Source organism: Streptomyces sp. NPDC096339, assembly GCF_044762985.1.
Lineage (GTDB): Bacteria > Actinomycetota > Actinomycetes > Streptomycetales > Streptomycetaceae > Streptomyces.
The window spans coordinates 93,635-149,426 of the sequence record NZ_JBIWFI010000010.1; the positions used below are offsets into that span (position 1 = coordinate 93,635).

Genomic DNA, 55,792 nt, shown 5'->3' on the forward strand with positions numbered 1-55,792 from the left:
CGCGCAGGGGCGAGGGAGCTTTTCGGTTCGGGTGCAGTCCCCGCCGGGTCGGAGAGCGGAGCTCCGCGAGGTCAAGGCGGGGTTCCGGGGACGGGCGATGGGGGGTTGGAGGGCTGATTCCTCCGACTCAGGTAGGGGCCTCCGCCGGGTCCCGGGCGATGTCCGGACGGGGGGCCGGGGGGCGGAGCCCCCGGTTTCGGGAAGGGGCGGGGTGGGGGAGAAGCCCCGCAGGGCCGCCGCAACGCCCGGCCGCCGCAACGCCCGGCCGGGGCACGCACGTCCGCGGCGGGCCGCACAACGTTCCGCCCGCCGCCGTGAGGCCGGCAGGGCCGCCGTAGAGCCGTCGCAGCAGGGCCGTCGGCGGAAGGCTCACAAGGCCCCGGGCAGGCCCGTGGCGGGCGGCTGGTGGGCAGGTTGTTAGGGTCCGGCAGGCCCGTGGGTGGGCGGCCGGTGGGCAGGTCGTGGGGGTCCGGCAGGCCCGAGGTGGGCGGCCGGTGGGCAGGTCGTGAGGGTCCGGCAGGCCCGCGGCAGGCGTCCGGCACGGGGTCCAGGCTGCCGTCGCACCCCCACTGGCGGTAACCTCCGCCTCATGTCCCGCCATGTCGCCATCGTCACCGATTCCACGGCCTACCTGCCCCAACCGGCCATGGCGCGGCACGGAATCACCTCCGTCCCGCTCACCGTCGTGCTGGGCGGCGAGGCGCTGGTGGAAGGCACCGAGATCTCGGCGCGCAGCCTGGCCCTGGCCCTGCAGAAGCGCCGCTCGGTCACCACCTCGCGCCCCAGCCCGGAGGAGTTCGTCAGGGCCTACCAGGCGGCCGCCGACGCCGGGGCGGCCGGGATCGTCAGCCTGCACCTGTCCGCCGAGTTCTCCGGTACCTACGACGCGGCCGTGGTCGCCTCGCGATCCGCGCCCGTGCCGGTGCGCGTCGTCGACACCGGGATGGTCGCGATGGCGCTCGGCTTCTGCGCGCTCGCCGCCGCCGAGGCGGCCGAGGCGGGCGGTTCCGTGGACGAGGCCGTGGCCGCCGCGGAGAAGCGGGCGGCGGACATGGCCGCGTACTTCTACGTCGACACCCTCGACTACCTCCGGCGCGGCGGCCGGATCGGGGCCGCGCAGGCCCTCCTCGGCTCGGCGCTCGCAGTGAAGCCGCTGCTGACGCTGGACGGCGGGCGGATCGAGATGCTGGAGAAGGTGCGCACGGCCTCCAAGGCCATCGCCCGGCTGGAGGAGCTGGCCGTCGAGCGCGCCGGCTCGGGCAGCGTCGACGTGGCGGTGCACCACCTGGCGGCTCCGGAGCGGGCCGACAAGCTCGCCCAGCGGCTGCGCGAGCGGATTCCGGGCTTGGTCGAACTGCACGTCAGCGAGGTCGGTGCGGTGATCGGCGCGCACACCGGGCCGGGGCTGCTGGCGGCGGTCGTCTCACCCCGCTGATCACCGGTACGGGTGACTCGGATATCCACAACGGGTCGACCGTCCACCGGAATTGAGGGTTCCGAACGGGATTCCGGACAGGCCCCTACGGTCGTGGCATGACTTTCCGAACGCGTATCCCGCACAGGCCGGGCGCCACCAGCGGCCCGGGCCGTACCCGACTCTCCGACAGCCGTCTCTCCGACAGCCGTGTCCGCCACCGCCGGGGGCGGTACCGCCGATCCCGAGTTCCGCAGGTGGATCCGGAGGTGGTGCGCCGCCGGGCGCGGGCCCTGCTGGGCGGCAGCAGTCCGCCGCCGGCCGAGGCGCCGCCACCGGAGCCGGCCGGCGAGCTGCCCGACAAGCTGCCCGACGAGCTGCCCGACGAGCCCGCGCCCCGTCGGCCGGCCATGCCCGGCCTGGCCGTGCGGGAGCGGCTGCCGGTGTGGCTTCAGGCCCGCTGCGGGGTGGCGCCGCGCAAGGTGGGCGCCGTCGCGGTGGTGCTGGCGGCGGCCGTCGGCTTCGCCGCGCAGCAGTACTGGTCCGCCCGGCCTCGTGCCGTGACCGCTCCGGCGGTGGTGGCTCCGGCGGCGGCGCCCGCGGCGGCAACGGCTCCGGCGGGTGGAGCCGCGCGGATCGTCGTGGACGTCAGCGGGAAGGTGCGGGATCCGGGGGTGCGGCGGCTGCCCGCCGGTTCGCGGGTGGAGGACGCACTGGCCGCCGCCGGGGGTGTGCGGCCGGGTACGGACACCACCGGACTGAACCGGGCCCGGGTGCTGGTGGACGGCGAGCAGGTGCTGGTGGGCGCTCCGGCGCCACCCCAGGGCACGGCCTCGGGGTCGGGCTCCGGTTCGGGCACGGGCTCGGCGTCTGGTCCGCTCAGCCTCGGCTCGGCCACCGTCGACCAGCTGGACGGGCTGCCCGGGGTGGGGCCGGTGCTGGCGCAGCACATCGTGGACTTCCGTACCGCCCGCGGCGGCTTCCGTTCCGTGGAGGACCTCCGCCAGGTCAACGGCATCGGCGAGCGCCGCTTCGCCGACCTGCGCGCCCTGGTGCGGCCGTGAACCGCCCAGGGGGGCGGGGCGCCGCGGATCCCGGCGCCGAGGGTCCGGGCCTCATGGACCGGCGGCCGCGGGATGTGCCTCCGGTGGACCTCGACCCCGAGGGGAAGCGCCCGGCGGATCTGCGGCTCGTGGTGCCGGCCCTGGCCGCCTGGGGAGCGGCTGCCCTGGCGTTGGACTCGTCGGCATCGCGGACCGCCGCCGCGGTGGTGGTGCTGGGGGTGCTCGGCGCGGGGCTGCTGGTCCGCGCCGGGTGCCGGCGCGCGCGGCGGGGCCTGGGGGTGGCCCCGGCCGTGGCCGCCGCCCTGCTGTGCGCGGCCGCGGGGGCCGGCGTGGCCGGGCTCCAGAGGGCCGAGGCGCGGGCCGGGCCGGTCGAAGGGCTGGCACGGGAGCACGCCCGCGTCTTCGCGGAGTTGACGGTCGGTTCCGATCCGCGGGTCTCCCGGAACGGCAGCGGGCCTGCGCTGGTGGTGCTGGATGCGGTGGTGACCCGGGTGACGGGGCCGGACGGGGCGCGTACCCGGGTCGAGACCCCCGTGCGGGTCCTGGCCGGACATCCGGGATGGGCCCGGCTGCTGCCCTCCACCAGGGTGGAGGTCGTCGCCCGGCTGGCCCCGGCGAAGGGCGGCGAGCGTGCCGTGGCGGTGCTGCGTCCGGCCGGTGACACCCCGCCCGGGGTGACCGGCGGCCCGGATGCCGCGCAGCGGATGGCGGGGCGGCTGCGGGCGGGGCTGCGGGAGGCGAGCGACGGGCTCGCCCCGGATGCGCGGGCCCTGCTGCCGGGGCTGGTCGTCGGGGACACCTCCCGGGTGCCGGACGACCTCCGGGAAGCCTTCCGGGCCACCGACCTCCTGCACCTGCTCGCCGTCTCGGGGTCCAACCTGACGGTGGTGCTGTTCCTGCTCATCGGGCCCCCGGCCCGCGCGCAGCGGGCCGAGCGGCGGGGGCTGGCGCCCCGGCTCGGGCTCTCGCTGCGGGGGACCGCGGTGTGCGGTGCCGTGCTGACGCTGGGCTTCGTGGTGGTGTGCAGGCCGGAACCGAGCGTGCTGCGGGCCGCGGCCTGCGGGGCCGTGACCCTGCTGGCCCTCGCCACGGGGCGGCGCAGGTCGCTCCTGCCGGCGCTGGCCGCCGCCGTCCTGCTGCTGGTGCTGTACGACCCGTGGCTGGCCCGGGGTTACGGGTTCCTGCTCTCCGTCCTGGCCACCGGGGCGCTGCTGACCGTCGCACCCCGGTGGAGCGAGGCGCTGCGGCGGCGCGGGATGCCGCCGCGGCTCGCCGAGGCCCTCGCCGCCGCCGCTGCCGCCCAGGCGGTGTGCGCGCCGGTGGTCGCCGTGCTCTCCGCCCGGGTCGGCCTGGTGGCCGTGCCGTGCAACTTGCTGGCAGAGCTGGCGGCCGGTCCGGCGACGGTGCTCGGCTTCGCCACTCTCGCGGTGGCCCCGCTGTGGATGCCCGCCGCGGAGCTGCTGGCGCGGTGCGCGGGGGTGCCCGCCGGGTGGATCGCCGGCGTGGCCCGGGCCGGGGAGCGGATGCCCGGGGCGGAGCTGGCCTGGCCGGGCGGGCTCGGCGGGGGTGTGCTGCTGGCCGCCGTGACGTTCGCGGGCGTGGCGCTGGCCGCGCGGTACGGCCACCGGCGCCGGGTCGCCTGCGTCCTGGTGGTGGTGCTGCTCCTGGCCGTGCTGAGGCCGCCGCAATTGACCCGTACCGTCGCGGGCTGGCCACCGCCCGAGTGGAGTTACGTCCAGTGCGCCGTGGGCCAGGGGGACGCCGCCGTGCTCGCAGTGGGCCCGGGGGAGGCCCTGGTGGTGGACGCCGGCCCGGAGCCCGGCCCGGTGGACGCGTGCCTGCGCGCGCTGGGGGTCCGGCGGGTGCCGATGCTGTTGCTGACGCACTTTCACGCCGACCACGTGGCAGGCCTGGCCGGGGTGCTGCGGGGCAGGTCCGTGGGGATGATCCAGACCACCGGGCTCGAAGAGCCGCCCGGACAGGCCGAGTTCGTGCGCAGGACGGCGGCCGCCGCGGGGGTGCCCGTCGTGCGGGCGGTGGCGGGCGAGCGGCGCAGGACGGGGCCGCTGGAGTGGCAGGTGCTGTGGCCCCCTTCGGCCGGAACGCCGCCCGAGGGGCCCAACGACGCGAGCGTGGCCCTGCTGGTGCGCGGTGCGGGACTGACGCTGCTCCTGCTCGGCGATCTGGAACCTCCTTCCCAGCGGGCACTCCTGACGGACCATCCGGAGTTGGGGCCGGTGGACGTCCTCAAGGTGGCCCACCACGGGTCCGCTCACCAGGACCCGGGGCTACAGGTCCGGATCCGGCCACGGCTCGCGATCGTTCCGGTCGGCGCCGGCAACCGCTACGGACACCCCGCGCCCCGCACGCTGGCCAGGCTGAGGGAGTTGGGGGCGACCGTGTTGCGCACCGACATCGACGGCTCCGTCGCGGTCGTCGGATCAGGCGCGGGGCTGCGAGCATTTCCGGCCATTCGGAGGCGGATCCGCCGGGTCCATACCGGGCGCGACCATTCTGTTTGCCCACAACCCGACAGCATGATCGAATGCGTCTTCGCCAACACGGTCACAGTCCACACAGCACGGGGGTGCATCAGCCATGTTCGGTCGCCGAAGGGGGATGGAGACGGCAGGGGGTTCCAGCCCGCACACATCCGCGACACTGACGCTGCCGCCGACGGCGCGGCTGCTGAGCTGTCGTGTGCTCGACAGCGTTCACCAGCCGATCAGGCAGGCGAAGTTCGAGGTCACCGACCCGATCGGGCGGCGGATCGTGAGCGGCGAGACCGACCCGTACGGCGGGTTCACGGCGACCGTTCCGGAAGGGGAGTACCGGCTCTCCGTCAGCGCCGAGGGGTACGCGCCGTTCCACGGGGTGACGCTGGTGGGCGGTCCCGCGCAGCCCGGCACGAGGGAGATCGTCCTGGACGCAGTGGAACCGCCGCTGCTGCCGCAGCCCGGCCACTGGGAGCTCGACCCGGCGCATTCGACGATCGGCTTCACGGCCCGTCACATCGGCATGGCGCGGATCCGAGGCCGGTTCAACACGTTCGCCGGCGCGGTGCGGATCGCAGAGCGCATGGAGGACTCCTCCATGCACGTGAGGATCGACGCGGCGAGCATCGACACCGGGTTGCGGATGCGGGACGACCACCTGCGCTCGGCGGACTTCCTGGACGCGGCCCGCTACCCGACGGTCGAGTTCTACAGCGAGCGGTTCATCCACCGCAGCGGCAGCCGCTGGGCCGTCGCGGGCGCCCTCACCCTCCACGGGGTGAGCCGTTCCGTCACCCTGGACACCGAGTACCTGGGTCTCGGTACGGGCCTGGAGGGCGAGCCGCGGGCCGCCTGCCGGGCCAGTACGGAACTGCAGCGCGAGGACTTCACCCTGAACTGGCAGTCCGTGCTGGCGCACGGGATCGCGGCGATCGGGTCGAGCGTCGAAGTGACGCTGGACGTGCAGGCCGTCCACAAGGCCTGAGCGGCCGACGGGACCCGCGGGACCTAAGGGGCCTCCAGCCAGCCCTCGTACTCGTCGGCGAGGGCGTCCAGCTCGGTGGGGTCGAGACGTTCGCGCGGGTCCTCGACGACGACCAGCCACTGGGCGTCCTCGGCGTCGTCCTCGCCGGCCAGGGCGTCGCGGACCAGCTGCGGCTCCTCCGTCAGGCCGAAGCGGTCGACGACTTCCCGCGCCACCTCTTCGGCGGCGTCGCGGTCGGGCAGGACGAGTACATGTCGCACGTTCACGCGACCATTCTCGAACATCCGGTGAGAGGGCCCGTGCGGCGGTGGGCTGTCAGTGCGGCGTGGGATGCTGGAGGCGATGGCCACCAGGAAGAACTCAACCGACGATCCGCTCGCCCCGATCACCCTCGCGGTGGGGCAGGAGGACCTGCTCCTCGACCGCGCCGTGCGGGAGGTGGTGGCGGCCGCCCGCGCCGCCGATGCCGACACGGACGTGCGGGACCTCTCCTCCGAGCAGCTCCAGCCCGGCACGCTCGCCGAGCTGACGAGCCCCTCGCTCTTCTCCGAGCGCAAGGTGCTGGTCGTGCGGAACGCCCAGGACCTGTCCGCGGACACCGTCAAGGAGGTCAAGGCCTACCTCGACGCGCCCTACGAGGAGATCACCCTCGTCCTCGTCCACGCCGGCGGGGTCAAGGGCAAGGGCCTGCTCGACGCGGCACGCAAGGCAGGTGCCCGGGAGGTGGCCTGCCCGAAGATGACCAAGGCGGCCGACCGCCTGGCCTTCGTGCGGGGAGAGTTCCGCACGCTGGGGCGCTCGGCGACCCCGGACGCCTGCCAGAACCTGGTCGATGCGATCGGCAGCGACCTGCGGGAGCTGGCGAGCGCGGCGGCGCAGCTGTGCGCGGACGTCGAGGGCACGATCGACGAAGCCGTGGTGGGCCGTTACTACACCGGCCGGGCCGAGGCCTCCAGCTTCACGGTCGCCGACCGGGCGGTCGAGGGGCGGGCGGCGGAGGCCCTCGAAGCCCTGCGGTGGTCCCTGGCCACCGGGGTGGCGCCGGTCCTGATCACCAGCGCCCTGGCCCAGGCCGTGCGCGCGATCGGCAAGCTGGCCTCCGCCCCGCGCGGAGCCCGCCCGGGCGATCTCGCCCGGGACCTGGGGATGCCGCCCTGGAAGATCGACCGGGTCCGCCAGCAGATGCGCGGCTGGTCGGCAGACGGCGTCGCGGACGCCCTGCGTGCCGTCGCCGACGCCGACGCGGGCGTCAAGGGTGGCGGTGACGACCCCGAGTACGCCCTGGAGAAGGCTGTGGTGGCGGTCGCCCACGCGGCCCGCCCCCAGCGCCGCCCGTAGGCACGCCCGTTCCCGCCCCCGGCCCGAGCCCTCTCCTCAGTGGGCCATGGCGCGGGCTGCCGTGGGCGAGGGGCGGCCCTTCGGGAGCAGGGCCGCGGCGGCGAGGGCGAGGGCCAGCGCCGGGAGGGCGAGGGTACTGAAGCCGCTCGGGGCGAGCGCCGCGAGGCCGACGGCGGCGCCGAGTTCGTGGGAGGTGCCGACCAGGCCGGAGGCCAGCCCCGAGTGCTCCGGGGCGACTTCGGACAGGGCGGCCGTCGTCGCGCAGACGAAGGCCCCGCCCAGTCCGAGGGCCAGCAGGGCGAAACCGGGGACCAGACCCGTCCAGAGTCCGCCCGCCGGGGCCAGGGCGGCTCCGGCCGCCGCGAGGACGAAGGCCGCGGCGCCGACCGGGCGCCAGCCGAAGCGCACGACCGCCCGGCCGCCCAGATGCGCCCCCGCCGTGACCGCCACCGCCACGGGGAGGAAGGCCAGCCCGGTGACCAGGGCGGTGCGCCCGAGATCCTGCTGGATGTGGAGGGAGCTCAGGTAGAACCCCGATACGAGCATCCCGGCCGCGACCAGCATCACCGCGCTCCCGCCCAGCAGCGCGCGGCGGCCCGGCAGGGCGGACGGGAGCAGCGGGTACGGGCTGCGGCGCCCGGCCGCGACCAGCGCGAGGCCCGCGGCGGCGGCCCCGGCCAGCCAGGGCCAGGAGCGCTCGGCCAGGCCTTGGACCAGGCACGCGCAGGCCGCCGTCAGCAGGAGTGCGCCCGTCACGTCCACGGGCGCCCGGCGCGCCGCCCCGCTGCGGGGGTCGCGGAGGAAGTCCCCCAGCAGCAGGGGGACGGCGATCAGTGCCAGTGCCCCCGCGGGCAGGTTCACGTAGAAGATCCAGCGCCAGCCCGGACCGTCCGCCAGGATTCCGCCGAGCAGCACTCCGATCGCCGCGCCGGCGCCGCCGATCCCCGCCCAGACGCCGAGGGCGCGGTGCCGCGCCGGACCCTGGAACAGGGCCAGGACCAGCGCCATCGCCGCCGGTGAGAGGAGGGCCGCGCCGACGCCCTGCACGGAGCGCGCCACGATCAGCGTGTTGCCCGTATCCGCGAGGCCGGAGGCCGCAGAGGCCGCCGTGAACAGTGCCAGCCCGGCCAGGAACATCCGCCGCGCCCCGAACCGGTCGGCCAGCCGTCCGCCGACCAGGAGCAGGGAGCCGAAGAAGAGGGTGTAGCCGGTGACGAGCCGGGTGAGTCCGCTGCCGGACAGGGCGAAGTCGGCGCCGATGACGGGCAGGGCCACGTTCACCACCGTGACGTCCGCGATCAGCATGAACTGGGCCAGGCAGAGGAGGCCCAGCAGGAGCCGGCGGTGTGGATGGGTGGGGGCATGCGTGTGGGCGTCGGCGTGGCCGTGGGCGGGCGAGTGCGAGGGCATGGCGAAGCCGCTCCTAAAGTTAACGGTCCTGTTAAGGATCGAGTATGCGGCCCTGCCCGTGAAATGTGAACAGCGGTGTTAAGTTTGGCTCCATGGCATCGAACGCCCCCACCCCCCGGCCCCGCCGCGCCGACGCGGAGCGCAACGCCGCCGCGATCGTCGACGCGGGCCTGGACTGCTTCCTCGCCGACCCTCAGGCGAGCATGGCCGCCATCGCCCGCGCCGCCGGAGTCAGTCGGGTCACCCTCTACTCCCACTTCGCCACCCGCGAGGCGCTCCTCGACGCCGCCTTCGACCGGGCCGCGGCCGAAGCCGCCGCCGCCCTCGCGGACGGCGGCGACCTCGCCTGGCTCGTCCGCACCTCGTGGCGGCTCCTCGACCGGCACTCGGCCGTCTTCGCCGCCGTCTCCGCCGCGTTCCCGCCCGAGCAGCTGCGTGAACGCCACGACCGGATCCTGGCGCCGGTGCGCCGTCTGATCGTCCGCGGCCAGGAGGTCGGCGAGGTCCGCTCCGACCTGTCCGCGGACTGGCTGGTCACCGTCGTCTACAGCCTCGTCCACGCGGCCGCCGCCGAAGTCCAGGCGGGCCGGCTGGACGCCGCCGAAGCCCCGGACGTGCTGACCTCGACCGTCCTCGCCGCCGTACGGGGCTGACCGGGCCTCCGCGGCCGGTGCGCGGGCGGGCAACGCGAAGGCCCCGGCCGCCACCCTGGGGAAGGGTGGAGGCCGGGGCCTTCGGTCACTGCGTGAAGATGCTTGCGCCGCACCCGCGTGGCGAACGCAGGCCGCGTGCGGCGCGGTGTGCCGGTGAGGGAGCGGATGAGAGGGCCCGCTGGGTCCCTACCGGCGATTCACATCGAGAGCTCAGCCCTGGAGGGTGGCAACCTTGGCAGCCAGCGCCGACTTCTTGTTGGCGGCGGCGTTCTTGTGGATGACACCCTTCGAGACAGCCTTGTCGAGCGCACGCGCGGCGGCGCGGGAAGCCACGGTGGCCTTCTCGACGTCACCGGCGAGGACGGCCTCGCGGGCCTTGCGGATCGCGGTCTTGAGCGAGGACTTGACGGCCTTGTTGCGCAGGCGCGCCTTCTCGTTCGTCTTGTTCCGCTTGATCTGGGACTTGATGTTCGCCACGAAAGAGCCTTTTCAGGTTCAGAGTTTGATCTTCGGATTGTGTCCCGACAGCTGAGAGGGCATACGAGACACAGCTGCCCAGGCTACCAGGCACGCTCCTGGCGGCCCAAACCGAGCGCACTGCCCCGTCCATGGGACCATGGGAGGACTTCAGACTTCGTTCCGCGTTCCGACTGCGACCGAGAATCAGGACACTGCGTGCCCGCGATCCCCAGCCACGTGCCCGAGCCGAGCCGTACCGACCCGGCGCTGATCCGCAATTTCTGCATCATCGCGCACATCGACCACGGCAAGTCGACCCTTGCCGACCGGATGCTCCAGCTCACCGGTGTGGTCGACCAGCGGCAGATGCGCGCCCAGTACCTCGACCGCATGGACATCGAGCGTGAGCGCGGTATCACCATCAAGTCCCAGGCGGTCCGGCTGCCCTGGGCTCCCACCGTGGGCGAGGGGCAGGGCAAGACCCACATCCTCAACATGATCGACACCCCCGGGCACGTCGACTTCACCTACGAGGTCTCGCGCTCGCTCGCCGCGTGCGAGGGCACCATCCTCCTGGTGGACGCCGCCCAGGGCATCGAGGCCCAGACCCTCGCCAACCTGTACCTGGCGATGGAGAACGACCTCGCGATCGTCCCGGTCCTGAACAAGATCGACCTGCCGGCCGCCCAGCCGGAGAAGTTCGCCGAGGAGCTCGCGAACCTGGTCGGCTGCGACCCCGACGACGTGCTGCGCGTCTCGGCGAAGACCGGCATGGGCGTCGACGCGCTGCTGGACAAGGTCGTCGCCACGGTCCCGGCCCCGGTCGGCGTCAAGGACGCCCCGGCCCGCGCCATGATCTTCGACTCGGTCTACGACTCGTACCGCGGCGTGGTCACCTACGTCCGTGTGGTCGACGGCCAGCTCAACAAGCGCGAGCGCATCCGGATGATGTCGACCGGCGCCACCCACGAGCTGCTGGAGATCGGCGTCTCCTCGCCCGAGATGACCCCGGCCGACGGCATCGGCGTCGGCGAGGTGGGCTACATCATCACCGGCGTGAAGGACGTCCGTCAGTCCAAGGTCGGTGACACCATCACCAGCCTGCACAACGGCGCGACCGAGGCCCTCGGCGGCTACAAGGACCCGCGCCCGATGGTCTTCTCGGGTCTGTACCCGCTCGACGGCTCGGACTACCCGGACCTGCGCGAGGCCCTGGACAAGCTCCAGCTCAACGACGCCGCGCTCGTCTACGAGCCGGAGACCTCGGCGGCGCTCGGCTTCGGCTTCCGCGTCGGCTTCCTCGGTCTGCTCCACCTGGACGTGGTCCGCGAGCGCTTGGAGCGCGAGTTCGGCCTCGACCTGATCGCCACCGCGCCCAACGTGGTCTACCGGGTCGTCCTGGAGGACGGCAAGGAAGTCACCGTCACCAACCCGAGCGAGTTCCCCGAGGGCAAGATCTCGGACGTGTTCGAGCCGGTCGTGCGCGCCACGATCCTCGCGCCCAGCGAGTTCATCGGCGCGATCATGGAGCTCTGCCAGACCCGCCGCGGCACCCTCCTCGGCATGGACTACCTCTCCGAGGACCGCGTCGAGATCCGCTACACCCTCCCGCTCGCGGAGATCGTCTTCGACTTCTTCGACCAGCTGAAGTCCAAGACGCGCGGTTACGCCTCCCTCGACTACGAGCCCACGGGCGAGCAGTCCGGCAGCCTCGTCAAGGTCGACATCCTGCTGCACGGCGACAAGGTCGACGCCTTCTCCGCCGTCTGCCACAAGGACGCCGCCTACGCCTACGGTGTGCGCCTGGTCGCCAAGCTGCGCGAACTCATCCCGCGGCAGGCCTTCGAGGTCCCGGTGCAGGCCGCCATCGGCTCCCGCGTCATCGCCCGCGAGACCATCCGCGCCATCCGCAAGGACGTCCTCGCCAAGTGCTACGGCGGTGACATCTCCCGTAAGCGGAAGCTGCTGGAGAAGCAGAAGGAAGGCAAGAAGCGCATGAAGATGGTCGGCTCCGTGGAGGTCCCGCAGGAGGCCTTCATCGCGGTGCTGTCCAGCGACGACTCCGGCGGCAAGAAGAAGTAGTCCGGCAGCGGCGTTGAGTACGAAACAGGCCCCCGAGGCGATGCCCGGGGGCCTGTTTCGTTATGAATCGGCCGCTCGGAGGCTCTTACGCACCGGCCGGAGGGCCCCTACTCTGATCACTGCTCGATGGTTACTCGCCAGTTACAAGCCCTGAGTCACCGCCCCTGAATGACAGGCCCTGCCGCGTGGTCCGGAGGACGTCCGTGAGCGACACACAGACCTTGATCGAGAACCGCCCGCCCACCGTGGCGGCCCTCTTCCTTGAGCGCGTCGCGAAGACGCCCGATGCGGAGGCGTACCGGTTCCCGGTGCCCGCGGCCGGCGGCCAGGGCCCCGACGACTGGAAGTCGCTCAGCTGGGGCCAGGCGGCCGAGCGTGTCTTCGCCATCGCGGCGGGCCTGATCGGCCTCGGCCTCCAGCCGGAGCAGCGGGTCGCCCTCGCCTCCAACACCCGGGTCGAGTGGATCCTGTCCGACCTCGGCGTGATGTGCGCGGGCGGCGCCGTCACCACCATCTACCCGAGCACCAACGCGGACGAGTCCGCGTTCATCCTCTCGGACTCCGAGAGTCGGGTGCTCATCGCCGAGGACGGCAAGCAGCTGGCGAAGGCCCGCGAGCGCCGCGCCGACCTGCCGGAGCTCGCCCACGTGGTGGTCCTGGAAGAGGCCGACGCCATCGCCGTCGACGGCGACCCCGAGGGCTGGGTGCTCTCCCTCGCCGACCTGGAGAAGCGAGGCGCGGCCTACCTCGCCAAGCACCCCGGGGCGATCAAGGAGCGGGTCGCGGCCATCACCGCCGACCAGCTCGCCACCCTCATCTACACCTCCGGCACCACCGGCCGCCCCAAGGGCGTACGGCTGCCGCACGACAACTGGTCGTACATGGCCAAGGCCATGGTTGCCACCGGCCTGATCGGCAAGGACGACGTCCAGTACCTGTGGCTGCCTCTGGCCCATGTCTTCGGCAAGGTGCTGACCTCCGGCCAGATCGAGGTCGGGCACGTGACCGCCGTCGACGGCCGGATCGACAAGATCATCGAGAACCTGCCGATCGTCCAGCCGACGTACATGGCGGCCGTCCCGCGCATCTTCGAGAAGGTCTACAACGGCGTGGCCGCCAAGGCCCGGGCCGGCGGCGGAGCCAAGTACAAGATCTTCCAGTGGTCGGTCGGCGTGGCCCGCGAGTACGCCAAGGTCACCCAGGACAACTTCAAGCGCACCGGCCGCAAGACCGCCCCCTTCGGCCTCGCCACCAAGCACAAGATCGCCGACGCGCTCGTCTACTCCAAGCTCCGCGAGGCCTTCGGCGGCAAGCTGCGCGCCGCCGTCTCCGGCGCGTCCGCCCTGGCCCCCGAGATCGGCTACTTCTTCTCCGGCGCGGGCATCCACATCCTGGAGGGCTACGGCCTGACCGAGTCCAGCGCCGCCTCCTTCGTCAACCCGGGCGAGGCCTACCGCACCGGCACGGTCGGCAAGCCGCTCCCCGGCACCGAGGTCCGCATCGCCGACGACGGCGAGGTCCTGCTGCGCGGCCCCGGCATCATGCAGGGCTACCACGGGCAGCCGGAGAAGACCGCCGAGGTCCTGGAGTCCGACGGCTGGCTGCACACGGGCGACATCGGCGAGCTGTCGCCCGACGGCTACCTGCGCATCACCGACCGCAAGAAGGACCTGATCAAGACCTCGGGCGGCAAGTACGTCGCCCCGGCCGAGATCGAGGGCCAGTTCAAGGCGATCTGCCCGTACGTGTCGACCATCGTCGTGCACGGCGCCGACCGGAACTTCTGCTCGGCGCTCGTCGCGCTGGACGAGCCGTCGATCCTGGGCTGGGCCGCCGAGAACGGGCTGGAGGGCAAGACGTACGGCCAGGTGCTGGCCGCGCCGGAGACCACGCGGCTGATCGAGACGTACGTGCAGACCCTGAACGAGGGGCTGCAGCGCTGGCAGACGATCAAGAAGTTCCGGATCCTGCCGAGGGACCTGGACGTGGAACACGGGGACCTCACGCCGAGCCTGAAGCTGAAGCGGCCGGTGGTGGAGCGTGAGTTCAAGAATCTGATCGAGGAGATGTACGAGGGGGCGCGCGAGGCGTAGCTCCTGCCGCGGGCTCGGGGCGCCCTCCCTGGGCGGCCGGGGTCCCCCCCCCGTTTGTGCCGCAGGGGTGTGGGCGGCGGGCAGACCCCTCGGCTCGTACCACCGCGCCGTCGGGGTCGGGTGTGCGGCGGGGCGCCCCCGCAGGGCGTCGAACACAACCACGCCGGGCTTGTCCGCTGCCTCCGCACGTTCGACGCCCGAGGAGGTGCCCCGGCGCGCGCCCGGCCCCGACGGCCCCTCGCGTGCGGGCCGCCCCGGGGTGCCGCTGCGCGGAGCCGTCCCCTACCCGCCCTTCCACCGTTCCCCGGGGCTCCGCCCGGACCCGCGCCTCAAACGCCGGCGAGGCTGGAGGGGGACCCGGGTGGGAGTCCGAGGCTCCGTCCCGGACCCCGGCCGGCGGACCTCGGACTTCCGCGGGCCGGAAGGGACCCGCGGTGCGGGATGATGGGGGTATGCCTTCCGCACTGCCCGACGGTGAACCCATGCCCGAGGACGGCTCGCTGCCGTCGCACGCCCTTGCCGGGGCGGGGGACCGGCCGCTCGGTTTCTACCTGCACGTCCCGTACTGCGCCACGCGCTGCGGGTACTGCGACTTCAACACCTACACGGCCACCGAGCTGCGGGGTACCGGCGGCGTGCTCGCGTCGCGGGAGAACTACGCCGACACCCTGATCGACGAGGTCCGCCTCGCGCGGAAGGTGCTCGGGGACGACCCGAGGGCCGTGCGCACCGTGTTCGTGGGCGGGGGAACGCCGACCCTGCTGCCGGCCGGCGACCTCGTACGGATGCTCGCGGCGATCCGGGACGAGTTCGGCCTGGCCGAGGACGCCGAGGTCACCACCGAGGCCAATCCGGAGTCGGTGAACCCGGAGTACCTGGCCGAGCTGCGGGCCGGCGGCTTCAACCGGATCTCCTTCGGCATGCAGAGCGCGAAGCAGCACGTCCTGAAGGTGCTCGACCGCACGCACACCCCGGGCCGCCCCGAGGCGTGCGTCGCGGAGGCGCGGGCGGCCGGGTTCGAGCACGTCAACCTGGACCTGATCTACGGGACCCCGGGGGAGTCCGACGACGACTGGCGGGCCTCGCTGGACGCGGCGCTCGGCGCGGGCCCGGACCACATCAGTGCGTACGCGCTGATCGTCGAGGAGGGTACGCAGCTGGCCCGGCGGATCCGCCGGGGCGAGGTCCCGATGACGGACGACGACGTGCACGCCGACCGGTACCTGATCGCGGACGAGGTCATGGCCGGGGCCGGGTACTCCTGGTACGAGGTGTCCAACTGGGCCACCTCGGAGGCCGGGCGCTGCCTGCACAACGAGCTGTACTGGCGCGGCGCCGACTGGTGGGGCGCGGGGCCGGGCGCGCACTCGCACGTGGGCGGGGTGCGCTGGTGGAACGTGAAGCATCCGGGAGCGTACGCCGCCGCGCTGGCGGCGGGGCGTTCCCCGGGCGCGGGCCGCGAGCTGCTGTCCGAGGAGGACCGGCGGGTGGAGCGGATCCTGCTGGAGCTGCGCCTGGTGGACGGCGTGCCGCTGTCCCTGCTGGCACCGGCCGGGCTGGCGGCCTCCCGGCGGGCCCTGGAGGACGGGCTGCTGGAGGCCGCGCCCTACGAGGCGGGCCGCGCCGTGCTGACCCTGCGCGGGCGGCTGCTGGCCGACGCGGTGGTCCGGGACCTGGTCGACTGACGACCGGCCCCGGGGCCCGCGGCGCGCCGGAGCCGTGCCGGACCCGCATACGGCCCCGGCCGGCCTTCGGGCGTACCCCCGGACCGGTCCTTGTGCGGTGGCCCCCTCAGACGGGTCCCGCAGACGGGTCCCGGGACGAGCGGCCCCCGGCCGGTCTGCGGACGGACCCTCCAGGCCGGTCCCGGTGTGACGGCCCCCTCAGACGGGTCCCGCAGACGGGTCCCGGGACGAGCGGTCCCCGGCCGGTCCGCGGACGGATCCTCCAGGCCGGTCCCGGTGGGACGGACCCCTCAGACGGGTCCCGCAGACGGGTCCCGGGACGAGCGGCCCCCGGCCGGTCCGCGGACGGATCCTCCAGGCCGGTCTCGGTGGGACGGGCCCCGGGACGAGCGGCCCCCGGCCGGTCCGCGGACGGATCCTCCAGGCCGGTCCCGGTGGGACGGGTCCCGGGACGAGCGGGCCCCGGCCGGTCCGCGGACGGACCGTCCAGGCCGGTGCCGGTGGGACGGCCCCCGGGTCGGGCGGACCCGCCGGGCCGGTCCCCGGACGGGCCCCTGACGGATCCCCCCGGAGGGGATCGGCACCCCGGCCCGGATCAGGCGGCGCCGCCGACCGTGACGAAGTCGATCAGTTCCTCGACGCGGCCCAGCAGGGTCGGTTCCAGGTCCTTGTAGGACGTGACCCGGGACAGGATGTGCTGCCACGCCGCGCCGGTGTTCTCCGGCCAGCCCAGTGCCCGGCAGACGCCCGTCTTCCAGTCCTGGCCGCGCGGGACCGCCGGCCACGCCGGGATGCCCAGGGCGGACGGTTTCACCGCCTGCCAGACGTCGATGTACGGGTGGCCCACGATCAGGACGTCCGGTGAGGTGACCTGGGCCGCGATACGGGATTCCTTCGAGCCCGGGACCAGGTGGTCGACCAGGACGCCCAGGCGGGCGTCCGGGCCCGGGGCGAAGTCGGCGACGACGGCCCGGAGGTCGTCGATGCCCTCCAGGTACTCCACCACCACGCCCTCGATGCGCAGGTCGTCGCCCCAGACCTTCTCGACCAGCTCCGCGTCGTGGCGGCCCTCCACGTAGATGCGACCCGCCCGCGCCACCCGGGCCCGCGCCCCCGGGACGGCGATCGAGCCCGAGGCCGTACGGGAGGGCGCGGCGGGGGCGCGCGACGGGCGGGTCAGGGTCACCACCGCGCCGTCCAGCAGGAAGCCCCGGGGCTCCAGCGGGAAGACGCGCCGCTTGCCGAAGCGGTCCTCCAGGGTCACCGTGCCCGCCTCGCAGGACACCACCGCGCCGCAGAAGTCCGTACCGGCCACCTCGACCACCAGGTCCGGTTCCGCCGCGACTTCCGGCACGGGCTTCGGACGCTTCCACTGGGGGGTCAGGTCGGGGGAGTACTCGCGCATCCGGCCGAGGGTAGGAGAGGCACGGCCGTCATGGCTACGACACGCCGAAACGGGCCGCCAGTGTGGCGCGTTGCGCACGGACGAAGTCCGCGTCGACCACGGCCCCGTGGCCCGGCACGTACAGCGCGTCCTCCCCGCCCAGTGCCAGCAGCCGGTCCAGGGCGGCGGGCCACTGCCGCGGCATCGCGTCCGGGCCCGCCAACGGCTCGCCCGACTCCTCCACCAGGTCCCCGCAGAACACCGTCTCGCGCTCGCCCGGCACGAAGACCGCCAGATCGTGCAGGGTGTGCCCGGGGCCCACGTTGGCCAGCAGCACCTGCACCCCGCCCAGTTCCAGCGTCCACTCGCCCGACACGAGGTGCTTCGGCACCACCAGCAGCTCCGCCGCCTCCGCCGCCTCGTCCTGCGCCAGGCCCTGGCGCACCGCGTCGTCGCGCAGCTCCTCGCGGCCCGTGGCGAGCTCCGCGTCCAGTCCGACCGCCCCGTACACCTCGGCGCCGGAGAAGGCCGCCCCGCCCAGGACGTGATCGAAATGGCCGTGCGTGTATGCGATATGGGTCACTTGCCGGCCCGTGATCCGCTCCGCCTCCTCGCGCAACAGCGTGCCCTCCCGCAGGCATGAACCGGGGTCGATCAGGAGCACGGAATCGTCGCCCACCACCAGTCCCACCGTGCAGTCCCACACCGGGAGCCGTCTGCGGCCGACCCGTCCGGTCAGCCGTTCCCAGCCCGCCTCTTCCCAAAGCATGTCCATGCCGTGACGCTACCGTGGCGGGCCTCCCTTGCCAGGGTCTTAGTACCCGGCCGTACACTGAGCGGGGGATCTCTGGCACTCGAACATCCAGAGTGCCAACGACAGGGCAACGGACCACAGCCGGAGGTGTGCGCGATGCTCAGCGAACGCAGACTCGAAGTGCTGCGCGCCATCGTCCAGGACTACGTCGGGACGGAGGAGCCGGTCGGCTCCAAGGCGCTCACCGAGCGGCACCGACTCGGGGTCTCGCCTGCCACCGTGCGCAACGACATGGCCGTGCTGGAGGAAGAGGGCTACATCGCCCAGCCCCACACCAGCGCCGGCCGGATCCCCACCGACAAGGGCTACCGCCTCTTCGTCGACAGGCTGGCGGGGGTCAAACCGCTGTCGACCCCCGAGCGGCGGGCCATCCAGAACTTCCTCGACGGCGCCGTCGACCTCGACGACGTGGTCGGCCGCACGGTGCGGCTGCTCGCGCAGCTCACCCGGCAGGTCGCCGTCGTCCAGTACCCGAGCCTGACCCGGTCGACCGTCCGGCACGTGGAGCTGCTCTCGCTCGCTCCCGCGCGCCTGATGCTCGTACTGATCACGGACACCGGGCGCGTCGAACAGCGGCTGATCGACTGCCAGACCCCTTTCGGCGAGACCTCCCTCTCCGATCTGCGGGCCCGGCTCAACAGCCGTGTCGTGGGCCGTCGGTTCACCGACGTGCCCCCGCTCGTCCAGGACCTCCCCGAGTCCTTCGAGGCCGACGACCGCGCCACGGTGTCCACCGTGCTCGCGACGCTCCTCGAAACCCTGGTCGAGGAAGCCGAGGAACGGCTGATGATCGGCGGCACCGCCAATCTCACCCGCTTCGGACACGATTTTCCCCTGACGATCAGGCCGGTGCTCGAAGCGCTGGAGGAGCAGGTCGTGCTCCTCAAGCTGCTCGGCGAGGCCAACGAGTCGGGAATGGCCGTAAGGATCGGGCATGAGAATGCCTACGAGGGACTGAACTCCACGTCCGTCGTCTCGGTCGGTTACGGTTCGGGCGGCGAAACGGTCGCCAAGCTCGGCGTGGTCGGACCGACCCGCATGGATTACCCCGGAACGATGGGAGCGGTACGCGCAGTGGCACGTTACGTCGGACAGATCCTGGCGGAGTCGTAAGTGGCCACGGACTACTACGCCGTGCTCGGCGTGCGCCGCGACGCATCCCAGGATGAGATCAAGAAGGCATTCCGGCGGCTCGCGCGCGAGCTGCACCCGGATGTGAACCCCGATCCCAAGACGCAAGAGCGTTTCAAGGAGATCAACGCAGCCTACGAGGTGCTGTCGGACCCGCAGAAGAAGCAGGTCTACGACCTCGGCGGCGACCCGCTGTCCTCCTCGGGCGGCGGCGGCGCGGGCGGTTTCGGGGCGGGCGGCTTCGGCAACTTCTCCGACATCATGGACGCCTTCTTCGGCCAGTCCTCGCAGCGCGGCCCGCGCTCGCGGACCCGCCGCGGCCAGGACGCCATGATCCGCCTGGACCTGGAGCTGGACGAGGCGGCCTTCGGGACGACCAAGGACATCCAGGTCGACACGGCCGTCGTCTGCACCACCTGCTCCGGCGAGGGCGCCGCTCCCGGCACCTCGGCGCAGACGTGTGACATGTGCCGCGGCCGCGGTGAGGTCTCGCAGGTCACGCGGTCCTTCCTGGGCCAGGTCATGACCTCGCGCCCCTGCCCGCAGTGCCAGGGCTTCGGCACCGTCGTCCCGACCCCGTGCCACGAGTGCGCGGGCGACGGCCGGGTCCGCTCCCGCCGCAGCCTCACGGTCAAGATCCCGGCCGGCGTCGAGAACGGCACCCGGATCCAGCTCGCGGGCGAGGGCGAGGTCGGCCCCGGCGGCGGCCCCGCCGGCGACCTGTACGTGGAGATCCACGAGCTGTCGCACCCGACGTTCCAGCGGCGCGGGGACGACCTGCACTGCACGGTGACCATCCCGATGACGGCGGCGGCCCTGGGCACCAAGTGCCCGCTGGAGACCCTCGACGGCATGGAGGAGATCGACATCCGGCCCGGGACCCAGTCCGGCCAGGCGATCCCGCTGCACGGGCGCGGCGTCACGCACCTGCGCGGCGGCGGCCGCGGCGACCTGATCGTCCACGTCGAGGTCACCACCCCGGGCAAGCTGGACGCCCAGCAGGAGGAGCTGCTGCGCCAGCTGGCGAAGCTGCGCGGCGAGGAGCGGCCGACGGGTCAGTTCGCGCCGGGCCAGCAGGGTCTGTTCAGCCGCCTGAAGGACGCCTTCAACGGCCGCTGACCGGCCCGCCGTCACGTGCGGGAGCCCGGCCCGGGGAACATCCCCGGGCCGGGCTCCGTGCGTTGCGGGCGGAGGCCGGAAGGGTCGTCGCGGGCCGGGTCCCGCACCGGATCCGGCCACCCCGGGAAGCGGACTATGCCAGGCGAATGCGGTGATTCGGCTGACCGTGCGGGACATGGCACGATGCAGTCCATGTCCTCGGCACCGAGCGGTCTCTCCCCTCACCCGATCGTGCAGGCGCCAATGGCCGGAGGCGGCTCCTGCCCCGCGCTCGTCGGGGCCGTGTGCGAAGCGGGCGGACTGGGCTACCTGGCCGGCGGCTACAAGACCGCCGACGGCATGTACCAGGAGATCAAACAGGTGCGGGCCCTCACCCGGCGCCCCTTCGGCGTCAACCTCTTCATGCCGCAGACGGGTTACGTGGACCCGGCCGCCGTCGAGGCCTACCGCGGGCAGCTCGCCGGGGAGGCCAGCTGGTACGCGATCTCCCTCGCCGAGGAGGACATCATCGGCACCTGCGACGACGGCTACGACGCCAAGCTCGCCATCCTCCTGGAGGACCCGGTCCCGGTCGTCTCCTTCACCTTCGGCTGCCCCACGCCCGGGGCCCTCGCCGCCCTGCGCAAGGCGGGTACGTACACCGTCGTCACCGTGACCTCCGCCGAGGAGGCCCGCAGCGTGCAGGACGCGGGCGCCGACGCGGTCTGCGTACAGGGCGTCGAGGCCGGCGGCCACCAGAGCACGCACCGGGACGACCCCCAGGCCGACGGCACGGCGGCCCTGGGGCTGCTCGCGCTGGTCGCCCAGGTACGGGAGGCGGTCGCGCTGCCCATCACCGCGGCCGGCGGCCTGATGCGGGGCTCCCAGATCGCGGCCCTGCTGGCGGCGGGCGCGGTCGCGGCCCAGCTCGGCACGGCCTTCCTGGTGTGCCCCGAGTCGGGGGCGGACCCGCTGCACAAGCGGGCGCTGACCGACCCCCTCTTCGTACGGACCGAGCTGACCCGGGCCTTCTCCGGGCGGCCGGGGCGCGGCCTGGTGAACCGCTTCATGCGGGAGCACGGGCCCTACGCCCCCGCCGCGTACCCGCAGGTGCACCACCTGACCGCGGGGCTGCGCAAGGCGGCCGCCGCGGCCGGGGACCCGCAGGGCATGGCCCTGTGGGCGGGCCAGGGGCACCGGCTGGCGCGGGCGCTGCCGGCGGGGCAGCTGGTGGAGGTGCTGGCGGCCGAACTGGCCGAGGCGCAGAGAGTGTTGAAGGACATGCAGATGAGGAGTGCGTCATGACCGCCCCCGTGTTCGTGGTCGAAGAGGTCCCCGCGGGGCCGGAGTTCGTCCTGGACGGCCCGGAGGGCCGGCACGCGGTCTCCGTGAAGCGGCTGAACCCGGGCGAGGCGGTGGTCCTCGCGGACGGCCGCGGGCGCTGGGCCGAGGCCGTGGTGAAGGCGGCGGAGGGCAAGGACCGGCTCGTCGTCTCGGTGTCCGGGGTCTTCGAGGAGGCCGAACCGGCCGTCCGGATCACCGTCGTCCAGGCCCTGCCCAAGGGCGACCGGGGCGAGGTGGCGGTGGAGACCATGACCGAGACGGGCGTGGACGCGATCGTGCCGTGGCAGGCCTCGCGGTGCATCACGCAGTGGCGCGGCGACCGGGGGGCGAAGTCCCTCGCGAAGTGGCGGGCCACGGCCCGCGAGGCGGGCAAGCAGTCCCGCCGGGTCCGCTTCCCGGAGGTGGCCGAGGCCATGTCCACCAAGCAGGTGGCGGAGCTGCTGGCTGGTGTCGACCTGGCGATGGTCCTGCACGAGGACCGCGACACCCCCTCCGGGGCGCTGGCCACGGTCGAGCTGCCGGAGGCCGGTTCCGTCGTGCTGGTGGTCGGCCCCGAGGGCGGGGTCTCCCCGGAGGAGCTCGCCGTCTTCGCCGGGGCGGGCGCGCGGCCGTACCGGCTGGGCCGCTCGGTCCTGAGGACCTCCACGGCGGGCACGGCGGCGACGGCGGTACTGCTGGCGCGCACGGGCCGCTGGGGCTGACGCCGGCGGGGTCGTCGTGTCGGCGGGGTGGTCGGACCGCGTGGTGGCGCCCGGCCGCGGAGATGCCTTCAGGGGGCCGTTCCGGCCCGGGGGTCGGGGTCGCGGCGGATACGATGCGCGGACTGATCAACACCACGGAGGCTCAGCAATGGCCGGGGAACCGCAGGCCGACTGCCTGTTCTGCAAGATCGTCACGGGGTCGATCCCCGCGACGGTGGTCCGGGAGACCGAGACGACCGTCGCCTTCCGGGACATCAACCCGCAGGCGCCCACGCACGTGCTCGTCATCCCCAAGACGCACTACCCCGACGCGGCCTCCCTCGCGGCGGCCGAGCCGACCGTCGTCGCCGACATACTGCAGGAGGCCGGGCGGATCGCCGCCGACGAGGGGATCGACGACCACGGCTACCGGGTCGTGTTCAACACCGGCGCCGGCGCCGGCCAGACCGTCTTCCACGCCCACCTGCACGTCCTCGGGGGCCGCGGCCTCCAGTGGCCGCCCGGCTGACCGGCCCGGGATCGAACGTGTCCGTAAGAGAGTTCGTGGTGCTGGGCACCGCAAGTCAGGTGCCCACCCGCCACCGCAACCACAACGGCTACCTGCTGCGCTGGGACGGCGAGGGAATCCTCTTCGACCCGGGCGAGGGCACGCAGCGGCAGATGCTGCGTGCCGGGGTCGCCGCGCACGACATCAACCGGATCTGCGTCACCCACTTCCACGGTGACCACAGCCTCGGACTCGCCGGGGTGATCCAGCGGATCAACCTCGACCGGGTGCCGCACCCGGTCACCGCGCACTACCCGGCCTCCGGGCAGAGGTTCTTCGACCGGCTGCGGTACGCGACGGCGTACCGGGAGACCGTGATGCTGGAGGAGTCCCCGGTCGTGGGGGACGGGATGCAGCCGGTGGCGAAGGGGCCGTCCTACGTCCTGGAGGCACACAGGCTCTCGCACCCGGTGGAGTCCTTCGGCTACCGGCTCACCGAGCCCGACGGCCGGCGCATGGTCCCCGAGCTGCTCGCGCGGCACGGGATCAAGGGGCCGGACGTGGGCCGGATCCAGCGCGAGGGGCGGCTCGGGGAGGTGTCGCTGGACGACGTCAGCGAGCACCGGGCCGGGCAGCGGTTCGCCTTCGTGATGGACACCCGGCTGTGCGAGGGGGTGGAGGCGCTCGCGGAGGGCTGCGACATGCTGGTGATCGAGTCGACCTTCCTCGAAGCGGAATCCGCGCTGGCCACCGAGCACGGCCACCTCACGGCCGGTCAGGCGGCGGAAGTGGCGCGGGCGGCGGGCGTACGCCACCTCGTGCTGACCCACTTCTCGCAGCGGTACACGGACCCGGACGCCTTCGCGCACGAGGCGCGGGCGGCGGGGTTCGACGGTGACCTGACGGTGGCCGCGGACCTGGTGCGGGTGCCGCTCCCCAAGCGGGGCTGAGTCCCCGGCGGGGAGCCCCCGGCGGGGGCTGATTCCCCGCCGGGGCGCGGCCGGGGAGGGCGCGGGCCGGGCCCGCCGACGACCGGGGCGGGAGACGGACGGGGGCGGCCGGCGCGGAGAGCGGCGGACGCCGTCCAGGGGCTTCGGGTGGTGATCTGCGCCACACTGTGTTTTGGTGCCGGTCGAGGCGGGCAGGACTGGCAGCTTTCCGCTGTAGAGACGACCCTTCCAGACCAACGGGGAGCACACCGTGACCAGTCGGGACAACTTCGACAGCGCCGCAGCCGCCGTGGACCCGCTCGGTCCGGTGCGCGACCCGGACGAGCCGGGCTGCGACGTCTTCCTCACCGGCACGGTCTTCCTCGACATCATCTTCACCGGCCTCGACTCCGCGCCCGTGCGCGGTACGGAGTCCTGGGCGCGCGGCATGGGATCCAGCCCCGGCGGCGTCGCCAACATGGCCACCGCCCTGGCCCGGCTCGGCCTGCGCACCTCCCTGGCCGCGGCCTTCGGGGACGACCACTACGGCGAGTACTGCTGGGACGCGCTCGAACAGGGCGAGGGCATCGACCTCTCCATGTCGCGCACGGTGCCCGGCTGGCACAGCCCCGTCACGGTCTCCATGGCGTACGAGGGCGAGCGCACGATGGTCTCCCACGGCCACGAGGCACCGCCCCCGGCGGGCCCCGGGCCGTTCCCGCAGTGCCCGCCCAGAGCCCGGGCGGCCGTGGCCTCGCTGGGCCCCGGCCGGGGCGAGGGGTGGATCGGGGAGGCGGCCCGGCGCGGCTCGCGGGTCTTCGCGGACACCGGGTGGGACGAGAGCGGGCGCTGGGACCTCGGGGCCCTGGCCGACCTGGAGCACTGCGAGGCGTTCCTGCCGAACGCGGGCGAGGCCATGCGGTACACCCGGACCGACTGCCCGCGCGCGGCGGCCCGGGCGCTGGCCGAGAAGGTGCCGATCGCGGTGGTGACCATGGGCGCCGAGGGCTCGTACGCGGTGGACGGGCGCACCGGGGAGACGGCCGAGGTCCGGGGCATCGCGGTGGAGGAGCTGGACCCGACGGGCGCGGGCGACGTGTACGTGGCGGGCTTCCTCACCGGCACCCTGGCGGGCTGGCCGCTGGCGGACCGGCTCGCCTTCGCCGGGCTGACTGCCGCGCTGTCGGTGCAGGAGTTCGGCGGCTCCCTGTCGGCCCCCGGTTGGCCGGAGGTGGCCCACTGGTGGCGGACCGCCCCCGAGGAGCTGCGCGGCCGGTACGCCTTCCTCGACGAGCTCGTCCCCCGGCCCGCGGCCCCGGCCGCGCGCCGCAGGGCGGTGCCGACCATCGGCTTCCGCCACTCCGCGTAGCCGTGCGGTCGTGCCCGCCCGCAGCCGGCCGGGGCGAAAACCTCTCGGGGAAGACCGCGAGGCGTCGTACGCTTGGTATTCCGGAGGTCGTCGAACGGCGCGGCCCCTCAGCGGGAGGTATGTGCAGGCCACAGTGCCGGCCCATGACTCAGACATCGACAGCCCACATCCCGGCGCCGGGGCAGGCGCGAGCCCACTTCACCGTTCCGGCCAGCCACCCGATGGTGACCGTGCTCGGCTCGGGTGACGCCCTGTTGCGCGTGATCGAGAAGGCCTTCCCGAAGGCCGACATCCATGTTCGGGGCAATCAGGTCAGCGCGATCGGTGCGGCGGCGGAAGTCGCGCTGATCCAGCGCCTGTTCGACGAGATGATGCTGGTGCTCCGCACCGGGCAGCCGATGACGGAGGACGCAGTGGAACGCTCGATCGCCATGCTCAAGTCGAGCGAGAACGGCAACGGCCCGGACGAGACGCCCGCCGAGGTGCTCACCCAGAACATCCTCTCCAGCCGCGGCCGCACCATCCGCCCCAAGACGCTCAACCAGAAGCGGTACGTCGACGCGATCGACAAGAACACGATCGTCTTCGGCATCGGCCCCGCCGGTACCGGCAAGACCTACCTCGCCATGGCCAAGGCGGTCCAGGCCCTGCAGTCCAAGCAGGTCAGCCGCATCATCCTGACCCGGCCGGCCGTCGAGGCGGGGGAGCGGCTCGGCTTCCTGCCGGGCACCCTCTTCGACAAGATCGACCCGTACCTGCGGCCGCTCTACGACGCGCTGCACGACATGATGGACCCCGACTCGATCCCGCGGCTGATGGCGGCGGGCACGATCGAGGTCGCGCCGCTGGCCTACATGCGCGGTCGTACGCTCAACGACGCGTTCGTCGTCCTCGACGAGGCGCAGAACACGACCACCGAGCAGATGAAGATGTTCCTGACCCGTCTCGGCTTCGACTCGAAGATCGTGATCACGGGTGACATCACCCAGATCGACCTCCCGGGCGGTGCCAGGAGCGGTCTGCGCCAGGTCCAGGAGATCCTCGACGGGGTGCCGGACATCCACTTCTCCCGGCTGACGTCCGAGGATGTCGTCCGGCACAAGCTGGTCGGCCGTATCGTCGACGCGTACGAGAAGTACGACGACGGCCAGCAGGCCGCCAACGGCCACCAGCGGAAGTAGAACCCAGCGCACCATGTCGATCGACGTCAACAACGAGTCCGGAACCGAGGTCGACGAGCAGGCGATCCTCGACATCGCCCGCTACGCGCTCACCCGGATGCGGATCCACCCGCTGTCCGAGCTCTCCGTCATCGTCATCGACGAGGACGCGATGGAGGAGCTCCACATCCAGTGGATGGACCTGCCCGGACCCACCGACGTCATGTCCTTCCCGATGGACGAGCTGCGTCCGCCGGCGAAGGACGACGAGGAGCCCCCGCAGGGGCTCCTCGGTGACATCGTGCTCTGCCCCGAGGTCGCCAAGAAGCAGGGCCAGGAAGCCCCGACGCAGCACTCCATGGACGAGGAGCTCCAGCTCCTGACCGTCCACGGGGTGCTGCACCTGCTCGGCTACGACCACGAGGAGCCGGATGAGAAGGCCGAGATGTTCGGCCTCCAGGCGGCGATCGTCGACGGCTGGCGCTCCGAGCGCGGCATCACCGGTCCGTCCCCGGCCCCGACCGTCTCGTGAACGCCCCCCAGCTGATCACCGGAGCGGTGCTGCTGGTCGTGGTCGCCTGGTTCGCGGCGTGCGCGGAATCCGGGATCGCCCGGATCTCAAGCTTCCGCGCGGAGCAGGCCGTACGGGAGGGGCGGCGCGGCAGCGCGAAGCTCGCCCAGGTCGCCGCGGACCCCACCCGCTACCTGAACGTGGCGCTGCTGGTTCGCGTCACCTGCGAGATGGCGGCCGGGGTGCTCGTCACCTACGTCTGCCTCGACGGCTTCGGCGAGACGTGGACGGCGCTGCTCGTGGCCATCGCCGTGATGGTGCTGGTCTCCTTCGTCGCCGTGGGCGTCTCCCCGCGTACGATCGGCCGCCAGCACCCCCTGAACACCGCGACGGCCGCCGCGTACGTCCTCGTACCGCTCGCCCGGGTCATGGGACCGATCCCGCAGCTGCTGATCCTCATCGGCAACGCGCTCACGCCCGGGAAGGGCTTCCGCAAGGGGCCGTTCGCCTCCGAGGCCGAGCTGCGCGCGATGGTGGACCTGGCGGAGAGGGAATCGCTGATCGAGGACGACGAACGGCGCATGGTGCACCAGGTCTTCGAGCTCGGCGACACACTCGTGCGCGAGGTGATGGTGCCGCGCACCGACCTGATCTGCATCGAGCGCTACAAGACGGTCCGTCAGGCCACCACGCTCGCCCTGCGGTCCGGTTTCTCGCGCATCCCGGTGACCGGGGAGAACGAGGACGACATCGTCGGGATCGTCTACCTGAAGGACCTGGTCCGCAAGACCCACATCAGCCGGGACGCCGAGGCCGACCTGGTCTCGACGGCGATGCGGCCCGCCGTCTTCGTGCCCGACACCAAGAACGCGGGCGACCTGCTGCGGGAGATGCAGCAGGTGCGCAACCACGTGGCGGTGGTCATCGACGAATACGGCGGCACGGCCGGCATCGTCACCATCGAGGACATCCTGGAAGAGATCGTCGGCGAGATCACCGACGAGTACGACCGGGAGCTGCCGCCCGTCGAAGAGCTCGGCGAGAACCGCTACCGGGTCACGGCCCGACTCGACATCACCGACCTGGGCGAGCTGTTCAAGGTCGAGGCCTTCGACGACGAGGACGTGGAGACGGTCGGCGGGCTGCTGGCCAAGGCGCTCGGCCGGGTGCCGATCGCGGGGGCCACGGCCACGGTGGAACTGCCCGACGGGCGTCCGCTGCGACTGACGGCGGAATCCCCGGCGGGACGCCGGAACAAGATCGTGACGGTGCTCGTCGAGCCGGTGGTCCCGGCGGCGGGCGAGGGCGAGGAGGGCGAATGACCCCGGAGCAGCTGCGCGCGTTCTGTCTGAGCTTCAACGCGGCGGTGGAGGAGTTCCCCTTCACGCCGGAGACCTCCGTGTTCAAGGTGCTGGGGAAGATGTTCGCGCTGTCGGCGCTGGACGCCGAGCCGCTGAAGGTCAACCTCAAGTGCGAGCCGGAGCTGGCGGTGCGGCTGCGGGAGGAGCACGAGGCGATCGCGCCGGGCTACCACATGAACAAGCGGCACTGGAACACGGTCACGGTGGGCGGGCTGCCGGACGAGACGGTCCGGGAGCTGGTGGAGGACAGTTACGACCTGGTGGTCGCGGGTCTTCCGAAGGCGGAGCGGCTGCGGCTCGACCGGCCGTGACGTGCCTTCGCGGGTGGAGCCGGGCAGGGTCGTTGCACGGCCCGGCCGGGGTGCTCCATATGCTTTCGCCATGACCGACAGCACCGGGATCGACCCCGAGGACACCAAGATCATCACGCTCGCGCGCAGTGCCCGGGCCCGCAACGGAGTGCCCGAGGGGGCGGCCGTGCGCGACGAGACCGGCCGCACCTACGTCGCCGGGACGGTGGAACTCGACTCCCTCAAGCTGAGCGCGCTGCAGACCGCGGTCGCCATGGCCGTGGCGAGCGGGGCCCAGTCCCTGGAGGCCGCGGCCGTGGTCACCACCGCCGAGGCCCCGGCCGAGGCCGACCGGGCCGCCGTGCGCGACCTCGGCGGGCCGGACACGCCGGTGCTGCTCGCCGCCCCCGACGGCACCCTGAAGTCGACGACCCCCGCCGGAGCGTAGCCCTCGGGCGGGCGCCGCACCCCGGCCGTGTGCCACCCCCGTGCCGGCCGGGGTGTGTCCGCGGCCCTGTGCTCCGCGCCGGCGGGGTCGGGTGTGCGGCGGGGCGCCCCCGCAGGGCGTCGAACGCGACCACGTCGTACATGTCCGCTGCCTCGTCACGTTCGACGCCCGAGGAGGTGCCCCGGCGCGCGCCCGGCCCCGACGGCCCTTAGGCGTGGCCTCGGGGCGGGGTGCCGCTGCGCGGAGCCGTCCCCTACCCGCCCTTCCACCGTTCCCCGGGGCTCCGCCCCGGACCCCGCGCCTCAAACGCCGGCGAGGCTGGAAGATCCGGGCTCCGCCCCGGACCCCGCGCCTCAAACGCCGGCGAGGCTGGAAGATCCGGGCTCCGCCCCCGGACCCCGCGCCTCAAACGCCGGCGAGGCTGGAAGATCCGGGCTCCGCCCCGGACCCCGCGCCTCAAACGCCGGCGAGGCTGGGTTTGTCCGCCGGCGAGGCTGGAGTCGCCCGGTCGGAGGCGGAGGGTGCGGGTGGGTTCGTACCGGTGCGGCTCCCGTGTGTCCGCCCGCCCGCCGGAGGCTATCGGCGGCGGATCACCATCGACATCAGCGCCGCCACCGCGCACAGCGCGCCCGACGCGTACCAGACCAGGTCGTACGAGCCGAAGGCGTCACGGGCCAGGCCGCCCAGGAAGGCCACCAGGGCCGCGCCGACCTGGTGGGAGGCCAGGACCCAGCCGAAGACGATCGCGCTGTCCTCCCCGTACTGCTCCCGGCACAGGGCGATGGTCGGCGGGACCGTCGCCACCCAGTCCAGGCCGTAGAAGACGATGAAGAACACCAGCGGAGGCTGCACCGACGGCGCCAGCAGCATCGGAAGGAAGAGCAGCGAGATGCCGCGCAGGGCGTAGTACACGGCCAGCAGGCGCCGGGCGTCGAAGCGGTCCGTGAACCAGCCGGACGCGATCGTCCCGACCACGTCGAACACGCCGACCACGGCGAGCAGTCCCGCGGCGGCCGTCACCGGCATGCCGTGGTCGTGGGCCGCCGGTACGAAATGGATCCGGACGAGGCCGTTGGTGGAGGCCCCGCAGATCGCGAAGGTGCCCGCCAGCAGCCAGAAGGGCCCGGTCCGGGCCGCCTTGAACAGGACGGTCACGGCCCTGCGCGCCGCGCCCGGGACCGGCGCGGGCTTCGCCGTGTACGTGCCCCCGTACGGGGCGAGGCCCACGTCCGCAGGGTGGTCGCGCAGCAGCAGCCACACGAAGGGGACGACGGCCAGGGCCGCCAGCGACACGGTGATCGCGGCCGGGCGCCAGCCGTGGTGTTCGACCAGCCAGGACAGCAGCGGCAGGAAGACCAGCTGCCCGGAGGCGCCCGCGGCGGTCAGGATGCCGGTGACCAGCCCGCGCCGCGCGGTGAACCAGCGGTTGGTCACCGTCGCCGCGAAGGCGAGCGCCATCGAGCCGCTCCCCAGGCCCACCAGCACGCCCCACAGCAGCACCAGCTGCCAGGCGGCGGTCATCCACACGGTGGCCACGGAACCGCCGGCTATGACGGTCAGGGCCACCGCGACGACCTTCCGGATGCCGAAGCGGTCCATCAGCGCCGCCGCGAAGGGCGCGGTGAGCCCGTAGAGCGCGAGGTTCACGGAGACCGCGAAGCCGATCGTGCCGCGCGACCAGTCGAACTCCTCGTGCAGCGGCTCGATGAGCAGACCGGGCAGGGAGGCGAAGGCGGCGGCGCCGATGATCGTCACGAAGGCGACGGCCGCGGCGAACCAGGCGCGGTGGACGCGTCCGGCCCGGCGGGGCGCGACGGGGGCGTCGGTGGAGGTGGGTGCTGTCTGCGTCACGCAGACAGCTTCCGGGCCACGGCACCCCCTGCGACAGTGGCCCGACCGACATGCTTCGCTACGATCGGGCCATGAAGCCGCATCGTGTCGCCGTCCTCGCGCTCGCGGGCCTGCTCCCCTTCGAGCTCGGCATCCCGCACCGGATCTTCGGCTACTCCAGGGACCCCGAGGGGCGGCCCCACTACGAGACCCTCACCTGCGGACTGCGCCCCGGACCGGTGTCCACGAACGCCGATTTCGCGGTCCACGTCGAGCACGGTCCCGAGCTGCTCGCCACGGCCGACACCGTCGTGGTGCCGGCCTCGTACGAGCTGGGCCCGGTCCACGAGCGGGGCGTCCTGACCGACGAGCTGGCGGCGGCCCTCGCGCACATCCGGCCCGGCACCCGGCTGGTCTCCATCTGCACCGGCGGCTACGTGCTCGCGGCGGCCGGGTTCCTGGACGGCCACCGGGCCACCACCCACTGGGCGTACGCCGAGCACTTCCAGCGGCTCTTCCCGGCCGTACGGGTCGACGCGAACGTGCTCTACACCGACGACGGGGACGTCCTGACCTCCGCCGGCGTCGCCTCCGGCATCGACCTGTGCCTGCACATCGTGCGGCGCGACCACGGCGCGGCCGTCGCCAACGAAGTGGCCCGGCGCACCGTCGTACCGCCGCACCGGGAGGGCGGGCAGGCCCAGTTCATCGAGCGTCCGGTGCCACAGCCGCAGTTCGCCGGCACCGCGGCGGCCCGGGCGTGGGTGATGGACCGGCTGGACGAGCCGGTCAGCCTCGGCGACCTGGCCCGGCAGGAAGCGGTGTCCGTACGGACCTTCACCCGCCGGTTCCGGGAGGAGGTGGGCGTCAGTCCGGGCGAGTGGATCACCGCGCAGCGGGTGGAACGGGCCCGGCAGCTGCTCGAACAGACCGACCTGCCGATCGAGAGGGTGGCGCGGGAGGCGGGCTTCGGGACGGCCCAGTCGCTGCGCAAGCACGCGCAGGCGGCGCTCGGTGTGAGCCCGACCGCGTACCGGCGCACCTTCCGGGCCGGAGCCGGTCCCACGCCTGACGCTGACATCTCCTGATGGGCCATCAGTTCGTGCGGGAGCCGTGCATTGACTTCTCCCGCCGGCCGCTCGTGAATGGCCCCCTGCGGAGCGGAGGGGGCGGGCAGTGCGAACAGGGGCGCGCATCGGTAGGGACAAGAGGGGCCGAAGATGGTCGGCGGCCGTCGGCATGGCGGTGCTCGCCGCCACGGCCGGAGGCGCCCTGAGCCCACCGGCCGCCGCCGAGGGGGAGGCCCCGGTCGGCCAGGTGGAGTTCCCCACGCACTGCCTGCCGCCCCAGGAAGCCGGACTCCCGCCCGCCGACGGGCCGACCGAGGCCAGGATCACCGTCGACAACCCGACCCCGCAGGTCGGCGACACCGTCACCGTGACCTACCAGGTGGCCCGCACCCCCGCCGTGAACCCCGTCGGCGCCGAACTCCCCGCGGACGCCCTGACCCCGACCGGGCGAGTGCTGCTCTCCGGCGCCCAGAGCGGCGAGGTCACCGTGGTCGGCGCCCAACGCAACGACCCCGTCCCGGCCGGGGCGGCCCTGCCCGCCGTCACCATGACCGGCACCTTCACCGTCACCGCCCCGGGGCAGACCGCCCTCGCCCCGGGCGGCTACACCCTGCACACCGGTCACCCCGTGGGCCTCGACACCGTCTGCACCCCCGCCGCCGAGCCGTCCGCGGCGCCGGTCTCGGCCCGCCTCACCGCGAGCGACCTGCCCACGGCCAACCTGCGCAGCGTCTTCCTCGCCGCCCCCTCCGGGAAACCGGGCGCGAAGGTCAAGGTCACCGCGGCCGGCTTCGCCCCGGGCGCGGCCGTGACGATCGCCGGGCGGGCGGGCGCCGCGGAGACCGCCGACCGGGTCACCGCCACCGCCGACGAGCAGGGCGTGGCGGTGGCGGAACTGCCGGTCAAGGACAAGGCCACCACGGCCGTGGTCGCCTACGAGGGCCCGGCCTGGTCGGCGCGGCAGGGCTCGGGGCCGGCGGCCTACGCGGTCGTCGACGCGGCGCCGGCCCCCGCGGCGACCGCCACGCAGCGGGTCACCGCCACCGTCGAACCGGGTGCGCTGGCCATGACCCAGACCGGCGAGGACATCACCCTGGGCGCGGTCCCGTACGGCGACGGGGGCGCCGCGCCGGGCCGCATCGGCACGGTCACCGTCACGGACGCGCGGGGCGGGCCCGCCGGATGGTCCCTGATCGGCAAGGTCACCGACTTCACGGGTCCGGGCGGGGTCCGCATCCCGGGTGCGTCGCTGTCCTGGACGCCGGTGTGCGCGGCGGCGCCCGGCAGCGTGAGCGCGTGCGTGGCGGGCAGTGCGGGGGTGGTCGGGCCGGAAGGGGCGGTGCTGGCGTCCACGGGCGACGCCGCGCTGGTCGGCGGGACCTTCACCGTCGACGCGGCGGTCACGCTCCAGGTGCCGCGGTACACCCCGCCGGGCGCGTACACGGCGGTCCTGACGCTGACCCTGTCGTGACGGCCCGGGCATCGGCGCCAGGGCCCGGGCGGGCCCTGCTCATCGGTCTGGCCGTGGTGGTGGTGCTGCTGTTCGGCCCCGTCGGGGTGGCCGTGGCCGCGGACAACGGGCAGTGGTCCGTGCTGCCGGTCGCCAACGCCGTGGGGCAGCGACCGTACTTCTACCTCGCGGCCGCCCCCGGCGCGGCCGTCACCGACGCCGTCACCCTCACCAACCGCACCGACCGCCCCCGCACCTTCCGCCTCTACGCCGCCGACGCCTACAACACCGCCCGCGACGGCGGCTTCGCCCTGCGCGGGCCCGACGAGCCCCGCCGCGCCACCGCCGCGTGGGCGCGGCTCGATCGGGAGCGGGTGACCGTCCCGGCCCACGGCACGGTCGGCGTCGCCTTCACCGTCACCGTGCCCGAGCGGGCCGAGCCCGGCGACCACCCCGGCGCGATCGTCGCCCTGGAGGACCGGCCCGCCCCCGCCACCGCGCAGGGCATCGGCGTGCAGCAGGCCGTCGCCGCCCGGCTGTACCTGCGGGTGACCGGGCCGACCGCCCCCGCCCTCGCCGTCGAAGGGGTCCGGGCCGAGAAGAAGGGGGGCCGCGCGGAGATCTCGTACACGCTCCACAACATCGGCAACGTCACCCTCCGCCCCCGCGCCGAGCTCACCGCCACCGGGGCCCTGGGCCGGACCCTGCCCGGCGGGCGTGAGCTCGGCGGGCTCCCCGCGGAGCTGCTGCCGGGTCAGGAAGTGCGGCTCACCGCCCGCTGGGACGGCGCGCCCGCCGTGGAACGGGCCGAGGTGACCATCCGGGCCCGGGCGGAGGGGGCCGCGGCCCGGGGCGTCACGGATTTCGCCGCGTATCCGCCGCTCACGGCCATCGTGGCCCTCGTCACCGTGGCCTGGTCGGCGCTGGGAGCCGCATCGGGGAGAATGGCCCGTATGAGCGATCGTTCCCCCGAGTCCACCGGCCCGCACCGTGCGGGCTTCGCCTGCTTCGTCGGCCGCCCCAACGCGGGGAAGTCGACCCTGACCAACGCACTCGTGGGCACCAAGGTCGCGATCACCTCCAACCGGCCGCAGACCACCCGTCACACGGTCCGCGGCATCGTGCACCGCCCCGACGCCCAGCTGGTCCTCGTCGACACGCCCGGTCTGCACAAGCCGCGCACGCTGCTCGGCGAGCGGCTGAACGACGTCGTGCGGACCACCTGGGCCGAGGTCGACGTGATCGGCTTCTGCCTGCCGGCCGACCAGAAGCTCGGCCCCGGCGACAAGTTCATCGCGAAGGAACTCGCGGCGATCAAGAAGACCCCCAAGATCGCCATCGTGACCAAGACGGACCTGGTGGAGTCCAAGGCGCTGGCCGAACAGCTCCTCGCCATCCACCAGCTCGGCGCGGAGCTCGGCATCGAGTGGGCCGAGATCGTGCCGGTCTCGGCCGTCGGCGACACCCAGGTCCAGCTGCTGGCCGACCTGATCGCGCCGCTGCTGCCGGAGAGCCCGCCGCTGTACCCGGAGGGCGACCTCACCGACGAGCCCGAGATGGTGATGGTCGCGGAGCTGATCCGCGAGGCCGCGCTGGAGGGCGTGCGCGACGAACTGCCGCACTCCATCGCCGTGGTCGTCGAGGAGATGATCCCGCGGGAGAACCGCCCGGCGGACCGCCCGCTGCTGGACATCCACGCGAACGTCTACATCGAGCGCCCCAGCCAGAAGGGCATCATCATCGGCCCGAAGGGCTCCCGCCTGAAGGAGGTCGGGATGAAGTCGCGCAAGCACATCGAGGCGCTGCTCGGGACCCCGGTCTTCCTCGACCTCCACGTGAAGGTGGCCAAGGACTGGCAGCGGGACCCCAAGCAGCTCCGCAAGCTCGGCTTCTAGGAGTCCGACGTCTCCTCAGCGGAGGCGTCGGACCTTGAGCACGTTGTCGTAGCCGGGGCCCGGGCGGTCGGCCTCGGCGCCCACCCGGGCGTGCTCCGCGCACACCAGGACCTCCCAGTCGCCCTCCGCCAGCTCCAGGTCCGCCAGGACCTCCTGCGGGGTGGGGAAGTGCAGCTCCGGGTGCGGGTTCTCCGCCCCGTGCTCCCAGCCGCCGTGGCCGCCCACCAGCAGCACCCCGCCCGGGGCGACGGCCGCCGCGGCGGTGCGCAGGATCCGCTCGCGGGGCATGTCGCCCGGGCTGTGCAGGAAGCAGGCGGAGACCAGGTCGAACTCGCCGGAGGGGAAGGACTCCCCGAGGTCGTGGTGCTCGAAGGCGATCCGGTCGCCCACCCCCGCCTCGGCGGCGTGCTCGGCGGCCCGGCCGAGGGCGACCTTCGAGATGTCGACGCCGGTGACCCGCCACCCCCGCCGGGCCAGCCAGACGGCGTCCGCGCCCTCCCCGCAGCCGAGGTCCAGCGCCCGGCCGGGGGTCAGGTCCTCGGCCTCCCGGAGCAGGAGCGCGTTGGGATTGCCGCTCCAGATCCGGGTGCTTTCGCGGTAGCGGCCGTCCCAGAACTCCGCCTCTCCGGCGGGCTCCGCGGCGGGGGAGTGGGTGTGGCCGTGCTCGTGCCGGTGCTCGTGCTGGTACATGGGGCCTTCTTCCGGTTCGGGCCGGGTCGTCCGGTCTGTGTCCTCCGATGCTCCGCCCGGCACGCGAGGTCCGGCAAACCCTGTTGCCGATCCGGCAAAACCCTTCGCTTCGGCTACGCCTCCGGGGGCTCCGCGATCAGGGCCGTCGCCACCCGCCGGAAGCCGATGCGGCCGTAGATGCGGGCCACGTCCTCGTCGCCCGCCGAGAGGAAGACGGTGCGCGCCCCCCGCTCCAGGGCGCGGGCGACCAGGGCCGCGGTGACCGCGAGGGCCAGGCCCTGGCGGCGGGCCGACGGGAGGGTGCCGACGCCCACCACCTCGGCGACGTCGCCGACGGGGTTGTACTGGCCCGCGCACAGCACCACGCCGTCGCGGACGGCGGCCGCCAGGGCGGTGGTGCCCGCCGTGAGCTTCCCGGCCACCCGGGCCCGGCTCTCCTCCGCCCACGGCTCGGCGGTCTTCGCCGCCAGCTCCGCCGGACCGGCCTCGCCGACCGCGGTCCCGGGGGCCGCGAAGGCCAGGGCCGGGACCGTCACCGCCGCCTTCAGCAGCGGGTCGTCCGCGTCGAGCAGTCGTACGTCGGGATGCGCGGGGAGGGGGACCGTCCCGGCGTCCAGCACCATCAGCGGGTGTGCGTGGACGTGCAGTCCCGCCGCCTCCACCGGCCCCCGCAGCGAGGGGGTGGTTTCGGCCACCCACTCGAAGGATTTGGGGACCTTCAGCTCCCGCTGCCGGGCGAGCACCCGCTCCACGTCCGCCACGGTCGCCGCGCCGCCCCCGAGCGCCGGCCTCGCGTAGTACTGCCAGCCCGTGCCCTCCTGGACGAACAGGGTCAGCGGGCCGAAGTCCTCGGCCCGCGCACCGCCCACCCGGGGCACCGCGTCGTAGTACCGCTCCAGCGAGTCCAAGATCGTAGTCATCCCGGCATCCAACCAAAGCGGGGGCACGCGAGCACCCTCTTATCAGGCCTTTTCCTTCTGTCAGGCCCCTTCTGTCAGGCTCCTTCCTTCAGGCTCCTTCCTTCAGGACCCGCGAGATCAGCGTGCGCTGCGCGTCCGAGAGGTGCGGGTCGTGGCAGGACACCGTCCGTCCGTCCACCGTGATCTCGTACGAGAACCCGTCCCGCACCCCCGCCGGCGCACCTTCGCGCGTGTCCGGCCGCAGCGCCAGGTGGGCCAGGGCCCGCCAGTCGTCCTCGTCCGGCCGGCCCGAGGTGTCCACCTCGGCCCGTCGCTCGATGCCCGCGAAGCCGCCCGTCCGCACCACCAGAATCCGCATGGCAGCCGTCCTACCCCGCGAGCGGCACGCCCACCACCGACCACGCCTTCTGCAGCGCCAGGTGCTCGGCGCCGCCCTCCCCGTACCGGGCCGCGGCCGCGGCGGTGGACAGCCGGGCGAAGTCCGTGAACTTGGCGTTCGAGGCCAGCTGCCCGCCGGTCAGGGTGTCGTACCAGATCTGCCCGGCCCGCTCCCAGGCCTTGCCGCCCAGCTCGGTCGCCGCGACGTAGAAGGCGTGGTTGGGGATGCCGGAGTTGATGTGCACCCCGCCGTTGTCGCGGCTGGTGTTCACGTAGTCGTCCATGGTGGCCGGCTGCGGGTCCTTGCCGAGCTCGTCGTCGTCGTACGCCGTCCCGGGAGCCTTCATCGAGCGCAGTGCGACCCCGGTGACGTTGGGCCCCAGCAGCCCGGCGCCGATCAGCCAGTCGGCCTGGTCGGCGGTCTGGTCCAGGGAGTACTGCTTGATCAGGGAGCCGAAGACGTCCGACATCGACTCGTTCAGGGCGCCGGACTGCCCGGAGTACGTCAGGTTCGCCGTGTACTGGGTGACCCCGTGGGTCAGCTCGTGCCCGATGACGTCGATCGACACCGTGAAATCGAGGAAGAGGTCTCCGTCGCCGTCCCCGAAGACCATCTGCCGGCCGTCCCAGAAGGCGTTGTTGTAGTCCTCGCCGTAATGGACGCTGGCGTCGAGCGCGAGCCCGGAGTCGTCGATCGAGTGGCGCCCGAAGCCTTGGCGGAACAGTTCGTACGTGGCTCCGAGCCCGGCGTACGCACGGTTGACGGTGGCGTCCTTGACCGGCTCGCTCCCCTCGGCGCGCACCCGCCTGCCGGGCAGCCGGGTGCGGTGCTGGGCGTCGTAGACGGTCCGGGCGGGTCCTTCGGCGGGCGCGTCGACCAGGGAGGGGGCGATCCCCCGAAGAGCGTTGACCTGGCGCCGCTCGCGCAGGCCGCTGTCGTGTTCCAGGGTCCGCAGGGCGGCATCGGCCCGAGCGCTGTCCGGAGACTGGGCGGCCTTGCGGAGCAGGTGGGGCGGCACGACGGTGCAGAAGACGGGGTGAGGGAGGGCGTGGGAGGCATTCATGCCCGGAAATGTGGCAGCGCGTCACGGCGGTGTCACTACCCGCGACCATGATTCATTCGCATGTCCGAAAGTCGCGTCGCCGGATTGACGGATCAAACGGACCTCCTCGGGATGAAGGAGGCTTGGGTCACATTCGGTACAAATCGGACAGGGCGGTCTTGCATACTGAAACAGGTCCTCGCGTTACGGCGCGGCTCGGCTAGGCTCGGCCCATCATGCGTTTCGGGCTGCTTCTCCTTAGCTGCCGCGGCGAGGGTCTGTAGTCGTAGGCCGACCCCCTCCCCGCGGAGTTTGGTGTTGCGGTTTTTACGACCGCCGTCGGCCGTTCCAGCGAACTACACGCGGACACGCGAGGAGCCCAACGCCATGAGCCAGCAGCCTTTTGTCGGTCGCCCCACGCCCATCACCAACGCGACCCACACCCAGAAGTCCTCCGGGATGCCCATCCACAAGTACGGCCAGTACGAGCAGGTGGACATCCCCGACCGCACCTGGCCGGACGCCCGCGTCACCAGGGCTCCCCGCTGGCTCTCCACCGATCTGCGCGACGGCAACCAGTCGCTGATCGACCCGATGACCCCCAGCCGCAAGCGCGAGATGTTCGACCTGCTGGTGCGCATGGGCTACAAGGAGATCGAGGTCGGCTTCCCGTCCTCCGGCGAGACCGACTTCGCCTTCGTGCGCTCCATCATCGAAGAGGGCGCGATCCCGGACGACGTCACCATCTCCGTGCTGACCCAGGCCCGCGAGGACCTGATCGAGCGGACCGTCGAGTCGCTGATCGGCGCCAAGCGCGCCACCGTGCACCTGTACAACGCGACCGCCCCGACCTTCCGCCGGGTCGTCTTCCGCGGCTCCAAGGAGCAGATCAAGCAGATCGCCGTCGACGGCACCCGCCTGGTCATGGAGTACGCCGAGAAGCTGCTGGGCCCGGAGACCACCTTCGGCTACCAGTACAGCCCCGAGATCTTCACCGACACCGAGCTGGACTTCGCCCTGGAGGTCTGCGAGGCGGTCTGCGACGTATGGCAGCCGTCCGAGGGCCGCGAGATCATCCTGAACCTGCCCGCCACCGTGGAGCGCTCGACGCCCTCCACCCACGCGGACCGCTTCGAGTGGATGGCCCGCAACCTGACCCGCCGCGAGCACATCTGCATCTCCGTGCACCCGCACAACGACCGCGGCACCGCCGTCGCCGCCGCCGAGCTGGCCCTGATGGCCGGCGCCGACCGCATCGAGGGCTGCCTGTTCGGGCAGGGCGAGCGCACCGGCAACGTCGACCTGATCACGCTGGGCATGAACCTGTTCTCGCAGGGCATCGACCCGCAGATCGACTTCTCCCAGATCGACGAGATCCGCCGCACCAGCGAGTACTGCAACCAGATGGAGGTCCACCCGCGCCACCCCTACGCGGGCGACCTGGTCTACACCGCCTTCTCCGGCTCCCACCAGGACGCCATCAAGAAGGGCTTCGACGCCATGGAGGCCGACGCGGCCGCCCAGGGCAAGACCGTCGACGACATCGAGTGGGCCGTGCCCTACCTGCCCATCGACCCGAAGGACGTCGGCCGCTCCTACGAGGCCGTCATCCGGGTCAACTCGCAGTCCGGCAAGGGCGGCATCGCGTACGTCCTGAAGAACGACCACAAGCTGGACCTGCCGCGCCGCATGCAGATCGAGTTCTCCCGGATCATCCAGGCCAAGACCGACGCCGAGGGCGGCGAGGTCACGCCGAAGGCGATCTGGGAGATCTTCTCGGACGAGTACCTGCCCAACCCCGAGAACCCGTGGGGCCGCATCCAGCTGCGCTCCGGCTCGACCACCACCGACAAGGACGGCACCGACACGCTGACCATCGAGGCGGTCGTGGACGGGATCGAGACGGTCCTGAACGGCACCGGCAACGGTCCGATCTCGGCCTTCTTCGACGCGCTGGCCGACATCGGCGTAGACGCCCGCCTGCTGGACTACACCGAGCACACCATGAGCGAGGGCGCCTCCGCCGTGGCCGCCTCGTACATCGAGTGCGCGATCGACGGCCGGGTCCTGTGGGGCATCGGCATCGACGCCAACACCACCCGCGCCTCCCTGAAGGCGGTCATCTCCGCCGTCAACCGCGCGGGCCGCTGATCCACCCGCACGTGAACCCCGCTCCTCCCGCGCGGAGGGGCGGGGTTCCGCCGTTCCCGGGGCCGCGGACCCGGCGGGCCGGACGGCCGCCGTCTCAGCGGGCCAGGTAGCCGCCGTCCACCGGCAGCACCACGCCCGTCACGAAGGAGGCCGCGTCCGAGGCCAGGAAGGCGATGACCCGGGCCACCTCCTCCGGCTCGCCGAGCCGGCCCATCGGATGCGCCGCGGACATCTCCGCGAGGTACTCCGGACCGCCCGGCTCGTCGTCCAACGCCATCACCCGCTCCGTACGGATGGTGCCGGGGGCCACCGCGTTGACCCGGATCCCGCGGTCCGCCCACTCCACCGCGAGGTGCTTGGTCAGCCCCGACGCCACGAACTTCGCCGGCCCGTAGGCGGCCTGCCGGGCCTGTCCGGCCACCCCCGAGATCGAGGACACGCAGACCAGCGCCCCGCCGGGCCGCTCCTGCGAGGTCATCGCCTCGATGGCGTACTTGCACGTCAGGAACATGCCGCGGCCGTCGACCGCCATCACGTGGTCCCAGTCCTTGGGGCTGGTCTCCCGTACATCCGAAAGAGGGAGCACCCCGGCGTTCGCCACGGCGACGTCGAGCCGCCCGTAGGCCTCCACGGCGGCGGCGACCATCGCGCGGTTGGCCACCGGATCGGACACGTCGCCGCTCACCGTCGTGATGGCGAACCCCTCGTCGGCGAGCGACGCGCGCAGGCGCTCGACGCCGGGGCCGTTGATGTCGGCCGCGGTGACCCGCGCCCCGGACCGGGCCAGCAGCGTGGCGGTGGCCCGGCCGATCCCGCTCGCGGCGCCCGTCACCAGGCAGGACTTCTCGTTCATGGGGCAGACCCTAGGGCTCGGAGGCAGGGGCGCGGATCGGCCAAGTCCGCGCGGCGTCACATGTTGTCCTGTCACACGACTGACGCGGCCTCACCTATGTGGCTAACATCACGCCAACCCGGCGATGTTGCCGGAAGGTTACGGAGGTGCGACGTGCTGCCAGTTCGGGGTGGGGACGGCCGGAAGCTGACGGTCTGGGGCATCCGTACCACCTGGAGCACCGTGGGCGACGGGGAGTTCTTCTGCCCGTCCTGCGGTGGCGACCGCAACTACCGCAGGCGCGTCGGGCGCCGCCGGTTCACCGTCATCGGGGTTCCGCTGCTGCCGCGCGGGCAGGCCGGGCCGATCGTCGAGTGCCAGGGCTGCCGCGAGCGCTTCGACACCGAGGTCCTGGACCACCTGACCACCGCCCGCTTCACGGCCATGCTGCGCGACGCCGTGCACACCGTGAGCCTCGCCGTGCTCGCGGCGGGCGGTACGGCCTCGCGCGGGGCGCTGGAGGCCGCGGCGGGCTCCGTACGGGCCGCCGGCTTCCCCGAGTGCACCGAGGAGCAGTTGGAGGCCCTCGTGGCGGCGCTGACCGCGGACGAGGGCCGGCTCGGGCTGTACGACGTACCGGAATGCTGCGGGGCCGCCCTTTCGATCGAGCTCCACGAGGCCCTTGAACCGCTGGCGCCGCACCTGGCGGGCCCTGGCCGCGAGTCGATCCTGCTGCAGGGCGCTCGCATCGCGCTCGCGGACGGCCCGTACACCCCGGCCGAGCGCGAGGTGCTCTCCACGGTCGGCGCGGCGCTGCGCATCGACGTGGACGAGGTGGGACGGCTGTTGTCGGCGGTGCGCGCTCCGTAATCGTCCGCCTCTGCACGGTGACGCCCGAACCCTTTGGGTTCGGGCGTTTTCGTGTTCCCGGACGGTCATATCCGCTGAGCGGAGCAGATCCGTCCGAAACAGACGTGGTGGGAGGTAACGATCCGGCCTCGCAGGGGCTTTTTAGAGCCTCGTGAACGTCCTGTGAACGCCGGAATCACGTCATCCACACAGGATCAGTCCAATGGGTGGACACCTGGAACGAAGGGTTCGACTTCGCGGATCCGAACGGCAGTGAACTGCTTATCCGCAGCTCACGCGCCATGTGCTTCGCGGGTGCAGGCCCGGAGCGGGTGCCTCCAAGGGGCGTTCCGCATACCTCTCCGGAGGTGCCTGTAGCTATTGGAGATACCTACAGAACCGAAGTCACCAGGCGTCAACAATTTGTGTCAGTCGACGATATCTGTGAGGCCCCCCACAGGCGTTCAATTCCGGTCACACGACAAGACGGCGCCGTTAACAGGGCCCGACTTGGATGCGACGCATCAGCGTGAACGCACTGAAACCCTGGCGGATCAACGGGTTAGCGACCCACTCCGGCCAGGGATAACCAGATCTCCTCTCAATTACCTACCTCTTGAAGGGCAAGGCAGAGATGGCACGTGTCGCCGCCCGGCTTTCCACCAGTGGAGAGCAGAGCACGCACCCGGTCGACGAGGTGCTCCCCCTCCCCAAGCTCGCGCTGTACGGCTTCCAGCACGTACTCGCGTTCTACGCCGGCGCGGTGATCGTCCCGATCATCGTCGGCAGCGCGCTCAAGCTGAGCCCTGAACAGCTCGTCTACTTGATCAACGCAGACCTCTTCACCTGCGGTATCGCCTCCATCATCCAGGCCTTCGGCATCGGCCGGATCGGAGCGCGACTGCCCCTGATCCAGGGCGTGACCTTCACGGCCGTGTCCCCGATGATCGCCATCGGCCTCGGTGCCGGCGGCGGAACCGCGGCGCTCCTGGTCATCTACGGCGCCGTCATCACGGCGGGTATCGCGACCTTCGCGTTCGCCTGGCTGCCGGCAGGCGCCTTCAAGGCGGTCATGCGACTCTTCCCGCCGGTGGTCACCGGCACGGTCATCACGGTGCTCGGCATCGTGCTGATCCCGGTCGGCCTCAAGGACGCGGCCGGCGGCGTTCCGACGCTCGCCGACGGCGGTGTGCCGACGCAGCTGGCCTACGCCGGCGGCACCATGCTCTTCATCCTCGTCCTGATGAAGTTCGGCGGACCGTTCCTGCGCAGCATCAGCATCCTGCTCGGCCTGGTCGGCGGTACCCTCGCGGCCTTCGCGCTGGGCGACGCCAAGTTCGGCAACGTCGGCCAGTCCGACTGGATCGGCATCACCACGCCCTTCCACTTCGGCGCCCCGAAGTTCGAATGGTTCCCGATCTTCCTCATGCTGATCGTCATGCTGATCACCATGGTCGAGACCACCGGTGACACCTACGCCGTCGGCGACATCGTCGGCAAGGAGGTCGACAGTGAGGTCGTGGCCCGCGCCCTGCGTGCCGACGGCGCCGCGACCGCCCTCGGCGGTGTCCTGAACTCCTTCCCGTACGTCGCCTTCGCCGAGAACGTCGGCCTGGTGCGGATGACCAAGGTCAAGAGCCGCTTCGTGGTCGTCGCCGCGGGTGTGTTCATGATCATCCTGGGTCTGCTGCCCAAGGCCGCCGCGATCGTCGCCTCCGTCCCGCCGGGCGTCCTCGGCGGCGCGGCCACCGTGATGTTCGGCATGGTCGCCCTGGCCGGTATCCAGACCCTGGCCAAGGTGGACCTCAAGGAGGAGAAGAACGCGCTGATCGTGGGCGTCTCGCTGGCCCTCGCGCTCTTCCCCGCCACCGTCCCGCTCTACTTCGACAAGCACGTGAGCCCCGACGCGTCCTCGCTGCTCAACAGCGGTGTCACCCTCGGTGCCACGGCCGCCATCGTCCTCAACCTGATCTTCAACGGTCTGGCCAAGGACGACGCTCACGGCTCCGTCGCCGCAGAGCTGCCCGCCCAGCCGTCCGCGGCCCCGGCCGAAGCCGAGAAGGTCTCGGTCGGCGCCGAGAAGGCGGAGGGCGCCGACAAGGCGGCCGACGCGAAGAAGGCGGACGACGCGGAGACGCCCGCCTCCTGATCCTCCCAAGGGGTGCTGACCCCTCGTCCGGAGACGCTCATCCGGACGAGGGGTCAACGCTGTCCCGTACGGGACAATGAGCGCATGAGTCTGTTCCGCGACGACGGCATCGTGCTGCGCACCCAGAAGCTGGGTGAGGCGGACCGCATCATCACGCTCCTCACCCGGGGCCACGGACGGGTGCGGGCCGTCGCACGCGGCGTCCGGCGCACCAAGTCGAAATTCGGGGCCCGGCTGGAACCTTTCTCCCACGCCGACGTGCAGTTCTTCGCCCGGGGCAGCGAGCTGATCGGCCGCAGCCTGCCGCTCTGCACCCAGACCGAGATCATCGCCCCGTACGGCAACGGCATCGTCACCGACTACGCCCGCTACACCGCCGGCACCGCGATGCTGGAAACCGCCGAACGATTCACCGAGAACGAGGGCGAGCCCGCCGTACAGCAGTACCTGCTGCTCGTCGGCGCCCTGCGCACCCTCTCCCGCGGCGAACACGAACCCCACCTCATCCTCGACGCCTTCCTGCTGCGCTCCCTCGCCGTCAACGGCTACGCGCCCAGCTTCCAGGACTGCGCGAAGTGCGGGATCCACGGCCCCAACCGGCACTTCTCCGTCGCCGCCGGCGGGGTCATATGCGGAGACTGCCGCGTGCCCGGCAGCGTCGTACCCTCGTCGGAGGCCATCGCCTTGCTCAGCGCCCTGCTGACGGGCGACTGGGGGTATGCCGACGCGTGCGAGGCGCGTCACGTGCGGGAGGGCAGCGGGCTGGTCTCGGCCTACCTGCACTGGCATCTGGAGCGCGGGCTACGCTCCCTGCGATACGTCGAGAAATAGGAGCTGGGCACATGGCACGACGCGGGATTCTGGGACGCTCTCGCCGGGAGTACAAGGTTCCCGAGCCGCACCCGTCCGGCGCGGTCCCGCCGAAGATCCCCGGCGAGCTGGTACCCAACCACGTGGCCATCGTCATGGACGGCAACGGCCGCTGGGCCAAGGAGCGCGGCCTGCCGCGCACGGAGGGCCACAAGATCGGCGAGGGCGTCGTCCTCGACGTGCTCAAGGGCTGCCTGGAGATGGGCGTCAAGAACCTCTCCCTCTACGCCTTCTCGACGGAGAACTGGAAGCGCTCGCCCGACGAGGTGCGCTTCCTCATGAACTTCAACCGCGACGTCATCCGCCGCCGCCGCGACGAGATGAACGAGCTGGGCATCCGCATCCGCTGGGTCGGCCGCATGCCGAAGATGTGGAAGTCGGTCGTCCAGGAGCTCCAGGTCGCCCAGGAGCAGACCGTCGACAACGACGCGATGACCCTGTACTTCTGCGTCAACTACGGCGGCCGCGCGGAGATCGCGGACGCGGCGCAGGCCATCGCCCGCGACGTCGCCGCCGGGAAGCTGGACCCGTCGAAGGTGAACGAGAAGACCTTCGCGAAGTACATCTACTACCCGGACATGCCGGACGTGGACCTGTTCCTGCGCCCCAGCGGCGAACAGCGCACCTCCAACTACCTGATCTGGCAGAGCGCCTACGCCGAGATGGTCTACCAGGACGTGCTGTGGCCCGACTTCGACCGACGCGACCTGTGGCGGGCCTGCCTGGAGTACGCCCAGCGCGACCGCCGCTTCGGCGGCGCCGTCCCCAACCAGGCGGAGCCCGGTTCCACGGCCTGACCTGCCGCGATCCGTGTCCGGCGGCACAGTCCGCCGGACACGGTGATCCCGGTAGGGTCACCTGTCATGGACATGGAGTACGGCGCGGCGGGGCCCGCCGGGCAGACGGTCGAACTGACCTACCGGATCACGACGGCGGACCTCGCGGACGCGGTGCGCCTGCGCGACTCGAAGACGGCCTCGGGGCGCCGCAGGCGGTGGCTGTTCCCCTTGACCGGGGTGCTGTCGCTGCTCCTCGGCGCCTTGGCGATCGCGTGGGACGAGTCCGCGGTCAAGGTGACCGGCTTCCTCGTCGCCGGCGTGATGATGACGGTGTTCGCGCTGTTCGGCCCGCGCATCCAGGCGCGGGCCTTCCGGGGGCTGCTGGAGAAGGCGGGCGACTGCCACACCGTCGTCGACGGCTCGGGGGTCCTCGCGAAGACGGCCACCACCGAGTCGCGCATCTCCTGGGCCGCGCAGCCGAGGTACGCGGAGACGGACGGCGCGTTCGTCATGCTCAGCGACGACAAGGGGGCGGTGGCCATGACGGTCCTGCCCAAGCGCGGCGTCCGGCAGCCGGCCGACGTGGACCGGCTGCGGGCACTCCTGGATGCGAACCTGCGGCGGATCTAGCGCCCTGACCGGCCGCCCGTACGGTTCAGCCCGCGGCGGCGCAGTCCGCGCAGGTGCCGAAGATCTCCACCGTGTGGGCCACGTTCACGTAGCCGTGCTCGGCGGCCACGGACTCCGCCCACTTCTCCACCGCCGGGCCCTCCACCTCGACGGCCTTGCCGCACTTGCGGCAGACCAGATGGTGGTGGTGGTCCCCCGTGGAGCAGCGGCGGTAGACGGACTCGCCGTCGCTGGTGCGCAGGACGTCGACCTCGCCCGCGTCCGCGAGGGACTGGAGGGTGCGGTACACGGTGGTCAGGCCCACGGAATCGCCACGGTGCTTGAGCATGTCGTGGAGCTCCTGGGCGCTGCGGAACTCGTCCACCTCGTCCAGCGCCGCCGCGACGGCGGCCCGCTGCCGGGTGGATCGTCCTCGTACTGGCGCGTTCATCTCGCCAGGCGCAGTCGCCACCGGTTCCTCCTCGTATAGGCCTGCGGCCATTGTGCCAGGCGGCCGCCGGGCCTAGACCTTCACGTCGTCGCGGGTGCAGACCTCTTCGGCGGCGCGGGCCGCTTTCGCCCGGCGCTTGGCCAGGGGCGTCGACACCGCCGTCATGATCATGAACACGGCGATGGCGAGGAGCACGATCGAGCCGCCGGAGGGGGCGTCGATGTAGTACGTGGTGACCGTGCCGGTCAGCGAGACGAGCACGCCGATGGTCATGGCCACGGCGAGGGTCGCGGTGAACCCGCGGGTGACCCGCTGGGCGGCCGCGACGGGGATCACCATCATGGCGCTGACCAGCAGCAGGCCCACGATGCGCATCGCCACGGTGACGGTGACGGCGGCGGTGACGGCCATCAGCAGGTTCAGCGCGCGCACCGGCAGCCCGGTGACCCGGGCGAACTCCTCGTCCTGGCAGACCGCGAACAGCTGGCGGCGCAGGCCGAGGGTGACGGTGATGACGAACACGGAGAGGATCACCACGGCCGTGATGTCCTCCGCCGAGACGGTGGTGATGGAACCGAAGAGGTAGCTGGTCAGGTTGGCGGTGGAGCCGCCCGGAGCCAGGTTCATGATCATGACGCCGCCGGCCAGGCCGCCGTAGAAGAGCATGGCGAGCGCGATGTCGCCGCTGGTCTTCCCGCGGGAGCGGATCAGTTCCATGCCGACCGCGCCGATGACGGCGACGAGGGTGGCCATCCACACCGGGCTGGTGTTGAGCAGGAAGCCGAGCGCCACGCCGGTCATGGCCACGTGGCCGATGCCGTCGCCCATGACCGCCTGACGGCGCTGGACGAGGTACGTGCCGATCGCGGGGGCCGTGAGGCCGACCAGGGCGGCCGCGATCAGGGCCCGCTGCATGAATGCGGGGTTGAGGATGTCCATCAGCTCAGCAGTCCCGTCCGCAGGGGCTCGGCGTCGTGCGCCGCGTGGGGGTGTACGTGGTCGTGGCCGGGCAGCGCGTGCTGGCCCACGGCCTCCGGGGGCGGGCCGTCGTGGACGACGCAGCCGTCGCGCAGGACGACGGCGCGGTCGATCAGCGGCTCCAGCGGGCCCAGTTCGTGCAGGACGAGCAGGACGGTGGTGCCGGCGGCGACCTGTTCGCGGACGGCGCCCGCGAGGACCTCCTGGTTGGCGAGGTCCACGCCCGCCATCGGCTCGTCCATGATCAGCAGTTCGGGTTCGACGGCGAGCGCCCGGGCTATGAGCACGCGCTGGTGCTGGCCGCCGGAAAGGGCGTTGACCGACGCGTCGGCGTGCGACTCCATGCCCACGAGGACGAGGGCGCGCTCGACGGCGGCCTTGTCGGCCTTGCGCAGCAGTCCGAAGCGGGAGCGGGCGAGCCGGCCGGCGGAGACGACCTCGCGCACGGTGGCCGGGACCCCGCTGGCGGCGGTGGTGCGCTGCGGGACGTACCCGATGCGCGACCAGTCGCGGAAGCGCTTGAAGTCCGTACCGAAGAGGGAGAGGTCCCCGCCGGAGAGCGGGACCTGGCCGACCACGGCGCGGACGGCCGTGGACTTGCCGGAACCGTTGGCGCCGAGCAGGGCGACGACCTCACCGCGGTGGACGGTGAGGTCGACGCCGCGCAGCACGGGGCGCGAGCCGAGCGAGGCGGTGGCCCCGCGCAGGGATATGACGGGCTGGTCGTCAGCCCCTCGGGGCGTGGACTGCATGGCTCGCGCCTCCGTTGCTGCTGTCATCAGTTGGCTCCGAGCGCCTTCTGGAGGTTCTTCAGGTTGGACCGCATGACCTCGAAGTAGTCAGCGCCCTGGGACTTGTCGGTGATTCCCTCGAGCGGGTCGAGGACGTCCGTCTTGAGGCCGGTGTCCGTCGCGAGGCTCTTGGCCGTCTTGTCGCTGGCCAGGGTCTCGAAGAACACCGTGGAGACATTCTCCTGCTTCGCGAGGGCCTGGAGTTCCTTCATCCGGGCCGGGCTGGGCTCGGACTCGGGGTCGACCCCGGAGATGCCCTCCTGGTCCAGGCCGTAGCGCTCGGCGAGGTAGCCGAAGGCGGAGTGGGTGGTGATGAAGGTCTTGGAGGCCGTGTTCCGCAGGCCGTCCTTGAACTCGGTGTCCAGCGCGGTCAGCTTGGAGACGAGCTCGTCGGTGTTCTTGCGGTAGTCCGCGCCGTGGTCGGGGTCGCTCTTCTCCAGGGCCGCGCCGACGCCCTTGGCGATCTGGGCGTACTTGGCGGGGTCGAGCCAGACGTGCGGGTCCTTGCCGCCCTCGTCGTGGCCGTGGTCGTGACCGGCTTCCCCCTCGCCCTCGTGGGCGTGGTCGTGGCCGGAGGCGCCGTGGACCTCCAGATCGGTCAGGGTTCCCGCGTCGACGACGTTCTTCACGCCGGACTGGGCGACCGCCTTGTCGACGGCCGGCTGCAGCGTCTTGAGGTAGAGGACCACGTCGGCCTCGCCGAGCTGCGCGGTCTGCTTCGGCGTGATCTCCAGGTCGTGCGGTTCGACGCCCGGCTTGGTGAGGGTGGAGACCTTCACGTGGTCCTTGCCGATCTGCTCGGCGAGGAACTGCATCGGGTAGAACGACGCCATCACGTCGAGCTTGCCGTCCTTGCCACCGCCCGCCGCGCTCGCTCCGGAGCAGGCCGTGAGGGCCGTGGCGCCGAGGGCCACGGAGGCGGCGAGGGCGGCGGTGGGTATGAGGCGTCGTACGTTCATGACATCCATTTTCATCAAAGATGGAAACGGTTGTCAAAAACCCTGGTGAGGGGCCCGGGGGGCGGTCGCGGAAGGGGGGTACCGATTTGAACGGGGAGGTGCGGGCGCCGGTAACCTAGGGGCTTCGCCGTTCGTCCTCGTAATGAAGAGAGCACCGTGGCCGCCGACAAGATCGACACCATCGTCAGCCTGAGCAAGCGCCGTGGCTTCGTTTTCCCCTGCAGTGAGATCTACGGCGGGTCCAAGGCCGCCTGGGATTACGGTCCGCTGGGTGTCGAGCTCAAGGAGAACATCAAGCGCCAGTGGTGGAAGGCGATGGTCACCGGGCGTGAGGACATCGTCGGCATCGACTCCTCCGTGATCCTGGCCCCCGAGGTCTGGGTGGCCTCCGGCCACGTCGCGACCTTCTCGGACCCGCTGACCGAGTGCACCTCCTGTCACAAGCGCCACCGCGCCGACCACCTGGAAGAGGCGTACGAGGCCAAGCACGGCCGCCTGCCCGAGAACGGCCTCGCCGACATCAACTGCCCCAACTGCGGCGTGAAGGGCCAGTTCACCGAGCCGAAGCAGTTCTCCGGCATGCTGGAGACCCACCTCGGCCCGACCCAGGACACCGGCTCCAAGGCGTACCTGCGCCCGGAGACCGCCCAGGGCATCTTCACCAACTTCGCCGTCGTGCAGACCACCTCGCGCAAGAAGCCCCCGTTCGGCATCGCGCAGATGGGCAAGTCCTTCCGCAACGAGATCACCCCCGGCAACTTCATCTTCCGCACGCGCGAGTTCGAGCAGATGGAGATGGAGTTCTTCGTCAAGCCGGGCGAGGACGACCAGTGGCAGGAGTACTGGATGCAGGAGCGGTGGAACTGGTACCGCGGCCTGGGTCTGCGCGAGGAGAACATGCGCTGGTACGACCACCCGAAGGAGAAGCTGTCCCACTACTCGAAGCGCACCGCCGACATCGAGTACCGCTTCAACTTCGGCGGCAGTGAGTTCTCCGAGCTCGAAGGCGTGGCCAACCGCACCGACTTCGACCTCAAGGCGCACTCCGCCGCCTCGGGCCAGAACCTGTCCTACCTGGACCAGGAGTCGGGCGAGCGCTACACCCCGTACGTCATCGAGCCGGCGGCCGGTGTCAACCGCGCCATGCTCGCCTTCATGCTCGACGCGTACGTCGAGGACGAGGCCCCCAACGCCAAGGGCGTCATGGAGAAGCGCACCGTGATGCGCTTCGACCCGCGCCTGGCCCCGATCAAGGTCGCCGTCCTGCCGCTGTCCCGCAACGCGCAGCTGTCGCCGAAGGCCAAGGGCCTCGCCGCCGACCTGCGCAAGTTCTGGAACATCGAGTTCGACGACGCGGGCGCCATCGGCCGTCGCTACCGTCGCCAGGACGAGATCGGCACGCCGTTCTGCGTCACCGTCGACTTCGACACCCTCGAGGACAACGCGGTGACCGTGCGCGAGCGCGACACCATGAAGCAGGAGCGCGTCTCCCTGGACCAGATCCAGGGCTACCTGGGCAGCCGCCTGCTCGGTTGCTAGGTCCGCTTCGGCAGACAAAGACCGGTGGCCCGGTGCACGACGTGCACCGGGCCACCGGTCTTTCCGCGTGTACCGGGGCGGGTCAGGTCGCCGAGGCCTGCGCGGCGGCGGCCGCCGCCGCCCGGCGCTCGCCCTCCGCCTTGGTGCGCTTGACGAAGCGGACCGTCCAGAGCGCCAGACCGCCGAGCGTCCCGTAGATCATGAACGGGCTGAGCGCCACCATGGTGGAGGTGCTCAGGACGAAGACCAGGACGATCCGCACCAGCGCCTCGGCGATGTAGGCCACGCCCCAGACCAGGGTCATGCGGCGCTGCGCATCGCGGAATCCCTCGAACTGCCACAGGCCGTTGTAGTACGCCACGCCCGCCGGGGTGCCGTCGGTGCCGAACTTCCGGCCGAAGTAGAACATCAGCGGCCGTGGCGCGAGGAGCGTGGCCAGGCACAGGAGCCCGAACAGCCCCGTCACGCCCGAGTCCTTGATCAGCAGGGCCCGGCTCGACTGGGCGCCGACGAGCGAGACGACCGCCGTGATCACCAGGAACACCAGGGTGATGATGGCGAACTCGTCCAGCTTGCGCCGCCACGCCACCATGATGACGCTGTCGAGCACCGGCCAGGCGCCACTGACGAGCAGTGCCGAGGCATCGCTCCAACCGTGGTCCCCGGTGAGGATGTTGAAGGTGAGGATCGGCGCGACCACGTTGAGGGCGATGGTCAGGATCAAGCCGATGGCGGCTGCGCCGCCGGAGCGGGCCGGTGGTGAGGACTGTGTTGCTGCGGTGGACAAGGTTCCCCCTGGAACGTACCTGATGAGTGCGGTAGGGGGACCGTATGGACTTGTCGCGGACATGTACAAGTTGGTTCGGCCCAAAATGATCCCCAAGCCGTCCGGAGGGGAGGGTTCCGACAACGGGGGCCGTTTCAGGGCCCGTTCAGGGACGCAGGCCCCGGATGACGAGCGAGGTCACGGCCTCGAACTCCGTGAGGATCGTGGGCGAGAGCCAGTCCGCCGCGTACTGCGGATCGTGGAACCGGCCGGTGGCGTCGAAGACGGCTCGCGCGGCCGCCGACACGTCGGGCGCGGCCAGGGTGCCGGCCTCGACCCCCGCGGCGATGATCCGCGCCAACTGGTCGATCAGCTCGCTCAGGTGCGCGTCGACCACGCCGCTGTTCTCGGCGAGCAGCACCGTGTAGGTGGCGAACAGCTCGGGATCGTCGCCGGCCTTGTGCCGCTTGGCCTCGAAGAGCGCCTCCAGCCACGCCTCCAGTTTGGAGGGCGCGCTCTCCGCGGGCGCCGAGGTGATCTCCTCCAGCACCGCGACGCTCTTCGCGAGCCAGCGATCCGTGACGGCCTCGCGCAGCGCCGCCTTGGACGGGAAGTGCCGGTACACGCTGCCGTGGCTCACGCCCAGGGCGCGGGCCACGTCCACCACGGTGGCCTTGGTCGGGCCGAAGCGTCGCAGTACGTCCTCGGTGGTCTCGAGGATGCGTTCGGGTGTCAGGGGCTCGGCCGCGGCGGGGGACATGGGTACGACCGTACCGCCAGCTCAGTGCTCGCTGTCCAGGTGGGCCATTTGCGCCGCCGGGTACCGGTCCCCGGACGCGGCGCCCTCGGGCACGGCCTCCTCGATCGCGGCCAGGTCCCCGGCGCTGAGCGATATCTCCATGGCACCCAGTGCCTCGGCCAGTCGTTCGCGGCTCCTGGCGCCGATCAGCGGCACGATGTCCTCGCCGCGGGAGAGTACCCAGGCGATGGCGGTCTGGGCGACGCTCACGCCCTTGCCCTCGGCGACCTTGCGCAGGGCGTCGACCAGATCGAGGTTCCGGTCGAGGTTCTCGCCCTGGAAGCGGGGGCTCATGCCCCGGAAGTCGCCCGGGCTCAGCTCCCGGTCCCGGGTGAAGTGGCCGCTGATCAGGCCGCGGGAGAGCACCCCGTACGCCGTCACGCCTATGCCGAGCTCGCGCGCGGTCGGCAGGATCTCGGCCTCGATGCCGCGGGAGATCAGCGAGTACTCGATCTGGAGGTCGGAGATGGGGGCCACCGCGGCGGCCCTGCGCAGGGTGTCGGCGCCGACCTCGGAGAGGCCGATGTGGCGCACGTGCCCGGCCTCGACCGCCTCGGCGATGGCCCCCACGGTCTCCTCGATCGGCACGGCCGGATCCACGCGGGCGATCCGGTAGATGTCGACGTGGTCCCGGCCGAGCCGCTGGAGCGAGTAGGCCAGGAAGTTCTTCACGGCCTCGGGCCGGCCGTCGTAGCCGGTGAAGCCGCCCTCGACCGTGCGCAGGGCGCCGAACTTGACGCTGGTCAGCGCCTGCTCGCGGGCCGCGGCGGGCGCGGTGCGCAGGGCTTCGTTGATCAGCAGCTCGTTGTGGCCCATGCCGTAGAAGTCGCCGGTGTCGAGCAGCGTGACGCCCGCTTCCAGGGCGGCGTGGATGGTCGCGATGGATTCGCTGCGGTCGGCCGTCCCGTACAGGGCGGACATCCCCATGCATCCCAGCCCCAGCGGGAAAACGGTGGGGCCGGTGCTGCCGAGGGTGCGGTGAGCGCGGTCCCGGTGGGCGCCGTCTCGGTGGTCGGTGGTCGCAAGGGTGTTCTCGTTCGTCTCCATGCAACGAGAATGGCATGACGGGTGACAGATTTCAATATCTGTCACCCGTCAGTGTCAGGACAGGATCCGCAGCGCCAGGGCGGCCGCCGCGACCAGCGTGAGCACGGCCGCCGGTGCGAGTTCGTAGTCCTTGACGCGCAGGTGGGCGATGACCGCGCCGATGAAGTAGAGGGTCACGCCGGTCGCCGCGGCGACACCGAGCGGCGTGACCCACAGGCCTGCGACCAGGCCGATCGCCCCGGCGGCCTTCAGGGTGGCCAGTCGCGGCAGCCAGGAGTCCGGGACCTGGACGCGTCGCATGCTCGCGATGATCTGGTCGTTGCGCTGGAGCGTGAAGGTGGCGGAGGCCGTGAGGACCAGGGCGAGCAGGAGGCCGACGACGGCGTAGGCGATGAACATGGAGATCTCCAACAGTCGATGATTGCTAATCATTGAATAGCATCAACGATATGATCCATGCAATCATTTCTCCGTTGCTACGATGTGATACATGACGGCAGATCAGGACGGATCGCACCCCCCGCAGCGGCTGGGCCTGCTGCTCGCCTGGCACGGATCGATCACCCAGACCCGCATGAAGAAGGCGCTCGGCGCCGCCGGCCTGACCCCCCGGCACGCGATGACGCTGATGCACCTGGAGGACGGCCCCATCAGCCAGCGGGCGCTCGCCGACCGGCTGGAGGTGGACCCGAGCGTGCTCGTCGGGATCCTGAACGACCTGGAGGGCGACGGCCTCGCCGAACGCCGCCGGGACCCGGCCGACCGCCGCCGTCACAACGTGGTGATCACAGCCGCGGGCCAAGCCGCCCTGGGTACGACGAACGCCGCCCTCGACGAGGTCGAAGGCGGCATCTTCGCCGCTCTGTCCGTCCGGGAACGCGAGGTCCTGCGCGGCCTCCTCGACCGGGTCAACACCTCGGCCGAGGACTTCACCTGCGGGGAGTAGGCCGCAGGGGCCTCACACGCGCGGGGCGCCCATCTCCGCCGCGGGGGCCGTGGGCTCCTCCAGCGCGCGGGCCGTGCGGTCCGCCGTGCGAAGCGCCCATGCGCCGGTCGAAGCCGCGCCCAGCACCAGCACCAGCCCCCCGCACAGCGTGATGATCCACCACGCCGGGACGGCCGCCTCCGTGAAGTCCCGGCCGTCCGCCATCCCGGCGGCCAGCACCGCGCCCACGACGGCGACGCCCAGCGTGCTGCCGGTCTGGCGGCTGGTCGAGGCGATGGCGGCCGCGACGCCCGCCTGGGAGCGCGGCATGCCGGAGACGGCCGTATAGGTGACCGGCGAGTTCACCATGCCGAAGCCGAGACCGTAGAGCACGTACCCGGTGAACAGCAGCGGGGTGGACGTCTCACCGCGGAAGACGGCGAACAGCAGCCCGCTCGCGCCCATGGCCGAGCCCGCGATCAGCAGCGGCAGCCGCGGCCCGCGACTGCCCACCAGCCGCCCCGACAGCGGCGCGATGACCAGCGTCATGGCGGCCATCGGCAGCATGTAGAGCCCGGCGTCCATCGCGTCCAGCCCCCGTACGTCCTGGAGGTACAGGGTGTTCAGGAAGAGGAAGCCGGCCATCGACGCGAAGGCGCTGACCGCGATCACGGTCGCGCCGCTGAAGGGGACGCTCCGGAAGAACCGGAAGTCGATCAGCGGCTCCTTCCGCCGGGGCTCGTAGACCAGCAGCCCCACCAGTGCGACGACGGACACCAGGGCGCAGCCCACGATCACCGGCGAGCGCCAGCCCGCCGACGGCGCCTCGATGATCCCGTACGTCACACAGCCGAGCAGCACCATGATGAGCACCTGCCCCACCGGATCGGGGCGCCGCGGCCGGGCGGCCCGGGACTCGGGGATGTGGCGCAGGGTCAGCACGAGCGCCAGCAGGCCGATCGGCAGGTTGACCCAGAAGATCGAGCGCCAGCCCACGGAATCCACCAGGAGCCCGCCGATCAGGGGACCCGCCGCCATGGAGATGCCCGCGACGGCGCCCCACACGCCGATGGCCCGCGCCCGCTGGGCCGGATCGGTGAACGTGTTGGTGATGATCGACATCGCCACCGGGTTCAGCATCGCGCCGCCGACCGCCTGGACCATCCGGAAGGCGATGAGCCATTCGAGTCCGGGCGCGAGGGAACACAGCAGGGAACCCGCGGTGAAGAGCACCAGGCCGGTGACGAACACCTTGCGGCGCCCGATGCGGTCGGCCGTGGACCCCATGAGCATCAGCAGCGAGGCCAGCACGAGCGT

51 protein-coding genes and 2 pseudogenes (1 of these 53 only partly in view) are annotated in these 55,792 nt (G+C 72.2%); 33 read left to right on the forward strand and 20 right to left on the reverse strand.

Going from position 1 to position 55,792, the window contains the following annotated elements:
* Positions 1-589 precede the first annotated feature (589 nt).
* The 4 genes and pseudogenes from ACIQ5Y_RS16060 to ACIQ5Y_RS16075 all read left to right on the forward strand — a co-directional run bounded on the left by ACIQ5Y_RS16060 (position 590) and on the right by ACIQ5Y_RS16075 (position 5,958).
* Positions 590-1,435, forward strand: a complete 846-nt coding sequence (locus ACIQ5Y_RS16060; RefSeq protein WP_385122476.1) for a DegV family protein — start codon at positions 590-592, stop codon at positions 1,433-1,435.
* Positions 1,436-1,533: 98 nt separating this feature from the next.
* Entirely contained in the window at positions 1,534-2,478 is a 945-nt protein-coding gene (locus ACIQ5Y_RS16065) for a helix-hairpin-helix domain-containing protein (RefSeq protein WP_403880132.1), read from the forward strand.
* 53 nt (positions 2,479-2,531) lie between these two features.
* Positions 2,532-4,940, forward strand: a pseudogene (locus ACIQ5Y_RS16070) (ComEC/Rec2 family competence protein); the annotation flags it as partial.
* A 157-nt stretch (positions 4,941-5,097) separates the two neighbouring features.
* On the forward strand, positions 5,098-5,958 hold the full coding sequence (locus tag ACIQ5Y_RS16075; protein ID WP_403880134.1) for a YceI family protein: 861 nt from the start codon (positions 5,098-5,100) through the stop codon (positions 5,956-5,958).
* 23 nt (positions 5,959-5,981) lie between these two features.
* Here ACIQ5Y_RS16075 and ACIQ5Y_RS16080 read toward each other — a convergent pair whose 3' ends face one another.
* The gene (locus ACIQ5Y_RS16080) at positions 5,982-6,242 is read right to left on the reverse strand and encodes a hypothetical protein (protein ID WP_403880136.1); all 261 of its coding nucleotides are present in this window, start codon (positions 6,240-6,242) and stop codon (positions 5,982-5,984) included.
* A 58-nt stretch (positions 6,243-6,300) separates the two neighbouring features.
* Between ACIQ5Y_RS16080 and holA the strand changes: the two genes are divergently transcribed.
* Positions 6,301-7,296 (forward strand): DNA polymerase III subunit delta, encoded by a 996-nt coding sequence (gene holA, locus ACIQ5Y_RS16085; RefSeq protein ID WP_403880138.1) that lies wholly within the window; start codon positions 6,301-6,303, stop codon positions 7,294-7,296.
* Positions 7,297-7,332: 36 nt separating this feature from the next.
* On the opposite strand, the gene ACIQ5Y_RS16090 is transcribed toward holA, so the two are convergent.
* Positions 7,333-8,706: an MFS transporter gene (locus tag ACIQ5Y_RS16090; protein ID WP_403880140.1), complete on the reverse strand. Its 1,374-nt coding sequence runs from the start codon at positions 8,704-8,706 to the stop codon at positions 7,333-7,335.
* A gap of 92 nt (positions 8,707-8,798) precedes the next feature.
* Here ACIQ5Y_RS16090 and ACIQ5Y_RS16095 point away from each other — a divergent pair, with 92 nt between their 5' ends.
* Positions 8,799-9,359 carry a TetR family transcriptional regulator gene (locus ACIQ5Y_RS16095; protein ID WP_403880142.1) on the forward strand — a complete coding sequence of 187 codons (561 nt, stop codon included), beginning with the start codon at positions 8,799-8,801 and terminating at the stop codon, positions 9,357-9,359.
* Positions 9,360-9,569: 210 nt separating this feature from the next.
* On the opposite strand, the gene rpsT is transcribed toward ACIQ5Y_RS16095, so the two are convergent.
* Positions 9,570-9,836, reverse strand: coding sequence for a 30S ribosomal protein S20 (gene rpsT, locus ACIQ5Y_RS16100; protein ID WP_361596746.1), 267 nt, complete (start codon positions 9,834-9,836; stop codon positions 9,570-9,572).
* A gap of 198 nt (positions 9,837-10,034) precedes the next feature.
* On the opposite strand from rpsT, the gene lepA reads away from it, so the two are divergent.
* From lepA to hemW, 3 genes are all read left to right on the forward strand, one after another.
* Complete coding sequence (lepA, locus tag ACIQ5Y_RS16105; protein ID WP_384758779.1) at positions 10,035-11,900, forward strand: translation elongation factor 4; 1,866 nt, start codon at positions 10,035-10,037, stop codon at positions 11,898-11,900.
* Positions 11,901-12,103: 203 nt separating this feature from the next.
* Positions 12,104-13,993, forward strand: a complete 1,890-nt coding sequence (locus ACIQ5Y_RS16110; protein WP_403880145.1) for an AMP-dependent synthetase/ligase — start codon at positions 12,104-12,106, stop codon at positions 13,991-13,993.
* 452 nt (positions 13,994-14,445) lie between these two features.
* The gene (hemW, locus tag ACIQ5Y_RS16115) at positions 14,446-15,678 is read left to right on the forward strand and encodes a radical SAM family heme chaperone HemW (RefSeq protein ID WP_403880147.1); all 1,233 of its coding nucleotides are present in this window, start codon (positions 14,446-14,448) and stop codon (positions 15,676-15,678) included.
* Positions 15,679-16,273: 595 nt separating this feature from the next.
* Here hemW and ACIQ5Y_RS16120 read toward each other — a convergent pair.
* Both ACIQ5Y_RS16120 and ACIQ5Y_RS16125 read right to left on the reverse strand, forming a co-directional pair.
* Positions 16,274-17,083, reverse strand: a complete 810-nt coding sequence (locus ACIQ5Y_RS16120; RefSeq protein WP_403880149.1) for a DUF3097 domain-containing protein — start codon at positions 17,081-17,083, stop codon at positions 16,274-16,276.
* Between the two features lie 34 nt (positions 17,084-17,117).
* A complete protein-coding gene (locus tag ACIQ5Y_RS16125; protein WP_403880151.1) occupies positions 17,118-17,837 on the reverse strand; it encodes an MBL fold metallo-hydrolase in 720 nt (239 codons plus the stop codon).
* A 135-nt stretch (positions 17,838-17,972) separates the two neighbouring features.
* Between ACIQ5Y_RS16125 and hrcA the strand changes: the two genes are divergently transcribed.
* From hrcA to ACIQ5Y_RS16185, 12 genes are all read left to right on the forward strand, one after another.
* A complete protein-coding gene (hrcA, locus tag ACIQ5Y_RS16130) occupies positions 17,973-18,989 on the forward strand; it encodes a heat-inducible transcriptional repressor HrcA (protein WP_403880153.1) in 1,017 nt (338 codons plus the stop codon).
* The gene (dnaJ, locus tag ACIQ5Y_RS16135) at positions 18,990-20,126 is read left to right on the forward strand and encodes a molecular chaperone DnaJ (RefSeq protein ID WP_403880155.1); all 1,137 of its coding nucleotides are present in this window, start codon (positions 18,990-18,992) and stop codon (positions 20,124-20,126) included. It begins immediately after the preceding gene.
* Between the two features lie 192 nt (positions 20,127-20,318).
* Positions 20,319-21,410, forward strand: a complete 1,092-nt coding sequence (locus tag ACIQ5Y_RS16140; protein ID WP_403880157.1) for a nitronate monooxygenase — start codon at positions 20,319-20,321, stop codon at positions 21,408-21,410.
* The gene (locus ACIQ5Y_RS16145; RefSeq protein ID WP_403880158.1) at positions 21,407-22,150 is read left to right on the forward strand and encodes a 16S rRNA (uracil(1498)-N(3))-methyltransferase; all 744 of its coding nucleotides are present in this window, start codon (positions 21,407-21,409) and stop codon (positions 22,148-22,150) included. Before ACIQ5Y_RS16140 ends, ACIQ5Y_RS16145 begins: the two co-directional genes overlap by 4 nt.
* 148 nt (positions 22,151-22,298) lie before the next feature.
* Positions 22,299-22,658, forward strand: coding sequence for a histidine triad nucleotide-binding protein (locus ACIQ5Y_RS16150; protein ID WP_403880160.1), 360 nt, complete (start codon positions 22,299-22,301; stop codon positions 22,656-22,658).
* Between the two features lie 17 nt (positions 22,659-22,675).
* Complete coding sequence (locus tag ACIQ5Y_RS16155) at positions 22,676-23,587, forward strand: ribonuclease Z (RefSeq protein ID WP_403880162.1); 912 nt, start codon at positions 22,676-22,678, stop codon at positions 23,585-23,587.
* Positions 23,588-23,837: 250 nt separating this feature from the next.
* Positions 23,838-24,935, forward strand: coding sequence for a carbohydrate kinase family protein (locus ACIQ5Y_RS16160; protein ID WP_403880163.1), 1,098 nt, complete (start codon positions 23,838-23,840; stop codon positions 24,933-24,935).
* Between the two features lie 143 nt (positions 24,936-25,078).
* The gene (locus ACIQ5Y_RS16165) at positions 25,079-26,116 is read left to right on the forward strand and encodes a PhoH family protein (protein WP_403880165.1); all 1,038 of its coding nucleotides are present in this window, start codon (positions 25,079-25,081) and stop codon (positions 26,114-26,116) included.
* A 13-nt stretch (positions 26,117-26,129) separates the two neighbouring features.
* Complete coding sequence (ybeY, locus tag ACIQ5Y_RS16170) at positions 26,130-26,627, forward strand: rRNA maturation RNase YbeY (protein WP_384755399.1); 498 nt, start codon at positions 26,130-26,132, stop codon at positions 26,625-26,627.
* Positions 26,624-27,928, forward strand: coding sequence for a hemolysin family protein (locus ACIQ5Y_RS16175; protein ID WP_403880167.1), 1,305 nt, complete (start codon positions 26,624-26,626; stop codon positions 27,926-27,928). Before ybeY ends, ACIQ5Y_RS16175 begins: the two co-directional genes overlap by 4 nt.
* Positions 27,925-28,278: an MmcQ/YjbR family DNA-binding protein gene (locus tag ACIQ5Y_RS16180; protein ID WP_403880168.1), complete on the forward strand. Its 354-nt coding sequence runs from the start codon at positions 27,925-27,927 to the stop codon at positions 28,276-28,278. The genes ACIQ5Y_RS16175 and ACIQ5Y_RS16180 overlap by 4 nt, the downstream gene beginning before the upstream one ends.
* Before the next feature lie 70 nt (positions 28,279-28,348).
* A complete protein-coding gene (locus ACIQ5Y_RS16185) occupies positions 28,349-28,705 on the forward strand; it encodes a cytidine deaminase (RefSeq protein ID WP_403880170.1) in 357 nt (118 codons plus the stop codon).
* Between the two features lie 576 nt (positions 28,706-29,281).
* On the opposite strand, the gene ACIQ5Y_RS16190 is transcribed toward ACIQ5Y_RS16185, so the two are convergent.
* The gene (locus ACIQ5Y_RS16190; protein WP_403880172.1) at positions 29,282-30,556 is read right to left on the reverse strand and encodes an MFS transporter; all 1,275 of its coding nucleotides are present in this window, start codon (positions 30,554-30,556) and stop codon (positions 29,282-29,284) included.
* Between the two features lie 71 nt (positions 30,557-30,627).
* On the opposite strand from ACIQ5Y_RS16190, the gene ACIQ5Y_RS16195 reads away from it, so the two are divergent.
* From ACIQ5Y_RS16195 to era, 4 genes and pseudogenes are all read left to right on the forward strand, one after another.
* Positions 30,628-31,623: a GlxA family transcriptional regulator gene (locus tag ACIQ5Y_RS16195; protein WP_403880174.1), complete on the forward strand. Its 996-nt coding sequence runs from the start codon at positions 30,628-30,630 to the stop codon at positions 31,621-31,623.
* A gap of 151 nt (positions 31,624-31,774) precedes the next feature.
* Positions 31,775-33,076: a beta-xylosidase gene (locus tag ACIQ5Y_RS16200; protein ID WP_403880176.1), complete on the forward strand. Its 1,302-nt coding sequence runs from the start codon at positions 31,775-31,777 to the stop codon at positions 33,074-33,076.
* Positions 33,077-33,216: 140 nt separating this feature from the next.
* Positions 33,217-33,507, forward strand: a pseudogene (locus tag ACIQ5Y_RS16205) (WxL protein peptidoglycan domain-containing protein); the annotation flags it as partial.
* 492 nt (positions 33,508-33,999) lie between these two features.
* A complete protein-coding gene (gene era, locus ACIQ5Y_RS16210; RefSeq protein ID WP_376660479.1) occupies positions 34,000-34,950 on the forward strand; it encodes a GTPase Era in 951 nt (316 codons plus the stop codon).
* A 15-nt stretch (positions 34,951-34,965) separates the two neighbouring features.
* Here era and ACIQ5Y_RS16215 read toward each other — a convergent pair whose 3' ends face one another.
* The 4 genes from ACIQ5Y_RS16215 to ACIQ5Y_RS16230 form a co-directional block, all read right to left on the reverse strand.
* Entirely contained in the window at positions 34,966-35,640 is a 675-nt protein-coding gene (locus ACIQ5Y_RS16215; protein WP_403880178.1) for an SAM-dependent methyltransferase, read from the reverse strand.
* A gap of 113 nt (positions 35,641-35,753) precedes the next feature.
* Positions 35,754-36,560 (reverse strand): GNAT family N-acetyltransferase, encoded by an 807-nt coding sequence (locus tag ACIQ5Y_RS16220; protein ID WP_403880180.1) that lies wholly within the window; start codon positions 36,558-36,560, stop codon positions 35,754-35,756.
* A gap of 88 nt (positions 36,561-36,648) precedes the next feature.
* On the reverse strand, positions 36,649-36,918 hold the full coding sequence (locus ACIQ5Y_RS16225) for a protealysin inhibitor emfourin (RefSeq protein WP_403880182.1): 270 nt from the start codon (positions 36,916-36,918) through the stop codon (positions 36,649-36,651).
* A gap of 10 nt (positions 36,919-36,928) precedes the next feature.
* Entirely contained in the window at positions 36,929-38,002 is a 1,074-nt protein-coding gene (locus tag ACIQ5Y_RS16230) for a M4 family metallopeptidase (RefSeq protein WP_403880184.1), read from the reverse strand.
* A gap of 366 nt (positions 38,003-38,368) precedes the next feature.
* On the opposite strand from ACIQ5Y_RS16230, the gene leuA reads away from it, so the two are divergent.
* The gene (gene leuA / locus ACIQ5Y_RS16235; protein ID WP_403880186.1) at positions 38,369-40,132 is read left to right on the forward strand and encodes a 2-isopropylmalate synthase; all 1,764 of its coding nucleotides are present in this window, start codon (positions 38,369-38,371) and stop codon (positions 40,130-40,132) included.
* A gap of 94 nt (positions 40,133-40,226) precedes the next feature.
* On the opposite strand, the gene ACIQ5Y_RS16240 is transcribed toward leuA, so the two are convergent.
* On the reverse strand, positions 40,227-40,985 hold the full coding sequence (locus ACIQ5Y_RS16240; protein ID WP_403880188.1) for an SDR family NAD(P)-dependent oxidoreductase: 759 nt from the start codon (positions 40,983-40,985) through the stop codon (positions 40,227-40,229).
* Between the two features lie 153 nt (positions 40,986-41,138).
* Here ACIQ5Y_RS16240 and ACIQ5Y_RS16245 point away from each other — a divergent pair, with 153 nt between their 5' ends.
* The 5 genes from ACIQ5Y_RS16245 (at position 41,139) to ACIQ5Y_RS16265 (ending at position 46,241) form a co-directional block, all read left to right on the forward strand.
* Positions 41,139-41,834: a TerB family tellurite resistance protein gene (locus ACIQ5Y_RS16245; protein ID WP_403880190.1), complete on the forward strand. Its 696-nt coding sequence runs from the start codon at positions 41,139-41,141 to the stop codon at positions 41,832-41,834.
* A gap of 613 nt (positions 41,835-42,447) precedes the next feature.
* A complete protein-coding gene (locus tag ACIQ5Y_RS16250; RefSeq protein ID WP_403880192.1) occupies positions 42,448-43,962 on the forward strand; it encodes a nucleobase:cation symporter-2 family protein in 1,515 nt (504 codons plus the stop codon).
* Between the two features lie 84 nt (positions 43,963-44,046).
* On the forward strand, positions 44,047-44,793 hold the full coding sequence (gene recO / locus ACIQ5Y_RS16255) for a DNA repair protein RecO (protein ID WP_403880194.1): 747 nt from the start codon (positions 44,047-44,049) through the stop codon (positions 44,791-44,793).
* 11 nt (positions 44,794-44,804) lie between these two features.
* Complete coding sequence (locus tag ACIQ5Y_RS16260) at positions 44,805-45,629, forward strand: isoprenyl transferase (RefSeq protein ID WP_403880196.1); 825 nt, start codon at positions 44,805-44,807, stop codon at positions 45,627-45,629.
* 66 nt (positions 45,630-45,695) lie between these two features.
* Positions 45,696-46,241 carry a hypothetical protein gene (locus ACIQ5Y_RS16265; RefSeq protein WP_403880198.1) on the forward strand — a complete coding sequence of 182 codons (546 nt, stop codon included), beginning with the start codon at positions 45,696-45,698 and terminating at the stop codon, positions 46,239-46,241.
* A gap of 25 nt (positions 46,242-46,266) precedes the next feature.
* Here the strand turns inward: ACIQ5Y_RS16265 and ACIQ5Y_RS16270 are convergent, their stop codons facing one another.
* Genes ACIQ5Y_RS16270 through ACIQ5Y_RS16285 form a run of 4 tightly spaced genes read right to left on the reverse strand, consistent with a single transcriptional unit; the run spans position 46,267 to position 49,399 of the window.
* A complete protein-coding gene (locus ACIQ5Y_RS16270; RefSeq protein WP_376660467.1) occupies positions 46,267-46,692 on the reverse strand; it encodes a Fur family transcriptional regulator in 426 nt (141 codons plus the stop codon).
* A 51-nt stretch (positions 46,693-46,743) separates the two neighbouring features.
* Positions 46,744-47,610 carry a metal ABC transporter permease gene (locus tag ACIQ5Y_RS16275; protein WP_403880200.1) on the reverse strand — a complete coding sequence of 289 codons (867 nt, stop codon included), beginning with the start codon at positions 47,608-47,610 and terminating at the stop codon, positions 46,744-46,746.
* Complete coding sequence (locus ACIQ5Y_RS16280; protein WP_403880330.1) at positions 47,610-48,401, reverse strand: metal ABC transporter ATP-binding protein; 792 nt, start codon at positions 48,399-48,401, stop codon at positions 47,610-47,612. The genes ACIQ5Y_RS16275 and ACIQ5Y_RS16280 overlap by 1 nt, the downstream gene beginning before the upstream one ends.
* 26 nt (positions 48,402-48,427) lie before the next feature.
* A complete protein-coding gene (locus ACIQ5Y_RS16285; protein WP_403880202.1) occupies positions 48,428-49,399 on the reverse strand; it encodes a metal ABC transporter substrate-binding protein in 972 nt (323 codons plus the stop codon).
* Positions 49,400-49,555: 156 nt separating this feature from the next.
* Here ACIQ5Y_RS16285 and ACIQ5Y_RS16290 point away from each other — a divergent pair, with 156 nt between their 5' ends.
* On the forward strand, positions 49,556-50,938 hold the full coding sequence (locus ACIQ5Y_RS16290; protein ID WP_403880204.1) for a glycine--tRNA ligase: 1,383 nt from the start codon (positions 49,556-49,558) through the stop codon (positions 50,936-50,938).
* A gap of 82 nt (positions 50,939-51,020) precedes the next feature.
* Here ACIQ5Y_RS16290 and ACIQ5Y_RS16295 read toward each other — a convergent pair whose 3' ends face one another.
* The 4 genes from ACIQ5Y_RS16295 to ACIQ5Y_RS16310 all read right to left on the reverse strand — a co-directional run bounded on the left by ACIQ5Y_RS16295 (position 51,021) and on the right by ACIQ5Y_RS16310 (position 53,961).
* Positions 51,021-51,725, reverse strand: a complete 705-nt coding sequence (locus ACIQ5Y_RS16295) for a VC0807 family protein (RefSeq protein WP_403880206.1) — start codon at positions 51,723-51,725, stop codon at positions 51,021-51,023.
* A gap of 145 nt (positions 51,726-51,870) precedes the next feature.
* Entirely contained in the window at positions 51,871-52,464 is a 594-nt protein-coding gene (locus tag ACIQ5Y_RS16300; protein ID WP_403880208.1) for a TetR family transcriptional regulator, read from the reverse strand.
* Between the two features lie 21 nt (positions 52,465-52,485).
* Complete coding sequence (locus ACIQ5Y_RS16305) at positions 52,486-53,430, reverse strand: aldo/keto reductase (RefSeq protein WP_403880332.1); 945 nt, start codon at positions 53,428-53,430, stop codon at positions 52,486-52,488.
* 174 nt (positions 53,431-53,604) lie between these two features.
* Positions 53,605-53,961, reverse strand: a complete 357-nt coding sequence (locus ACIQ5Y_RS16310) for a DoxX family protein (protein WP_403880210.1) — start codon at positions 53,959-53,961, stop codon at positions 53,605-53,607.
* Between the two features lie 79 nt (positions 53,962-54,040).
* Here ACIQ5Y_RS16310 and ACIQ5Y_RS16315 point away from each other — a divergent pair, with 79 nt between their 5' ends.
* The gene (locus ACIQ5Y_RS16315) at positions 54,041-54,496 is read left to right on the forward strand and encodes a MarR family winged helix-turn-helix transcriptional regulator (RefSeq protein ID WP_403880212.1); all 456 of its coding nucleotides are present in this window, start codon (positions 54,041-54,043) and stop codon (positions 54,494-54,496) included.
* Between the two features lie 12 nt (positions 54,497-54,508).
* Here ACIQ5Y_RS16315 and ACIQ5Y_RS16320 read toward each other — a convergent pair whose 3' ends face one another.
* Positions 54,509-55,792: the 3' portion of an MFS transporter gene (locus tag ACIQ5Y_RS16320; protein WP_403880213.1), read on the reverse strand. It continues 165 nt past the right edge of the window; 1,284 of the gene's 1,449 nt are visible here — the last part of the coding sequence; its start codon lies beyond the right edge, outside the window — the gene reads right to left on this strand; the stop codon is at positions 54,509-54,511.

Bases quoted from the DNA above. Each gene is read 5' to 3' on its own strand.
- ACIQ5Y_RS16275 (WP_403880200.1), bottom strand. From the start codon at position 47,610: ATGGACATCCTCAACCCCGCATTCATGCAGCGGGCCCTGATCGCGGCC.
- ACIQ5Y_RS16220 (WP_403880180.1), bottom strand. From the start codon at position 36,560: ATGACTACGATCTTGGACTCGCTGGAGCGGTACTACGACGCGGTGCCC.
- ACIQ5Y_RS16225 (WP_403880182.1), bottom strand. From the start codon at position 36,918: ATGCGGATTCTGGTGGTGCGGACGGGCGGCTTCGCGGGCATCGAGCGA.
- ACIQ5Y_RS16250 (WP_403880192.1), top strand. From the start codon at position 42,448: ATGGCACGTGTCGCCGCCCGGCTTTCCACCAGTGGAGAGCAGAGCACG.
- ACIQ5Y_RS16215 (WP_403880178.1), bottom strand. From the start codon at position 35,640: ATGTACCAGCACGAGCACCGGCACGAGCACGGCCACACCCACTCCCCC.
- ACIQ5Y_RS16140 (WP_403880157.1), top strand. From the start codon at position 20,319: ATGTCCTCGGCACCGAGCGGTCTCTCCCCTCACCCGATCGTGCAGGCG.
- ACIQ5Y_RS16305 (WP_403880332.1), bottom strand. From the start codon at position 53,430: ATGGGGATGTCCGCCCTGTACGGGACGGCCGACCGCAGCGAATCCATC.
- hemW (WP_403880147.1), top strand. From the start codon at position 14,446: ATGCCTTCCGCACTGCCCGACGGTGAACCCATGCCCGAGGACGGCTCG.
- ACIQ5Y_RS16315 (WP_403880212.1), top strand. From the start codon at position 54,041: ATGACGGCAGATCAGGACGGATCGCACCCCCCGCAGCGGCTGGGCCTG.
- holA (WP_403880138.1), top strand. From the start codon at position 6,301: ATGGCCACCAGGAAGAACTCAACCGACGATCCGCTCGCCCCGATCACC.
- leuA (WP_403880186.1), top strand. From the start codon at position 38,369: ATGAGCCAGCAGCCTTTTGTCGGTCGCCCCACGCCCATCACCAACGCG.
- hrcA (WP_403880153.1), top strand. From the start codon at position 17,973: ATGCTCAGCGAACGCAGACTCGAAGTGCTGCGCGCCATCGTCCAGGAC.
- ACIQ5Y_RS16075 (WP_403880134.1), top strand. From the start codon at position 5,098: ATGGAGACGGCAGGGGGTTCCAGCCCGCACACATCCGCGACACTGACG.
- ACIQ5Y_RS16300 (WP_403880208.1), bottom strand. From the start codon at position 52,464: ATGTCCCCCGCCGCGGCCGAGCCCCTGACACCCGAACGCATCCTCGAG.
- ACIQ5Y_RS16165 (WP_403880165.1), top strand. From the start codon at position 25,079: ATGACTCAGACATCGACAGCCCACATCCCGGCGCCGGGGCAGGCGCGA.
- ACIQ5Y_RS16180 (WP_403880168.1), top strand. From the start codon at position 27,925: ATGACCCCGGAGCAGCTGCGCGCGTTCTGTCTGAGCTTCAACGCGGCG.
- ybeY (WP_384755399.1), top strand. From the start codon at position 26,130: ATGTCGATCGACGTCAACAACGAGTCCGGAACCGAGGTCGACGAGCAG.
- ACIQ5Y_RS16150 (WP_403880160.1), top strand. From the start codon at position 22,299: ATGGCCGGGGAACCGCAGGCCGACTGCCTGTTCTGCAAGATCGTCACG.
- ACIQ5Y_RS16080 (WP_403880136.1), bottom strand. From the start codon at position 6,242: ATGTTCGAGAATGGTCGCGTGAACGTGCGACATGTACTCGTCCTGCCC.
- era (WP_376660479.1), top strand. From the start codon at position 34,000: ATGGCCCGTATGAGCGATCGTTCCCCCGAGTCCACCGGCCCGCACCGT.
- ACIQ5Y_RS16195 (WP_403880174.1), top strand. From the start codon at position 30,628: ATGAAGCCGCATCGTGTCGCCGTCCTCGCGCTCGCGGGCCTGCTCCCC.
- ACIQ5Y_RS16265 (WP_403880198.1), top strand. From the start codon at position 45,696: ATGGACATGGAGTACGGCGCGGCGGGGCCCGCCGGGCAGACGGTCGAA.
- recO (WP_403880194.1), top strand. From the start codon at position 44,047: ATGAGTCTGTTCCGCGACGACGGCATCGTGCTGCGCACCCAGAAGCTG.
- ACIQ5Y_RS16145 (WP_403880158.1), top strand. From the start codon at position 21,407: ATGACCGCCCCCGTGTTCGTGGTCGAAGAGGTCCCCGCGGGGCCGGAG.
- ACIQ5Y_RS16240 (WP_403880188.1), bottom strand. From the start codon at position 40,985: ATGAACGAGAAGTCCTGCCTGGTGACGGGCGCCGCGAGCGGGATCGGC.
- ACIQ5Y_RS16280 (WP_403880330.1), bottom strand. From the start codon at position 48,401: ATGCAGTCCACGCCCCGAGGGGCTGACGACCAGCCCGTCATATCCCTG.
- ACIQ5Y_RS16060 (WP_385122476.1), top strand. From the start codon at position 590: ATGTCCCGCCATGTCGCCATCGTCACCGATTCCACGGCCTACCTGCCC.
- ACIQ5Y_RS16125 (WP_403880151.1), bottom strand. From the start codon at position 17,837: ATGGACATGCTTTGGGAAGAGGCGGGCTGGGAACGGCTGACCGGACGG.
- ACIQ5Y_RS16185 (WP_403880170.1), top strand. From the start codon at position 28,349: ATGACCGACAGCACCGGGATCGACCCCGAGGACACCAAGATCATCACG.
- ACIQ5Y_RS16065 (WP_403880132.1), top strand. From the start codon at position 1,534: ATGACTTTCCGAACGCGTATCCCGCACAGGCCGGGCGCCACCAGCGGC.
- ACIQ5Y_RS16260 (WP_403880196.1), top strand. From the start codon at position 44,805: ATGGCACGACGCGGGATTCTGGGACGCTCTCGCCGGGAGTACAAGGTT.
- ACIQ5Y_RS16230 (WP_403880184.1), bottom strand. From the start codon at position 38,002: ATGAATGCCTCCCACGCCCTCCCTCACCCCGTCTTCTGCACCGTCGTG.
- ACIQ5Y_RS16200 (WP_403880176.1), top strand. From the start codon at position 31,775: ATGGCGGTGCTCGCCGCCACGGCCGGAGGCGCCCTGAGCCCACCGGCC.
- ACIQ5Y_RS16090 (WP_403880140.1), bottom strand. From the start codon at position 8,706: ATGCCCTCGCACTCGCCCGCCCACGGCCACGCCGACGCCCACACGCAT.
- ACIQ5Y_RS16095 (WP_403880142.1), top strand. From the start codon at position 8,799: ATGGCATCGAACGCCCCCACCCCCCGGCCCCGCCGCGCCGACGCGGAG.
- ACIQ5Y_RS16285 (WP_403880202.1), bottom strand. From the start codon at position 49,399: ATGAACGTACGACGCCTCATACCCACCGCCGCCCTCGCCGCCTCCGTG.
- ACIQ5Y_RS16120 (WP_403880149.1), bottom strand. From the start codon at position 17,083: ATGCGCGAGTACTCCCCCGACCTGACCCCCCAGTGGAAGCGTCCGAAG.